The sequence below is a fragment of the Streptomyces scabiei 87.22 genome, assembly GCF_000091305.1.
GTDB lineage: Bacteria > Actinomycetota > Actinomycetes > Streptomycetales > Streptomycetaceae > Streptomyces > Streptomyces scabiei.
Genome location: NC_013929.1, coordinates 9,960,808 through 10,017,065, shown reverse-complemented (window position 1 = coordinate 10,017,065; position 56,258 = coordinate 9,960,808). Strand labels below are relative to the sequence as shown.

At 70.4% G+C, this 56,258-nt stretch carries 54 protein-coding genes and 1 pseudogene (2 of these 55 only partly in view); 31 read left to right on the top strand and 24 right to left on the bottom strand.

Annotation, left to right across the window (positions count from 1 at the left end; genetic code table 11):
- Both SCAB_RS42965 and SCAB_RS42960 read left to right on the top strand, forming a co-directional pair.
- A protein-coding gene (locus SCAB_RS42965; protein WP_013006354.1) for a carbohydrate ABC transporter permease crosses the window boundary here: on the top strand, nt 1-226 show its end. The gene continues 677 nt to the left of window position 1, outside the view; only the last 226 of its 903 coding nucleotides appear in the window; its start codon lies off the left edge, out of view; the stop codon is at nt 224-226.
- Entirely contained in the window at nt 226-1,137 is a 912-nt protein-coding gene (locus SCAB_RS42960; protein WP_078580277.1) for a carbohydrate ABC transporter permease, read from the top strand. The genes SCAB_RS42965 and SCAB_RS42960 overlap by 1 nt, the downstream gene beginning before the upstream one ends.
- Before the next feature lie 44 nt (nt 1,138-1,181).
- On the opposite strand, the gene SCAB_RS42955 is transcribed toward SCAB_RS42960, so the two are convergent.
- Nucleotides 1,182-1,448 carry a hypothetical protein gene (locus SCAB_RS42955; RefSeq protein ID WP_013006352.1) on the bottom strand — a complete coding sequence of 89 codons (267 nt, stop codon included), beginning with the start codon at nt 1,446-1,448 and terminating at the stop codon, nt 1,182-1,184.
- A gap of 152 nt (nt 1,449-1,600) precedes the next feature.
- Here SCAB_RS42955 and SCAB_RS42950 point away from each other — a divergent pair, with 152 nt between their 5' ends.
- Nucleotides 1,601-2,533, top strand: a complete 933-nt coding sequence (locus SCAB_RS42950) for a threonine ammonia-lyase (protein ID WP_013006351.1) — start codon at nt 1,601-1,603, stop codon at nt 2,531-2,533.
- A gap of 153 nt (nt 2,534-2,686) precedes the next feature.
- On the opposite strand, the gene SCAB_RS42945 is transcribed toward SCAB_RS42950, so the two are convergent.
- Nucleotides 2,687-3,331 carry a hypothetical protein gene (locus SCAB_RS42945; RefSeq protein WP_013006350.1) on the bottom strand — a complete coding sequence of 215 codons (645 nt, stop codon included), beginning with the start codon at nt 3,329-3,331 and terminating at the stop codon, nt 2,687-2,689.
- A 1,042-nt stretch (nt 3,332-4,373) separates the two neighbouring features.
- On the opposite strand from SCAB_RS42945, the gene SCAB_RS42940 reads away from it, so the two are divergent.
- Nucleotides 4,374-4,871, top strand: a complete 498-nt coding sequence (locus SCAB_RS42940) for a hypothetical protein (protein ID WP_013006349.1) — start codon at nt 4,374-4,376, stop codon at nt 4,869-4,871.
- Between the two features lie 154 nt (nt 4,872-5,025).
- On the opposite strand, the gene SCAB_RS42935 is transcribed toward SCAB_RS42940, so the two are convergent.
- The 4 genes from SCAB_RS42935 to SCAB_RS42925 form a co-directional block, all read right to left on the bottom strand.
- On the bottom strand, nt 5,026-6,282 hold the full coding sequence (locus SCAB_RS42935; protein WP_247194593.1) for an MFS transporter: 1,257 nt from the start codon (nt 6,280-6,282) through the stop codon (nt 5,026-5,028).
- Between the two features lie 50 nt (nt 6,283-6,332).
- On the bottom strand, nt 6,333-7,547 hold the full coding sequence (locus SCAB_RS42930; protein WP_013006347.1) for a PLP-dependent cysteine synthase family protein: 1,215 nt from the start codon (nt 7,545-7,547) through the stop codon (nt 6,333-6,335).
- 758 nt (nt 7,548-8,305) lie between these two features.
- A complete protein-coding gene (locus tag SCAB_RS49510) occupies nt 8,306-8,743 on the bottom strand; it encodes a DUF6153 family protein (RefSeq protein WP_369122738.1) in 438 nt (145 codons plus the stop codon).
- A 570-nt stretch (nt 8,744-9,313) separates the two neighbouring features.
- The gene (locus SCAB_RS42925; protein ID WP_013006344.1) at nt 9,314-9,721 is read right to left on the bottom strand and encodes a RidA family protein; all 408 of its coding nucleotides are present in this window, start codon (nt 9,719-9,721) and stop codon (nt 9,314-9,316) included.
- 145 nt (nt 9,722-9,866) lie between these two features.
- Between SCAB_RS42925 and SCAB_RS42920 the strand changes: the two genes are divergently transcribed.
- The 4 genes from SCAB_RS42920 to SCAB_RS42905 all read left to right on the top strand — a co-directional run bounded on the left by SCAB_RS42920 (nt 9,867) and on the right by SCAB_RS42905 (nt 13,539).
- Nucleotides 9,867-10,244 carry a winged helix-turn-helix transcriptional regulator gene (locus tag SCAB_RS42920; RefSeq protein WP_037729042.1) on the top strand — a complete coding sequence of 126 codons (378 nt, stop codon included), beginning with the start codon at nt 9,867-9,869 and terminating at the stop codon, nt 10,242-10,244.
- A 277-nt stretch (nt 10,245-10,521) separates the two neighbouring features.
- The gene (locus SCAB_RS42915) at nt 10,522-11,184 is read left to right on the top strand and encodes a GNAT family N-acetyltransferase (RefSeq protein WP_013006342.1); all 663 of its coding nucleotides are present in this window, start codon (nt 10,522-10,524) and stop codon (nt 11,182-11,184) included.
- Between the two features lie 535 nt (nt 11,185-11,719).
- Complete coding sequence (locus tag SCAB_RS42910; RefSeq protein WP_013006341.1) at nt 11,720-12,325, top strand: lytic polysaccharide monooxygenase auxiliary activity family 9 protein; 606 nt, start codon at nt 11,720-11,722, stop codon at nt 12,323-12,325.
- Nucleotides 12,326-12,711: 386 nt separating this feature from the next.
- Complete coding sequence (locus SCAB_RS42905; protein ID WP_013006340.1) at nt 12,712-13,539, top strand: maleylpyruvate isomerase family mycothiol-dependent enzyme; 828 nt, start codon at nt 12,712-12,714, stop codon at nt 13,537-13,539.
- A gap of 159 nt (nt 13,540-13,698) precedes the next feature.
- Here the strand turns inward: SCAB_RS42905 and SCAB_RS42900 are convergent, their stop codons facing one another.
- Complete coding sequence (locus tag SCAB_RS42900; RefSeq protein ID WP_041670222.1) at nt 13,699-14,424, bottom strand: ferritin-like domain-containing protein; 726 nt, start codon at nt 14,422-14,424, stop codon at nt 13,699-13,701.
- A 210-nt stretch (nt 14,425-14,634) separates the two neighbouring features.
- On the opposite strand from SCAB_RS42900, the gene SCAB_RS42895 reads away from it, so the two are divergent.
- Nucleotides 14,635-15,363, top strand: coding sequence for a hypothetical protein (locus SCAB_RS42895; protein ID WP_231885204.1), 729 nt, complete (start codon nt 14,635-14,637; stop codon nt 15,361-15,363).
- Between the two features lie 406 nt (nt 15,364-15,769).
- Entirely contained in the window at nt 15,770-17,530 is a 1,761-nt protein-coding gene (locus SCAB_RS42890) for a S8 family peptidase (RefSeq protein ID WP_013006337.1), read from the top strand.
- Nucleotides 17,531-17,779: 249 nt separating this feature from the next.
- Here the strand turns inward: SCAB_RS42890 and SCAB_RS42885 are convergent, their stop codons facing one another.
- The gene (locus SCAB_RS42885) at nt 17,780-18,454 is read right to left on the bottom strand and encodes an SDR family NAD(P)-dependent oxidoreductase (RefSeq protein WP_013006336.1); all 675 of its coding nucleotides are present in this window, start codon (nt 18,452-18,454) and stop codon (nt 17,780-17,782) included.
- Nucleotides 18,455-18,581: 127 nt separating this feature from the next.
- Here SCAB_RS42885 and SCAB_RS42880 point away from each other — a divergent pair, with 127 nt between their 5' ends.
- Together SCAB_RS42880 and SCAB_RS42875 are read left to right on the top strand one after the other, a co-directional pair.
- Nucleotides 18,582-19,295, top strand: coding sequence for a TetR/AcrR family transcriptional regulator (locus tag SCAB_RS42880; protein ID WP_013006335.1), 714 nt, complete (start codon nt 18,582-18,584; stop codon nt 19,293-19,295).
- Nucleotides 19,296-19,910: 615 nt separating this feature from the next.
- Nucleotides 19,911-20,888, top strand: a complete 978-nt coding sequence (locus tag SCAB_RS42875; protein WP_013006334.1) for a phage baseplate protein — start codon at nt 19,911-19,913, stop codon at nt 20,886-20,888.
- A gap of 53 nt (nt 20,889-20,941) precedes the next feature.
- On the opposite strand, the gene SCAB_RS42870 is transcribed toward SCAB_RS42875, so the two are convergent.
- On the bottom strand, nt 20,942-22,111 hold the full coding sequence (locus SCAB_RS42870) for a DUF418 domain-containing protein (protein WP_013006333.1): 1,170 nt from the start codon (nt 22,109-22,111) through the stop codon (nt 20,942-20,944).
- A gap of 354 nt (nt 22,112-22,465) precedes the next feature.
- Here SCAB_RS42870 and SCAB_RS42865 point away from each other — a divergent pair, with 354 nt between their 5' ends.
- Together SCAB_RS42865 and SCAB_RS42860 are read left to right on the top strand one after the other, a co-directional pair.
- The gene (locus SCAB_RS42865; RefSeq protein ID WP_013006332.1) at nt 22,466-23,881 is read left to right on the top strand and encodes a M1 family metallopeptidase; all 1,416 of its coding nucleotides are present in this window, start codon (nt 22,466-22,468) and stop codon (nt 23,879-23,881) included.
- Between the two features lie 370 nt (nt 23,882-24,251).
- Complete coding sequence (locus SCAB_RS42860; RefSeq protein WP_013006331.1) at nt 24,252-25,292, top strand: PP2C family protein-serine/threonine phosphatase; 1,041 nt, start codon at nt 24,252-24,254, stop codon at nt 25,290-25,292.
- Between the two features lie 89 nt (nt 25,293-25,381).
- On the opposite strand, the gene SCAB_RS42855 is transcribed toward SCAB_RS42860, so the two are convergent.
- Nucleotides 25,382-25,822 (bottom strand): DUF6069 family protein, encoded by a 441-nt coding sequence (locus SCAB_RS42855; RefSeq protein ID WP_013006330.1) that lies wholly within the window; start codon nt 25,820-25,822, stop codon nt 25,382-25,384.
- Nucleotides 25,823-26,117: 295 nt separating this feature from the next.
- Here SCAB_RS42855 and SCAB_RS42850 point away from each other — a divergent pair, with 295 nt between their 5' ends.
- Nucleotides 26,118-26,627 (top strand): MarR family winged helix-turn-helix transcriptional regulator, encoded by a 510-nt coding sequence (locus SCAB_RS42850; RefSeq protein WP_037729027.1) that lies wholly within the window; start codon nt 26,118-26,120, stop codon nt 26,625-26,627.
- 17 nt (nt 26,628-26,644) lie between these two features.
- On the opposite strand, the gene SCAB_RS42845 is transcribed toward SCAB_RS42850, so the two are convergent.
- Entirely contained in the window at nt 26,645-27,313 is a 669-nt protein-coding gene (locus SCAB_RS42845; protein WP_013006328.1) for a Type 1 glutamine amidotransferase-like domain-containing protein, read from the bottom strand.
- A gap of 237 nt (nt 27,314-27,550) precedes the next feature.
- Here SCAB_RS42845 and SCAB_RS42840 point away from each other — a divergent pair, with 237 nt between their 5' ends.
- From SCAB_RS42840 to SCAB_RS42825, 4 genes and pseudogenes are all read left to right on the top strand, one after another.
- On the top strand, nt 27,551-28,207 hold the full coding sequence (locus tag SCAB_RS42840) for a hypothetical protein (RefSeq protein WP_041670221.1): 657 nt from the start codon (nt 27,551-27,553) through the stop codon (nt 28,205-28,207).
- Between the two features lie 253 nt (nt 28,208-28,460).
- Nucleotides 28,461-29,204: a DUF1775 domain-containing protein gene (locus SCAB_RS42835; protein ID WP_013006326.1), complete on the top strand. Its 744-nt coding sequence runs from the start codon at nt 28,461-28,463 to the stop codon at nt 29,202-29,204.
- Between the two features lie 130 nt (nt 29,205-29,334).
- Nucleotides 29,335-30,000, top strand: a pseudogene (locus SCAB_RS42830) (GlxA family transcriptional regulator); the annotation flags it as partial.
- Nucleotides 29,997-30,758 carry a DJ-1/PfpI family protein gene (locus SCAB_RS42825; protein ID WP_013006324.1) on the top strand — a complete coding sequence of 254 codons (762 nt, stop codon included), beginning with the start codon at nt 29,997-29,999 and terminating at the stop codon, nt 30,756-30,758. The pseudogene SCAB_RS42830 and the gene SCAB_RS42825, both read left to right, overlap by 4 nt.
- 58 nt (nt 30,759-30,816) lie before the next feature.
- Here the strand turns inward: SCAB_RS42825 and SCAB_RS42820 are convergent, their stop codons facing one another.
- Nucleotides 30,817-31,950: an FAD-dependent oxidoreductase gene (locus SCAB_RS42820; RefSeq protein ID WP_013006323.1), complete on the bottom strand. Its 1,134-nt coding sequence runs from the start codon at nt 31,948-31,950 to the stop codon at nt 30,817-30,819.
- A gap of 108 nt (nt 31,951-32,058) precedes the next feature.
- Between SCAB_RS42820 and SCAB_RS42815 the strand changes: the two genes are divergently transcribed.
- Nucleotides 32,059-32,745 carry a TetR/AcrR family transcriptional regulator gene (locus tag SCAB_RS42815; RefSeq protein WP_013006322.1) on the top strand — a complete coding sequence of 229 codons (687 nt, stop codon included), beginning with the start codon at nt 32,059-32,061 and terminating at the stop codon, nt 32,743-32,745.
- Between the two features lie 63 nt (nt 32,746-32,808).
- Here the strand turns inward: SCAB_RS42815 and SCAB_RS42810 are convergent, their stop codons facing one another.
- From SCAB_RS42810 to SCAB_RS42775, 9 genes are all read right to left on the bottom strand, one after another.
- Nucleotides 32,809-33,411, bottom strand: coding sequence for a cadmium resistance transporter (locus SCAB_RS42810; RefSeq protein WP_013006321.1), 603 nt, complete (start codon nt 33,409-33,411; stop codon nt 32,809-32,811).
- Nucleotides 33,412-33,486: 75 nt separating this feature from the next.
- On the bottom strand, nt 33,487-34,518 hold the full coding sequence (locus SCAB_RS42805; protein WP_013006320.1) for an NADP-dependent oxidoreductase: 1,032 nt from the start codon (nt 34,516-34,518) through the stop codon (nt 33,487-33,489).
- A 36-nt stretch (nt 34,519-34,554) separates the two neighbouring features.
- Complete coding sequence (locus SCAB_RS42800; protein WP_013006319.1) at nt 34,555-35,700, bottom strand: acyl-CoA dehydrogenase family protein; 1,146 nt, start codon at nt 35,698-35,700, stop codon at nt 34,555-34,557.
- 15 nt (nt 35,701-35,715) lie between these two features.
- A complete protein-coding gene (locus tag SCAB_RS49165) occupies nt 35,716-36,555 on the bottom strand; it encodes an AMP-binding protein (RefSeq protein WP_267893246.1) in 840 nt (279 codons plus the stop codon).
- Complete coding sequence (locus SCAB_RS49160) at nt 36,543-37,286, bottom strand: AMP-binding protein (RefSeq protein WP_013006317.1); 744 nt, start codon at nt 37,284-37,286, stop codon at nt 36,543-36,545. Before SCAB_RS49160 ends, SCAB_RS49165 begins: the two co-directional genes overlap by 13 nt.
- Nucleotides 37,273-37,761, bottom strand: coding sequence for a hypothetical protein (locus SCAB_RS42790; protein WP_013006316.1), 489 nt, complete (start codon nt 37,759-37,761; stop codon nt 37,273-37,275). The genes SCAB_RS49160 and SCAB_RS42790 overlap by 14 nt, the downstream gene beginning before the upstream one ends.
- Nucleotides 37,761-38,606, bottom strand: a complete 846-nt coding sequence (locus SCAB_RS42785) for an enoyl-CoA hydratase/isomerase family protein (RefSeq protein WP_013006315.1) — start codon at nt 38,604-38,606, stop codon at nt 37,761-37,763. The genes SCAB_RS42790 and SCAB_RS42785 overlap by 1 nt, the downstream gene beginning before the upstream one ends.
- 21 nt (nt 38,607-38,627) lie before the next feature.
- Nucleotides 38,628-39,854 carry a thiolase family protein gene (locus SCAB_RS42780; protein ID WP_013006314.1) on the bottom strand — a complete coding sequence of 409 codons (1,227 nt, stop codon included), beginning with the start codon at nt 39,852-39,854 and terminating at the stop codon, nt 38,628-38,630.
- Nucleotides 39,851-40,969, bottom strand: coding sequence for a saccharopine dehydrogenase family protein (locus tag SCAB_RS42775; RefSeq protein ID WP_013006313.1), 1,119 nt, complete (start codon nt 40,967-40,969; stop codon nt 39,851-39,853). Before SCAB_RS42775 ends, SCAB_RS42780 begins: the two co-directional genes overlap by 4 nt.
- A gap of 280 nt (nt 40,970-41,249) precedes the next feature.
- On the opposite strand from SCAB_RS42775, the gene SCAB_RS42770 reads away from it, so the two are divergent.
- From SCAB_RS42770 to SCAB_RS42750, 5 genes are all read left to right on the top strand, one after another.
- The gene (locus tag SCAB_RS42770; RefSeq protein ID WP_106437350.1) at nt 41,250-42,209 is read left to right on the top strand and encodes a helix-turn-helix domain-containing protein; all 960 of its coding nucleotides are present in this window, start codon (nt 41,250-41,252) and stop codon (nt 42,207-42,209) included.
- Nucleotides 42,210-42,347: 138 nt separating this feature from the next.
- A complete protein-coding gene (locus SCAB_RS42765; protein WP_013006311.1) occupies nt 42,348-42,995 on the top strand; it encodes a 3'-5' exonuclease in 648 nt (215 codons plus the stop codon).
- A 30-nt stretch (nt 42,996-43,025) separates the two neighbouring features.
- Nucleotides 43,026-43,715, top strand: coding sequence for an HAD family hydrolase (locus SCAB_RS42760; protein ID WP_013006310.1), 690 nt, complete (start codon nt 43,026-43,028; stop codon nt 43,713-43,715).
- Between the two features lie 105 nt (nt 43,716-43,820).
- A complete protein-coding gene (locus SCAB_RS42755; protein ID WP_013006309.1) occupies nt 43,821-44,369 on the top strand; it encodes a putative immunity protein in 549 nt (182 codons plus the stop codon).
- Nucleotides 44,370-44,468: 99 nt separating this feature from the next.
- A complete protein-coding gene (locus tag SCAB_RS42750) occupies nt 44,469-45,284 on the top strand; it encodes a Type 1 glutamine amidotransferase-like domain-containing protein (RefSeq protein ID WP_013006308.1) in 816 nt (271 codons plus the stop codon).
- Nucleotides 45,285-45,361: 77 nt separating this feature from the next.
- On the opposite strand, the gene SCAB_RS42745 is transcribed toward SCAB_RS42750, so the two are convergent.
- From SCAB_RS42745 to SCAB_RS42735, 3 genes are all read right to left on the bottom strand, one after another.
- Nucleotides 45,362-46,804: an aldehyde dehydrogenase family protein gene (locus SCAB_RS42745; protein WP_013006307.1), complete on the bottom strand. Its 1,443-nt coding sequence runs from the start codon at nt 46,802-46,804 to the stop codon at nt 45,362-45,364.
- A 40-nt stretch (nt 46,805-46,844) separates the two neighbouring features.
- Nucleotides 46,845-48,392 (bottom strand): APC family permease, encoded by a 1,548-nt coding sequence (locus SCAB_RS42740; protein ID WP_013006306.1) that lies wholly within the window; start codon nt 48,390-48,392, stop codon nt 46,845-46,847.
- A 128-nt stretch (nt 48,393-48,520) separates the two neighbouring features.
- The gene (locus SCAB_RS42735) at nt 48,521-49,405 is read right to left on the bottom strand and encodes a dihydrodipicolinate synthase family protein (RefSeq protein ID WP_041670220.1); all 885 of its coding nucleotides are present in this window, start codon (nt 49,403-49,405) and stop codon (nt 48,521-48,523) included.
- Between the two features lie 192 nt (nt 49,406-49,597).
- Here SCAB_RS42735 and SCAB_RS42730 point away from each other — a divergent pair, with 192 nt between their 5' ends.
- The 6 genes from SCAB_RS42730 to SCAB_RS42705 form a co-directional block, all read left to right on the top strand.
- The gene (locus SCAB_RS42730) at nt 49,598-50,305 is read left to right on the top strand and encodes a GntR family transcriptional regulator (RefSeq protein ID WP_106437349.1); all 708 of its coding nucleotides are present in this window, start codon (nt 49,598-49,600) and stop codon (nt 50,303-50,305) included.
- 114 nt (nt 50,306-50,419) lie between these two features.
- Nucleotides 50,420-51,181: an SDR family NAD(P)-dependent oxidoreductase gene (locus SCAB_RS42725; protein WP_041671267.1), complete on the top strand. Its 762-nt coding sequence runs from the start codon at nt 50,420-50,422 to the stop codon at nt 51,179-51,181.
- A gap of 34 nt (nt 51,182-51,215) precedes the next feature.
- Nucleotides 51,216-52,664, top strand: coding sequence for an FGGY family carbohydrate kinase (locus SCAB_RS42720; protein WP_013006302.1), 1,449 nt, complete (start codon nt 51,216-51,218; stop codon nt 52,662-52,664).
- Entirely contained in the window at nt 52,661-54,067 is a 1,407-nt protein-coding gene (locus SCAB_RS42715; RefSeq protein ID WP_013006301.1) for an NAD(P)/FAD-dependent oxidoreductase, read from the top strand. Before SCAB_RS42720 ends, SCAB_RS42715 begins: the two co-directional genes overlap by 4 nt.
- Nucleotides 54,064-55,356 (top strand): NAD(P)/FAD-dependent oxidoreductase, encoded by a 1,293-nt coding sequence (locus SCAB_RS42710; protein WP_013006300.1) that lies wholly within the window; start codon nt 54,064-54,066, stop codon nt 55,354-55,356. Before SCAB_RS42715 ends, SCAB_RS42710 begins: the two co-directional genes overlap by 4 nt.
- A 75-nt stretch (nt 55,357-55,431) precedes the next feature.
- A protein-coding gene (locus tag SCAB_RS42705) for a GMC family oxidoreductase (protein WP_037729009.1) crosses the window boundary here: on the top strand, nt 55,432-56,258 show its 5' portion. The gene runs 796 nt beyond the window's last position; only the first 827 of its 1,623 coding nucleotides appear in the window; it begins with the start codon at nt 55,432-55,434; the stop codon falls past the right edge of the window.

Genomic DNA, 56,258 nt, shown 5'->3' with positions numbered 1-56,258 from the left:
CTCGCTCACCTACTTCGACCTCGTCTTCGTCCTCACCGGCGGCGGCCCCGGCTATGCCACCCGACTCCTCCCGCTCGACATGTACATCACCGGCTTCCAGAGCAACGAGATGGGCCTCGCCAGCGCGATCTCCGTCGTGCTTGTCGCCGCCGGCCTCCTCCTCTCCCTGATCGTCGTCCGCTTCTCCGGCTTCTCCCGGATGCGCAGCCAGCAGGCAGGTGTGTGATGTCCACGCTCTCCCACGCCCCGCAGATCGATTCCGAAGCCGGTGCGACAAGGCCGTCCGCGGCGCCGTCCACGCCGCCGGGTGTCCTCTCCCGCCTGCGCCGCGTCAATGCGCCGGGTGCCCTCGGCGGCCTGGTCTGGCTGCTGATCGTCCTCGTACCGGTGTACTGGGTCGTCGTCACCAGCCTCCGCACCCGTGAGGGCTTCTTCGACGCCAACCCCCTCGCGGTCCCGACCCACCCGACACTGGACAACTACCGCCTCGTCCTGGACAACGGGTTCGCCCACTTCCTGTGGAACAGCGTCGTGGTGACGACCGGCGCCACACTGCTGACCCTGGTGGTGTCCTTCCTGGCCGCCTACGCCATCGTCCGCGGCACCGGCCTGGCCCTGCGCTGGGCGTTCAGCGTCTTCCTGCTGGGACTCGCCATCCCGCTGCAGGCCACGATCATCCCGGTGTACTACCTGATCGCCAAGGCGCAGATGTACGACACCCTGGGCGCGGTCGTGCTCCCCTCGGCGGCGTTCGCCATCCCGCTCACGGTGATCATCCTCGTCAACTTCCTGAGGGACATCCCGGACGAGCTGTACGAGTCGATGCGGGCGGACGGCGCGGGCCACTGGCGCATGCTGTGGAGTCTGGCACTGCCGCTCTCCCGGCCCGCGCTGATCACCGTGACCATCTACGACGCGCTCAACGTCTGGAACGGCTTCCTCTTCCCGCTGATCCTCACCCAGAGCCCCGACAAACGCGTCCTGCCGCTGTTCGTGTGGAGCTTCCAGGGCGAGTTCACCATCAACATCCCCGCCATCCTCGCCGCCGTCGTCCTGTCCACCCTCCCGATCCTGGCCCTCTACGTCCTCGGCCGCCGCCAGTTGATCGGCGGCCTCACCGCAGGCTTCGGCAAGTAGCAGCCGCCGCCGATCCGCTTCGGGTGACGCCGCCGGCCGCCTCCTCACCGACCGGCTCGGGCACGCGAGGTCAGCGCCTGGGAAGGTACGCAGAGCCACTGCGCGATGGCGCTGGTCACGGCGATGTAGTGAACGCCGACTTGGCCGTGCTCCTTGTCCACCGGGGGCGGTGCACCGTCGCGGTAGATCCGGCGCAGGTAGGGGCTGCGCCGAGGAGCCCCGGCCACGAGGAGGAGCGGGGAGGCGATGACGGCCGCCAAGGCCACTCCGGTCCTGACGGCCGTCACCTTGGCAGTCCCATCGATGCGCATGGCCTCAGTGTCCTCGGTTGGATGCTGTGCGGTGCGACTGAACCGGCTTACGAATCCGCACAGTTGCTCATGGACCTACGCCGGTGGCGCTACGCTGCTGTGCCGTGAAGGAGACGCGTCTCGACACTGCTCGGATCCGGGCGGCTCGCCGGATGATCGACCCGGTCTTTCTCGACACTCCGCTGTACCACTGCGAGGCGCTGGAGCCCGGCCTCGGGTGCACGGTGAGCATCAAACTCGAAACGGCGAACCCGGTACGCAGCTTCAAGGCCCGCGGCACCGAGGTAGTCGCGAGCCTGCTCGCCGAGAATGCCTCGCGAGCCGCAGTGTGCGCGAGCGCGGGCAACCTCGGCCAAGCCCTCGCGTGGTCCGGCCGCGGCCGGGGGCTGGACGTCACCGTCGTGGCATCCCGCTTTGCGACTCGGGCCAAGCTCGATCGCATCCGCGCATTGGGCGCCGTGTTGGAACTGGTGGACGGTGACCACGAGACAGCCCGCGAGCGGGCGGCGGCCATCGCGCGGTACGACGGCATCCGGCTGGTCGAAGACAGCCTGGACATCGAGACCTGCGAGGGCGCGGCGACCATCGGCCTGGAACTGGTGGACGCCGCGCCGTCGTTCGACACCGTCCTGATCGCTCTCGGTGGCGGGGCGCTGGCCACCGGCGTGGGGCATGTGATGAAGGCATTGGCACCCGAAGTCGAGGTGATCTGCGTCCAGCCGCTGGGCGCACCGGCGCTGACACACTCGTGGCGCGAGCGGCGTATCGTCACCACCGACTCGACCGACACCATCGCTGACGGCGTCGCCGGTCGGTATCCCATCCCGGCCGTCCTGGACGACCTCCTCCTGGTCGCCGACGACGCCGTCCTGGTCCAGGAGGCGTCGATCGTCGCCGGTATGCGGATGCTCCTCGACCACGCCGGCCTGGTCGTCGAACCTTCGGCCGCGCTCGGCATCGCCGCGATCCTCGAGGACCGTGACCGCTTCGCCGGTCGGCACGTCGTCACCATCGTGTGCGGCAGTAATGTCGACGTAGACGCCTACCACCGATGGGTCGGCGGGGCTCCCCACCGCCGATCTTGACGATTCCGGGTCAACCGCGGGTGCAGCCGGTGCCCCATGCTTCTTCGTGAGAGAGCGGCAGAGCGGGCGCGCCCAGAGACCAGCGTGCCCGCTACCGCCGTACCCCTGCCGGCCGTACTGTGGCGAACCGGCCGAAGTACTGGGACCCGACTTCTAGACCTTCTGCAGTCGCAGCTGCATCTGGCAGCCCCCGGAGCGCCCGTCGGTGTCGATGCCGATGGTCACCGGGCTGCCCGCGAACGCCGTGTGGTTCTGGTCAGAGGGCAGGGAGTTCTGGCACTGGCCGCCGTCGCCGTCCGCGAAGTACCTCACCTCGAGGATGACGTCGGAGCGACCCGAGACTGCGAAGGTGAGGTTGCAGCCACCCGGCCTGCCGTCGGTGTCGACCCGGACCTGGGACCCGAAGGTCTTGAACCGCTGGATCGGCATCTGATAGGTGCCCGGGTTTCCGCACTGTCCCGCATCACCGCCGGCAGTGGCCCGGAAGCCGTAGGTGATGGACGCGCCCGAGAGCGTGTTGTCCGGGTCGAAGACGCCGAAGGACAGCTGACAGCCGCCCGAGCGGTTGTCGGTGTCGAATCGGATCGACCGGGTGAAGTCCGGGCTGCGGCCCCACTGCTGCCCCGCCAACCCTCCGCACTGCCCGGCATCGCCGTCCGGGTTGAACCGGATACCGATCTCCGCCACGGCAGCGGCAGCGGTGCTCTCCGATGCCTGCGCCGTCGAACCGGACAGACCGGCGATGAGCGCGCCGACGGCGAGGGCACCGGAGAGCCCTCTCAGGCGTGAATTCCTCATACTGCTTCCCCTCCCAGGGCATCGTGGGCACACGGCGGCCACGGATCGGCGTGAGTGAACGCGATGGCCGCGTGAACCTCGGCGGCGCCTGGTCAGTGGCGCCGCGTCTCCTGCGTTGCGTTGCGGTTCAAGACGCAACATGAGCCCCCGTTGTCGCGCGGACTCAGTATGGTTGTCCGAGGCAAGATCCACACTGTCGGTAACGGGCCAATCCGAGTAGCGTGACTCCCTAACAGCCCAAACCGGTCGCCCGGTACATCTTCCCTGGCACGTAAATCCAGCTCAGAGCCCACTTGGTGTCGCACACCAACTTCTTTACAGACAAGCCACAGTCAGTCGCCAAAGTCCGACGACCACCCAAAGCGGGTGCGGGAAAGGGCTTGCATTGATCTTGACGCCCCCACCCGACGGGCCCACGGCCCAGACGACCGCGCCTGGTCTCAACTCCCGTTGTGGATAAGGGAGTTCACGGAACACACACGCAAGTCGGCCGACGTGGGACGCTCTCGCCCGCCGCATTTTGGCGGCTTTCGCGAGGCGGTCCCGCCCAGCGCGCAACACAGGAGCGCGCGGATCCCCGGCAATGTCCACGCAGCCCATACTTGCGCCGGTGGTGCACGATGAACCGGCCGCGTACAGCACGTCGTACCGGGTCCGGCCCAGCAGGTAGGCCGCCGTGAATCCCGCGACTCCCGACCCGATCGCGGTCGTCCGCCACGCGTGCCTGCCGTGGCCGGTGTTCCGCGTGCCCTGTCGACGAAAGAGCCTTCTGTGTCCTGCAGCGTCCCCCACCGATCATCCGCGGCAGCGCGGCACTGTCCGAGCTGCGGCCGAAAGCAGGAGGGGGAACTGGGACGTTGCTGGTGACGTCTGTTTCTTCCAATGACGCCGGACTGGTTGAGGGAGCGTTGTGCGCACCATGATCGAGAGCCGTCGGCCAGGCGGCGGCCGGGACGGCCGCCTCGCACATGCCTTATGGCCGCCGTCTTTCCCGGACGCCCCGCACGCCCGCTCGGCTGCGTATGGTCTGGCCGGACTTGTCATGGAGCTGTCCGTCGCCGTGGCCTTCGACAACTACTGGGCCGGCAGTTACCGGCCCCGGCCGCCGCTAGGCTGGCACTGGGTGATCGGGACTGCCCCATCGATCCTGCTCATGTGCGCAGCTCTCCTGGGCGCTCTCATCACCGGGCGGAAGGGCATACTCCGCCGTTCGTTGTCTGCCCTCGCCTGGACGGTAGCTGCATTCACCAGCTTCAGCCTGCCGTTACTGCTGTTCGCTTCCGGTGCCGACCTGTGCGAAACGGTTCCGCCTCCGGTGCCGTTGTACCTGGATCCCGTACTCATGGTCCCGGTCTGCCTGGCAGCCTCCCTTGCCGTCGGATCGCTGGCCAGTGCCGGCGCATGGGTCGTGACACGGCGTCGCATGCATGACGTCGGGTTGTACGCGGTCTGGATCGCATCCGCGGGAGTCGCCGTCCTTCTCCTCCTCGGACCGATCCTCGCCGCGTCCCCCACGTGCTCCCCCATGCACGGCGGATAGCCGACTCCCGCCCACGGATCCAGTGCCCGCGTGCGCTCAGGATCGGGGTCAGGTCCCGGCTCGTAGGTGCACACGCCCCGCCGTCGACGTAGGTGTCACCGACCGGAGGGGACGGAAGCCAACTCGTCCGCCCCCTCCGGCACATAACGTCGTGTTATGCGTTCGTGGGCTCCGGCTGTGCCTCACGCGCTGGTGGTACCAGGCGGCCCGTGCGGTGGAGCCCATGGAGAGCCGCCGTGCAGGCGAGGCCGAGAGCCAGCAGCGCCACCCACGGCAGCGCGGACATCCCGGCGCCCCGGGCAGCGTCCAGCGCCACACCCGTCAGCAGGTTTCCGAGGGTGATGCCGATGCCGCAGATGGTGTTGTACAGGCCGTAGTGGGTGGCGACGAGGCGGTTGCCGGAGAGGCGGACGATCGTGTCCATCTCGAAGGGGTACGCGATCATCGTGCCGACCGCCAGGAGCAGCGCGGAGAGCGCCGGCGGCACGGCCGCCAGCAGCCACAGCCCCGGGCCTCCGTCCGGTATCGGAGCCGCGGCGGCCACCAGCAGCGGAAGGAACGCCAGCCCCATGGTCAGCAGCCCCCAGGTCAGTGCGCGGCCCGGTTCCATTCGGGCCTTGCACCAGGCGGTCACCTTCGTCTGGCCGAGGATCGTGCTCAGCCCGGAAACGGCGAAGAGGAGCGCCACCGCGGCGGTTCCGAAGGTCCCTTGACCGCCGAGCCGCCGTACTTCGAGCGGCAACGCAAGGTAGACCTGGAAGGACATGACGTACGAGCCGATCATGGCCATGGAGAACAGCAGGAACGGCCGGTTGGCGAAGATGCCGCGCCACTGCTTCAGCACGCCCTCGCCCTGATCGTTCCTGTCGGCCTCGGCCTCGGCGTCGTCGCCCCGGCGATCGGGCAAGGCCCTGATCTGGACGACGCTCAGCAGAGCAAAGATCCCCGCCGCGACAAGGCACGTGACGCGGAAGCTCACGCCGGTCAGCACCATGCCCACCAGCGGGCCGAGCAGGATCCCGGCCTGATAGAAGATGTTGAACAGCGCGAACGCCTCGATGCGCCGCTCGCCCGCGTCCGCCGCCAGATAGGCCCGCACGGCCGGGTTGAACAGCGCGCCCGCCAGCCCCGTCGCCGCCGAAGCGGCCAGCAAGGCGGGTACGGACTCCACCAGCCCGAGGGTCGCGAAGCCGACGATGCGCAGCATCAGCCCGGCTATGATCATGGGCTTGTACCCCAGCCGGTCGGCCAGCGTTCCGCCGAGCAGGAACATCCCCTGCTGGCTGAAGTTGCGTACGCCGAGGATCAGCCCGACCAGCCAGCCCGCCAGACCCACCGGACCGGCCAGATGCGCGGCCAGGTACGGCATCAACATGTAGAACCCCAGGTTGATGGTGAACTGATTGACCATCAACAACTGGACGCTGCGTTCGTAGGAACGAACCTGGGTGATGATCGACCTCACCGGTTCCCCTCCGCGAGCACATCGCCGCCGTCGAGCCGTGCATCGGTATCGCTGTCCGCGGACGCGTCGGCTCGGCCTTCGTCCGCGTCGGGCCGACCGGCCCTGTCGGGCCGTGCCTGCGCGCCCGCCAGGGTGAGCGGGTCGATGACGTTCTCGCACCGCGTCCAGCGTGTGATCTCCTTCTCGTCCAGGCGGCCGACGACCTCCGGTTCGGGTGCGGGCGGGGCGTCGAGCAGTCCGTGAGCGGCGCAGTAGTCGTCGTCGTAGACCGTCCCGAGATAGCGCTGCGGCCCGTCGGGGAAGATCGCCGCGATCCGGCTGTCGGCGGGCAGAGTGCGGGCCAGCCAACCGGCGACCATCGCCACCGCACCGACGCTCCAGCCGCCGGTGGCGTAGTGCGAGGCAGCCAGTCGGCGGCAGTTCCACACTGCCTCCGCCGGGGCGACCCAGTGCACCTCACTGAAGTTGTCGTACGCGACGTTACGGGGGTAGATGCTGGAGCCCAGGCCCCGCATCAGACGGGGACGGGCAGGCTGGCCGAAGATCGTCGAGCCGATGGTGTCGACGCCGACCAGCTTGAGGTCCGGGTAGAGCTGCTGAAGTACGCGGGAGACCCCCGCGGAGTGTCCGCCGGTGCCGACACTGCACACCAGCACGTCGATATGGCCGAGCTCCGTGGCCAGTTCGAGGGCGAGCGGGGTGTACGCGGTGGTGTTGTCGGGGTTGTTGTACTGATCGGGGCACCACGAGCCGGGATGCTGCTCCATCAGCCGGCCGACCCGGTCACGGCGGGCCTGCTGCCAGCCCCCGGTGGGGTGTGGTTCGGAGACGAGATTGACCTGGGCCCCGTACGCGGTCAGCAGCCGGGTCATGGACATCTCCAGACCCGGGTCGGTGACCAGCGTGACCGGGTGCCCGTAGACCATCCCGGCCAGGGCGAGCCCCAGGCCGAGGGTGCCGCTGGTCGACTCGATGATCCTGGCACCCGGCTGAAGTTCCCCGCGGGCGCGGGCGCGCTCGACCATGTGCAGGCCCGGACGGTCCTTGATGCCACCGGGATTGAAGCCTTCCAGCTTCGCCCAGAAGCCTCGGTCCGACTCGGTGAAGGGCTGGGAGACGTGGAGGAGCGGGGTGTTGCCCACGAGTCCCCGTAGGGCGGAACCGGAACCGGAGCCGGCGGGGGTGAGGTCACTCTTGGTCATGGAGTGCATGTTGTCTTCGCTCTCGAATCGGTAGGGATGCGTGCGGATGCTCGTCTCGCGCCTTGGCGGTCGATGCGCGGCGGGGCGGCCGAAGCCGGCCCGCCCGGTGGCTCCTATAGGCGCCACCTGCAGATGACCGGGAGCGCGGACCGGCCGCCGCTCACCAACGGTCGTGGAACGGCGCCGGGGAGTTGGCCCATGGAAGCCGCTGCGTCGTCCGCCGGCGACAGCACTGCGAGGGTGCACGGTGGGACCCGAGGAGACGACTGCGTGAAGACGGCCTTCCAGCGGCGTGCGTCGTGACAGCGATCGAGGGGCTCGGACGGGTCATGAACCGCACCGTCGGAGCCCTCAGCAGGCAGCAGGGCATCAGTCGACGCAGCGACCGAGCGAGCGCGCGACTCCAGCGCCCCGCGGTGATCACCTGGGCACGTCAGAAGGGCGAACAGCAGTGCGTACACGGCTAGTTGGGCGAGTCGGCTTCTCCGTAGCGAACGCAGGCATGGGATATCGACAGGAAAGAGGGCAGGGGTGGGCGGCACAGGTCCTCCGCGCGGCGGTCACTGCCCGTGGGGGGACTCTCCCGGTCGGGGCGGTGATCGGTGGGGGTGAGGGAACGGAGCAGTCGACCGTCGCTGCGTCACGCTGTGGGGCGGTGTGCGCGCGAGGTCAGACGCCATGGAGCGGTCGCCGGGACAAGACGTGACACGGCCGTGGGCCGAGTCCACAAGTGCCGGGAAGGGGCGACCGGTTCGGAACGCGTTGCCCTAGATGCGAAGGATCGCGGAGTCCGCCGTCCGCGTTCTCGGTACAGCCGAGTCGCGTGCCGCGGTGGCGAGCCGGGCAGGCGCGGAGCCCGGCTCATCGTCGCCGCTCACCGAGCCCAGCGGGGACAGACAGGGCACCGCCACAGCGGGGCTCTGGGAGGGCTGCCCGACCGCACAGGTTTCGCCTGCGTGCGGCTGCCCGTGCCCGTCGTTATGGCCTTGCGACTCCCCTGCCGACTGCCGTGACGTGGCACTCGCAACGTCTTCGAGTGTCACAGTTGGCTCGAAATGCCCACTGGGTGCCACGACGCCCTTGCCGGAAGCGAGGTGACTCACTGTCGCGTCAGGGCTGACGGCGTGCGTATACAGCAGGCCGAAGAGGAACAGACCCAGCCCCAGCACGCGCACCAGAGCCGCTGATGAGCGGCTCCTCGGCATACGAGAAGGGGTCCAGGCCGTAATCACGTCGTGATCCTAACCCGGTCGCCGGGCGTCGGCGGCCACCTCGGCGGAACAACGCGTGAACCCAGCCACATGACAGCTCAGCAGTACCGAGGCGGCACCAACTACCCTGCGCAGTTACGGACTTCAGTGTTCGCAAACGCCCGGTCCCGTGCTGCCGGTCCGAAGCACGGGGGCCGGTGCGGCCGGGTGGCAGTCTGCGCCGCCCGGCCGCACCACCGGAACAGGGGGCGACGCTGCCCGGCCCGTGCGGGCGATCTCACGCCGCACGCCGCATGTGACGCGCTACCGGGTGGATCACTGGTCCGGCATGGGTCGCGGCCTCACTGCCGGTCGGGGATGGCACCGCTGCCACGCGCGCTCCGAGGCGAACGGCCCGTGCTTCGCCACGGCGCTGTTTCTCATGCGCGGCCGAGCCGGGAACGCGGGGTTCTGACAGCTTTCCGGATCTCGATGCTTCTCGGTCGACGACTTCGCCGGACGCCCCCCTCATGGTCGCCGCCGGGGTTGGTGCCCGTTTCGGCGTTCAGACGTGCAGGAAGGCGTTCAGCTCAGCATCGCTATGGCTTCGATTTCCACCAGGTGGTCGGGTACGTCCAGTGCCGCAACGCCCAGCAGCGTGGCCGGCGGGGCCGGGGTGACGCCCAGCTTCGCGGATGCCCGACGGATGCCCTCCAGGAGCTGCGGCATCTTGTCGGGGGTCCAGTCGACGACGTGGACCGTCAGTTTCGCCACATCGTCGAAGGAGCCGTCGACCTCGGCCAAGGCGGTGGCGATGTTGAGGTAGCACTGCTCCACCTGGGCGGGGAGATCGCCTTCGCCCACCGTGGCCCCTTCGGCGTCCCAGGCGACCTGCCCGGCGATGAAGACCAGTTTCGTTCCCGTCGCGACCGCCACCTGCCGGTAGACGTCGATCTTGGGCAATCCGCTGGGGTTCACCAGTGTGATGGCCATGCTGCCTGCCTCCTCGTCAAGGGTGCCCGTGGGCTCGGCGCCACCGGACCAGGGGCACTTTGGTCTCTTGTGGTTACTCAGGCACCGTAGGAGAGTGACTGCTGAGGTGGAAGTACGCACTTTTCAGTGACTGGAGTACCTGACGGTGACCAAGCAGTTCACGGGCTCGCCCGACGAAGCGGATCTTCGGCGCGCGGACTCTCTGGCGCGGGAGATCTTTTCGGATGTTGCCAACAAATGGGCACTTTTGATCATCGAGGCCCTGGGAGAGCACACCCTGCGCTTCGGCGAGCTGCGGAACGAGATCCAGGGCATCAGCCACAAGATGCTCACCCAGAACCTCCGTATGCTCGAGCGCAACGGCTTGGTCGAGCGGACGGTGCACCCGGTCGTGCCGCCCCGGGTCGAGTACACCCTCACCGAGCCGGGCCAGGCCCTGCGGGTGACCATCGACGGCCTGTGCGACTGGACCCACCGATACCTCGGTCACATCGAGACGTCCCGCCACCGCTTCGACGCCTGAGGCGGACGGCTGCGTCGCTCGCCCGGGGCCCGGGGCGGGACGCCGCGTCGGGGCCACGGCCCCTCCCGCGGATACTGCATCGCATGTGGGTGTCATCGGCAGCGCCGCAGGTCCCCACGCAGCGGTTCGCACCGGCTGTTCCGCCGGCTGCGGCGATGCCCTGGGCCACCCCCCGGCAGCCGCCCGGGAGTTCGGCGCTTTCCCTCACCGGGTAGCTTGGGCGGCACACGCCCGGTACGTGCGGCCGGACACACCAGGACCAGGACAGCGGGGTTCCATGATTCGGTCGCTCCTACGGCGTCGCCGGGCGGCCTCGGCTCTCCCGGTCCCGGGCGTCTGCACCCCTGGCCGACACGCCCTGGCCACCCCGCACCTGCTGCTCTATACCCCGGTGACCAAGCTCGACGCGTTGGCGGCCGCCGCCGCCGACCCCGAGGCCCAACGCCGGCACGGGAACCAGATGGACCAACTCGTACCGGACCCCGACGTCAGACAGGCCCTGCTGCGCCTGGGCCCCGTCGGCGCCACCCCCCGCTGGTTCACCAAAGCCAACCCCGAACTGGCCGAGCCTTTCACACCCGACCCCGAGACACCCGAGTTCATGGTCTGCGTACACCGCCCTACCGGCCGCTACGCCGGCCACCTCGAAATCCACCGCGACACTCGAGAGATGGGCGGCACCCTCGCCCCCGACCACCGAGGCCGGGGCCTCGGAGCCGAACTGTTCCTGGCGGGCGCGAAGTTCGCCCATGATCACGCCGGTCTCCCGACGGTACGGGCGGGCACGGCGACGACGAACCGCGCGTGCCGCGGCGCCCTGGAACGCGCCGGATTCGTCCCGGCACCCGGCCCTGACCGCTACACCCTGCCGGACGGCCGTGCGCTGGACACCGTCTGGTACCAGCACGAGGACGCGGCATCGACGTGCACGAGGCACTGAAGCAGGCCGTCACCTCGCCCCTTCTCCGTGGATCATGACGCACCCGGGCCACCCACCACTCGATCGCAAGCTTGAGCACCGTTCACAAGGCCGGGTCCTCAGCGGACAGGGCCGAACGTCAGGCAGGACGAACCGGACTGTGCTGGAGTCGTCGAAGGAAGTCCGGCGCCACGGCAACGCCTCCTACCTGCACGGCTGTTTGAAGGCTGCCCACTTGCCCCCGTCTCATCGAGCACGGCGTACGCCCGGTCCCCGGCGAGCCCTCGTTCCGTGACCACCACGGAGGTCTCGGTCTCCCCCAGCGTTGGCCTCACCGGACCCGTACAGCGCTGTTGCAGTCTCAATACGTCCTGCTCGCCGCCCATCCCCGTAATCAACACCGTCCACTTCATTGACATCTCACTCAGAAGTCCTGACGCTGGGAGCGCTCCCATAGCAGCTATGCCACTGGAAGGAGTCCCCCCACATGCGCAAGAAAAGTCCGTTAGCCGGGCGTTCGCAGGCGCCCGCCCGCCGGTCTCTCCAGGCGCTCGTCATGCTGTTCGCCGTGGTCGTCGGCGCCCTCGCCTGGTCGACCCCCGCCCAGGCCCACGGCACCGTCGTCGGCCCCGCCACCCGCGCGTACCAGTGCTGGAAGACGTGGGGCAGCAACCACACGAACCCGGCCATGCAGACCCAGGACCCCATGTGCTGGCAGGCCTTCCAGGCCAACGCCGACACCATGTGGAACTGGATGAGCGCGCTCCGGGACGGCCTCGGAGGCCAGTTCCAGGCGCGGACCCCCGACGGGACGCTCTGCAGCAACAACCTGTCGCGGAACGCCAGCCTGGACAAACCCGGAGCGTGGAAGACCACCACCATCGGCAGCAACTTCTCGGTCCAGCTGTACGACCAGGCGTCGCACGGTGCCGACTACTTCAAGGTCTACGTGAGCAAGCAGGGCTTCAACCCCAAGACCCAGACCCTGGGCTGGAGCAATCTCGACTTCATCACGCAGACCGGCCGCTTCGCCCCGGCACAGAACATCACGTTCCCCGTCCGGACCTCCGGCTACACCGGACACCACATCGTGTTCGTGATCTGGCAGGCCTCGCACCTCGACCAGGCCTACATGTGGTGCAGCGACGTGAACTTCGGCTGAGCCGCGCAGCAACCCCCACGGCACCGGCCTGTGCCGGGCGCCGGTGACCCGTCGGGATCCCGGCGGTCGTCGCCCGGCCGAACACCGAGCCCCGTCGAGACAAGGGCCCCATGTGGTCACCCTGCCCCGACGGGGCTTCCCGCGTTCCTCACTTGAGCCGTCGTCCACCAGCCGTCGTCCACCGTCGAAGACAGAATCCGGACAGCGCCGGCAGCGTGCACCGGGCCTCTCGGCACCGTGCCGTCCCCGATTCCTTTCAGGACAACCCAGTTGGGTGCCTGTCCAGACAATTGGGGCCCTCGCCCCTTGCCCCGGACCGGTGGGTCTGGTTCTGTACGGCGCTACACATGCGTGATCGACGAAGGACACGAGGAGAAGCGAGCTGCGTGGACCGGGAACCACAGACGACTACCAGGGACTCCCTGCCGGAAGGGCTCGGTCAGGCGATACGGGAGACCGCCACTGCCATCGCCGCGCTCCTGGACGGCGCGAGGGACACGACCGCACCCGTACCGGGGTTGGAGTGGACCGTCGGTGAGACGGCCGCCCATCTTGCCTTGGCCAACGGCTTGATGGCCGAGCTCGCGTCCGGCCAGGAACGCGTCTACGGAGACGGGACGCCGCAGAGTCTCGCGGCGGCCAACGCACAGAGTCTCGTCGAGTTCCCCGAGCGCGCGGCGGAACCGCTGGCCGAGATGATCGTGGAACAGGCCGACATGTTCCTGGACGCGGTGGACCGAACCGGGACGGACGGGACCGCGGGCCGGACCCTCCTGACCCCGCTCGGTTCCATGGACCAGGACGTTCTCGCCTCGTACCTGCTGACCCACATGCTGGGTCACGGTTACGATCTCGCCCGCGGGCTGCGTCGACCGCACATGATCAACGCCAGGCGGGTCGGGTTGTGCCTGCCGTTCCTGCAGACGGCGATGCCCCGCGTCGCCGTCGCCTCCGCGTCGCTGACGGCCCGTTACACCCTGCGCGTCCGGGGCGGCTCGACGTTCGGCGTCACGTTCACCGGAGGGACGGTCGAGGTCGGTCCAGGCGCGCCGGAGCGGTCGGACTGCACCATCCAGATCGAGCCGGTCGCCTTCCTCCTCATCGCGCTGGGACGTCTGGGCCCCTGGCAGGCGATGGCACGCGGCGCTGTGCTGGCCTGGGGCCGCAAACCCTGGCTCGCCCCCGGCTTCCCCAGTCTGTTCAACGCACCCTGACCAGGGCGTTCTCGGCAGGCCCGGCGCTGAGAGTCGCCGTGGCCCGGCTCAGCTCTGCAGGGCGTCCACGAGTGCCTTCAGCTCCTGCGTGTTCAGCGTGAGTTCCACGGCTCCGGCGGAGTCGGTGATGGAGGCCGGGCGACTGGCTCCGGGCTGGGATCAGAGGATGCCCTCGAAGCCGGCGCTCCCGAGGATCGCCGCGATCACCGGACCGCTCGACCTCAGGACGTCCGCCACGAAGCGTCCTCGCCCGACCCCGAGCCCGCGCAGGGCCCGCCCGTGATCGGCGGCTACGACGAGTGCCGCGCCGAGGAGCATGACCTGCCAGCCCGCCAGCAGGGGGCGCCGGGCCGCGCGCGGCAGCTCCGCGACCGACGCGCGCAGCCGCGCGCAGTGGAACGGCACGTGCCGCTCCTCGTCCGCCAGGATGCGGCCGGCGACCTCCGACGTCAGCGGATCGTCGGACCCGTCACGCAGTGCCCGGTAGTACCGCAGGGCCACCACCTCCGCGACCATCAGGAGCAGCAACTCCGTCCGCAGCCCCGGCACGCGGCGCAGCCGCGCGAAGGCCGTGTCGCTCCAGTGCCCGGCCTGCTTGGTCGCCCCGCCCGCGTCGAGCAGCAGAGCGAGGAGCCTCGCATGGTTCTTCTCCTCGGCGACGAACAGCCGCAGCGCCGCCGCGTACTCCGGATCACCCGCCTCGTCCGCCTTGTCGAACAGGGCCGAGCTGTCGCCGTCCTCGCCGGCCTGGAATCGCTGGATGCTCGCCCGCACCGCCGGAGGCAGCGAGGCACCCACCTCCCAGCATGGGTCGGGCCGGGCTGCGCGGCGGTCCCGTTCGGTCTCGAAGTGACGGGCCCATTCCGCGAATCCCGATGCGCTCATGCTTCTCTCTTCCATGCGCCACCTCGCCCGGACGGGCGGGGTACCCCCGGGCGTGGTGACGCGGTGGGAGATGGCACAGTTCCCGTCCGTTCGCCGGGCGGGGTCCGGGAGTTGCAGAACAGGGACAACTCGGTGCAACCGTCCCCCAGCCGTCCGCGTCTCCGCTCCTGCCCAGCGGGATGCGGGGCCACAGTGCGACAGGAGTGACAAGTGAACCGATCCAGGGGATGGGCGAGACGGGTGTCCCAGGTGACCGCCGCGGGGCTGGTCGCGGGACTGGTCGTGGCCTGCGGGCCGAAGGACTCGGCCGCGGGAGAAGCGGCCGTGAGCGGGAAGCCGGGCAAGACGTCGAAGCCGGCGACCGCCGCACCGACCAAGACGCCCGGCGGTCCTGCGAAGACCCCCGGCTCCTCCACCAAGCCCCCGTCCCCGAAGCCGAGCGGCACGGCAGGCGGCGAAGCCAAGGCCCTGACCTGCGATCAGTTGCGGAACGCGTCTCTGGACGGCGGAGGGCTGGAGGGCTACGGCATCTCGGGAGCCGCCCTCAGCGCAGGACGCTGGGAGGGCGCGGACGGCGTCGTGATCGAGTTGCAGCCGCAGTGCGCGATCGGTGACATCACCGGGGACAGCGCGCCCGACGCCGTGGGAGCCCTGAAGATCTCGACCGGCGGCACCGGGAAGTTCTACACGCTGGTGACCTGGCGCAACGACGGCGGAACTCCCGTGCCCGCGGCCGCCGCCGAGCTCGGCGACCGTACGCCGGTGGTCTCCATCGACTTCCCGTCCAGCGGGCCGGCACGACAGGTGACCGTCGTCTACCGGACGCGCGGCGATGACGATCCGGCGGCCGTCGTCACCCTCACCCGTACTGCCGTGTACAAGGTCAGCGAGCCCAACATGGTGGAACTCCACCACAGCGACGCCCCGTACACCCCGTAGCCGACCGCACCTGGCACGCACAGGTTTCACCAGCACACCGTTCCGCTTTTCCTGGCGGCCTCTGATGCCGTACCTGCCGAGCGGCAGCGTGCGGGAGCGACCGGAGAGGGCTGGTGACCGAGCATGAGGTGCGGACGGACAGGGCGCCGCCTACGGCCATTGGGGCGCGGGCGCGTTCGGTGTCGCAGGGGTCCTGTGGACCCAGACCTCTGCACTCCTGGAGTACGTCACTTTTCAGCCATGCAGCGTCCCTGCACGGAAAGGTACTTCCGCGCAGGGGCATGCACCTGACATTTTGCTTCCACCATTCGTTTCGTACGGCCCGGCCTGTGCCCTCGGCACGGCCGGGCCGTCTCCGGAGGACGCATTGATACCCCACATATCCAGCCGCACCAGACGCACCCTGGTGCTGGCGGCCACGCTCGGCACCGTCCTCGCGCTCGGCGCCCCGGGCGCCCTCGCGGGCACGCTCCCCGTCGTCCCCTCCACCGCGCCGGCCCCCAAGGCCCCCGCCCCGGCCGCCAAGTCCGCTTCCCAGAGCGCGGCCTGGGTGGCCGGCACGCGTGCCTACCTCGTGATCACCGCCCCCGGTGACAACGCTGCGGTCCGCTCCGCGATCGCGGCCAACGGCGGCACCGTCTTCTCCGACTTCGCCGCCATCGGCGTGATCGTCGCCCACTCCGCGTCCAGCGGATTCGCCGCCACCATGCGCGGCGTCACCGGCGTACAGCAGGTCGGCGCCACGCGGACCTCGGACGTCCCGGCCGACGCGTACAACCCGGCGCTCCCCGCCAACCCGTCGCAGTCCTCGACGCCGGCCGGAGAGCCGGTCCGGGCCGACATGAGCCAGATCAAGGCCGACCAGGCCTGGGCCGTCAACCCGGGCTCCGCCTCCGTCACGGTGGGCATCCTGGACACCGGTGTGGACGACCAGCACCAGGACCTGGCGCCCAACTTCGACGCGGCCGACTCCGTCTCCTGCGCCTACGGCAAACCCGACACCCGTACCGGCGCCTGGCGGGACGTCGACACGCACGGCACCCACGTGGCGGGCACCGTCGCCGCGGCCAAGAACGGCAAGGGCGTCGTCGGCGTGGCTCCCGGGGTGAAGATCGCCGCGGTCAGGGTCGCCGAGCCGGGCAACTCCTTCTTCTTCGCCGAGAACACCATCTGCGGGTTCGTCTGGGCGGGTGACCACGGCTTCAAGGTCACCAACAACAGCTATTACACGGACCCGTGGCAGTTCAACTGCCCGGACAACATCGACCAGGCCGCCATCATCGAGGGCGTCAAGCGCGCCCAGGAGTACGCCGAGAGCAAGGGCTCCCTCCAGGTCGCCGCGGCGGGCAACGAGAACTACGACCTCGCCCACAAGACGACCGACTCCGCGAGCCCGAACGACTCGACGCCGGTCACCCGCACCATCACCAACGCCTGCCTCGACATCCCGACCGAGCTGCCGGGCGTGGTCACGGTCGCGGCCAACGGCACCGGCGTCACCAAGGCCTCGTTCTCCAACTTCGGGCAGGGCGTCATCGACGTCGCGGCGCCGGGCAGCAACGTGTACTCCACCGTCCCCGGCGGCGGTTACGGCAGCAAGAGCGGCACCTCGATGGCCACCCCGCACGTCGTCGGCGTGGCGGCACTCCTCGCCAGCGCCAACCCGGGCATCACCCCGGCGCAACTCCGCGCGAAGCTGGCCACGCAGGCCAACGACATCGCCTGCCCCTCGGACAGCCGCTGCACGGGCACGACGGCCAACAACGCGTTCTTCGGCGAGGGACAGGTCGACGCCCTCAAGGCCGTCGGGGCCACCCCGCCGCCCGGCGCGTACTTCGAGAACCTCACGGACGTCGCCGTCAACGACAACGCGACCGTGGAGAGCTCGATCGCCGTGACCGGCGTGACCGGCAACGCCCCGGCCACGCTCAAGGTGGGTGTGGACATCAAGCACACCTACATCGGTGATCTGAAGGTCGACCTGGTGGCGCCGGACGGCACCGTCTACACGCTGCACAACCGCACCGGCGGCAGCGCGGACAACATCGCCCAGACGTACACCGTGAACGCCTCCTCGGAGGTCGCGAACGGCACCTGGAAACTGCGCGTCAACGACAACGCCTCCTCCGACACGGGCAAGATCGACGCCTGGAACCTGACCTTCTAGCGCGGGACCCGGCAACGGCCTGTTCGGCCACCGCTGCGAACTGCCGGGGCGACAGAGGCATATGAGTCAGGGCATGGTGGCCCCGACCGCGGCGTACGCCGTGGTCGGGGCCACCATGTTTCGGAGGTGCCGGTTCGCACCGGCCGCGGATGTAGCGGGCCGGGCCGGTTCCGTGCCGGGGTCATCGAGCATGCGTGGATGGCGATGTGCGCGGCGCAGACGCAGGGTGCGCGGAGTGGCCGGCGGGCCTCAGAGGCTGAAGACGAGTTCGGCCTGGTCGCGCTTGGTGGTGTGCAGGTCCCAGTAGACCGGGGAGATCTCCTCGGGCTGGGCGGTCGGGAATCCGGGGATCGCAGGCGTGCCGATCGACACGTTGATGGCGACGTGCGCGGCCTGGACACCGGTGCCGTCCAGCTCCTTGTGCAGGTTGATCACCCAGTTGCGCAGCGCCGCGGCTGCGGCGTTGACGTTGGCGATCTGCGGCACGGGGTCGACGGAGCCGGCGCCGGTGGTGAAGAGCAGGGTGCCCGCGCGGGCCTCGCGCATGGCGGGCAGTACCGCTCGGGTGGCGGCGATGGCTCCGTAGAGCTGGAAGTCCATCTCGTGCTGCACGTCGGCCGGTTCGGTCGCGGCCGGTGTGGTCATGACGGTCTGGAGGCCGCCGACCGGGGAGTACTCAAGGACATCGATGCCGCCGAAATGCGCGGCCGCGTCCTTGAGCGCCTGGGTGAGCGCGGTCCGGTCGAGGACGTCGGCGGGGAACGCGGCAGCGCCGATCCCCTCGGCGGCGAGCACATCGGCCAGCTGCCGGAGCTTGTCCTGGCTGCGGGCGATCAGTGCGACGTCGTAGCCCTGAGTGCCGTACGTGCGGGCGATGGCGAGGCCGAGCTGGGGGCCGGCGCCGACGATGACGATGGTGGGCATGGGAGAGCCTTTCGGACGCAGAGATGGAAAGGGCTATCCGTTTTCTTTCCGGAAGGCCCTATCCGTTTCGTCGTTCACCGTAACACGGGAACTGGATAAGGCATTCCGGTTTGCTACGCTGATCTGTATGAGCCCCCGAGGTCCCCACCCCGATGCCGACGTCGGCACGGCCGATTCCGCAGGTCAGTCCAAGCGCAGCGACGCGGAGCGCAACCGGGGACGGATCATCGCCGCCGCACGCACGGTCTTCGGGCGCGACGGGCTCAACGCGTCGATGGCCTCGGTCGCACGGGAGGCCGGAGTGGGGATCGCCACCCTCTTCCGCCACTTCCCCCGCAAGGAGGACCTCGTCGCCGCGGTCTTCACCGACCGCATGAAGGCGTACGTACAGGCCACCGCCGAGGCCCTGGCCGACCCCGACCCGTGGCACGGCTTCACCGGCTACATCCAGGACGTCTGCGCGATGCAGGCCGCCGATCGCGGCTTCGCCGACGTCCTGACCATGAGCTTCCCCGGTGTCCCGGAACTGGAGCAGTACCACGCCCGGGCGTACGAGGGCTTCCTCGAACTCATCGACCGCGCCAAGAGCAGCGGGCACCTGCGCGAGGACTTCAGCAGCCGGGACCTCGTGCTGCTGCTGATGGCCAACGCCGGAGTGCTCAGCGCCACCGGCGACGCCGCTCCGGATGCCTGGCGCCGCCTGGTGGCGTGGATGATCCAGTCCTTCCAGGCCCCGGCCCGCGGACAGTTGCCGGACCCGCCGGAGGACGCAGCGCTGTACGAGGCCATGCGCCGTGCCAGCCATGGCGTCACCGCTCCCGAGACCGGGAAGCGACGCTGAACCAGGGCCGTGGGCGCAGCAGTGCGCTGCTGTTCCAGCGCTCCGGGGGTCGGGTCACGGTGGCTCAGGCGCGTATCGCCCCTGTGCGCCGGTCACGTGCTTCCGGCGCCGCGTGACAGCCCCTTGGCGGCGGGCGTGCTCCTGCCTACTCAGGAGACATGGATGGATTCGCCGTCTTCATCATCGTCGTCGCCGTCGTCTGGACGATCTGGGAGATCTCGCGGCCTCTTGCTCCCGACGCATGCCGTACGTGCCGCGGCAGGGGGCGCACGCCGGATTGGAATCGGGATCACATGGAGGACAGGATGCGGTGCACGTGGGTGCGGTGTCGTAGCTGTCGAGGCTCGGGGAAGGTATGAGAGCAGGTCGAAGGGCGTCGAGGTCTGCCAACCGTTCGTTCCGCACCCCGTCCTCGTCGCGACCCGTCTGATGGGACAGCGCCTCGTCTCGGAGGCGACGTCGGGATCGGTCACAAGCAACCTTGCCGTCGCGGGGAGTTGTGCCTGTCCGGTGCCGCAGTTGTGACGGAGCCCGCCCGATCCGGATGGGGGTCGGCCAGGGGAGATAGCATCACGCACTTCTGCCCTCTCCCCCACCAGGCTCTGGAGTCCCCCCATGAACCACACCCCCGGTCTCCCCTTCTCCCGCCGCGGCCTCATACGCACCGGCGCCGGCGCCTCGCTCGCCGCGCTGGGGCTCGCCGCCGGCGCGCAGACGGCTTCCGCGGCGGTGGCCACCACCAAGCGGTTCGATCTCACGGAGCCGTCGTACGACCTGTTCCGTTCCAAGGACACACACGGTGCGCGGGTCCAGCAGAGCTTCGCCTTCGACTGGGTGAACAAGTTCCTCTTCGTGGCGACCAAGCGGAGTGACAGCCCCGAGTCCGCCGGTGACCTGTGCATCAACAAGATGGACTTCGACGGCAATTACATCTCGTACATGCACCTCAACGGCTTCGGTCACGGAGTCGCCTTCGCCGCGCTGCCGAGCGGTTCCGGCACCGAGCTGTGGATCGAATGCGCCGCGAACACCAGCGGATACGGCACCGCGCTCACCCCGGTCACGTACGCCGCCGGCACCACACTGGGCTCACCGGCCGCGTCGGCCGCCTACCGGCCGATCGCGGGAGCCACCGAGTACACCTGCTCCGCCGACCCGGTCTACCAGCGCATGATCGTGCGGTACCACACCAGTTCGGGCAAGCGCATCGCCGTGTACCCCCTCTCCGCCTTCGCGACGGGCAACTTCGGCTCGCCTCTGGTCGACTTCAAGCAGCCGACGATCTCCGGCACACCGCAGGGCTACACGTTGTACGGCTCGTACATGTACTACCTGACGGGTGACGCATACCCCGGCGACGGTACTCCCATCGGTGACGGCAACACCTATGTCACCAGCATCGACGTCAACACCGGCACCGTGAAGCAGGGGCCTGTCCTCACCAAGGCCGGCTCCACCCTGCACCATCGCGAGCCCGAGGGCCTGGCGATCTACCGCACCGACGCCGGTGAGGCCCGCCTCTTCATCGGTTTCGCCACCGGGGTGGAGGGTGACCGGCGTTCCAGCATCTTCTACAAGAACGCGCTGATCTGAGCCGTCACTCCGTGCCAGGCCCCCACCCGGGCCTCCCGGCGTGGGGGCCGAGGTCAGCGGCGCATCCGGGGGCGCTCCGCGTTCGTGAGGGCCCGGAGTACCCATTCGGCCGGGCCGTACCGGTACCGCGCCATCCAGCGTCGGCTCAGCCACAGTTGGAGCGCGAAGACACCGACGGCGACGAGCGGCACGATCGCGGGCGGCGTGTCTCCGGCCAGCCCGAGCCCCACTCCGGTGAAGAGCAACACGCCCAGCAGGGACTGACCGAGATAGTTCGACAGTGCCATCTGGCCGGTCGGCGCGAGCACCCGTGCCAGGCGGGCGCCGCGCGGGGTGGCGAACACCCGTAGCAGGGTCGCCACATAGGCGCCGACCAGCAGGGGCGCCGTCACGATGCTCACCGCCAGCCCGGCCAGGCCGACCGTGCCACCGCCGATCGCGAAGACCAGCGCGCCCGCGAGCCCGACCGGGTATCCGACCCGTTCCAGCCGACGCAGCGCGCCCGTGTGCCGGCCCGTCCCGTCGGCGAGCGACTGGCGCCGGCCCGCGGCCAGCCCCACGAGGAACGCGGCGAACGCGAGCGGGCCCTGCACGGCAAGACTGCCGGCCATCGTCGGCAGCGAGCGGACGTGCTCGCCGATCACCGAACCCAGGCCGCCGGCCAGCGCGTCGGTCGACGCGCGACCGTCGGCGAGCGCGGCGCCCTGGTCGGAGACCAGTTCGACCCCGGCCAGAGCAGCCACGGCCATCCCTGCCGCCATGGCGCCGGTGATCGCCGCCGCGGTGATGAGCGCGGTCCTCGGCTGGATGCGGCGCACGGCGAGCAGGACAAGTCCGAGCAGGGCGTAGGTGGTCAGGATGTCGCCGTGGAACAGCAGCACCGCGTGCAGGCCGCCGAGCACGAAGAGTCCGCCGAGCCGACGGAGGAACCGTGCGGTGAAGTTCGCGCCGGCCCTGCCCGCGGCGGCCAGCTGCAAGGTGAAGCTGTATCCGAACAGGAACGAGAACAGCAGGTAGAACTTCATCTCGAACAGCAACCGGACCCCGAACTCGGCGGTGTCGTCCAGCCACGAGTCATGGGCTGGATCGGCGACGAGGTGGAACGGGTAGCCGGAGGCGAAGAAGGCGAGGTTCACGACGAGGATCCCGAACAGCGCGAACCCGCGCAGCGCGTCGACATCCAGTAACCGGGTGGGGGTGCGCGGTGGCAGCGTTTCCGTCATGCAAGAACGCTAGGAACGGTGGGAGCGTGGCACGAGCCAGTGCTCCCGAGGATCCGTGCTGGGGCTGGCCCCACCGACCAGGGCGGGGCCAGCCCCATCGCTCGGGGGTCGACCGGCCTCCGCTACCGATGCGCGCGTCGACGCACTGTCACATGAACCTTCGACCGGGAGACCTGACTGGAGGTCGGGCTCCGCCACCGGTTCCGTCACGTGAGCCACAGCAGGACGTGCAACACCGACGCCCCCCAGCGGCCCGGACCGGCCCACAGACTTGACCCGGACCTGGTGCCACCGGGACCGGCCGTTGCATAGCCTGAGGCTCGCATGATCACACCACCCCCCTGGAGAGCACCCGTGACCCCATCCCCTCGGCGCTCCGCCGTCCTCGGCCGCCCCACCATCGCCTTCACCGTCCCTGCCGTCGTTGCGGCCCTGCTCACCGCGGCCGGACCCGCCACGGCGGCCGAACACGCGGGCACCCCGGGCGTCGGCGACCCCTACTTCCCCCTCGCCGGCAACGGCGGTTACCACGTCGCGCACTACGGCCTGACGCTCGGTTACGACCCGACGAGCGGGAAGCTCACCGGGAAAGCGGTCCTCACCGCGCGCGCCACCCAGCGCCTGACCCGCTTCGACCTCGACCTCAAGGGCCTCAAGATCACCGGCCTGACGGTCGACCGGTCCAGAGCGGCGTACAGACGCAGCGGACAGGAACTCGTCATCACACCTCGGCACGCCCTGCACAAGGGGCAGAAGTTCCGCGTCGCCGTCACCTATCAGGGCAAGCCCGGCCCGGTCACCGACCCCGACGGCTCCCTCGACGGCTGGATCCCCACGAAGGACGGTGTGTTCGTCGCCGGCGAGCCGCAGGGCGCCATGACCTGGTTCCCGGCCAACAACCATCCGCTCGACAAGTCGTCGTACGACATCACGATCACCGTGCCCGAGGGACGCACCGCCGTCTCCAACGGCGTCCTGCTCGGGAAGAGCACCCGCAAGGGCAAGACCACCTTCCGCTGGCGGCAGAAAGAACCCATGGCCGCCTACCTCACCACCGCCACCATCGGAAAGTTCAAGGTCAAGCAGTACACGACCCACGACGGAATCAAGGTCTACGACGCCGTCGACCCGCGCCTCGCGAAGGCCGCCGCACCGGTCCTGAAGCAGCTGCCGAAGGTGCTGGAGTGGGGAAGCAAGGTGTTCGGGCCCTACCCGTACCGCGCCGCCGGCTCCATAGTCGACCACGCCCCCAACGTCGGCTACGCCCTGGAGACGCAGACACGGCCCGTCTACAGCAGCGCCCCCGACCTCAACACCCTCGTCCACGAGAGCGCCCACCAGTGGTTCGGCGACTCCGTCACCCTCACCTCCTGGAAGGACATCTGGCTCAACGAGGGCTTCGCCGGTTACGCCGAATGGCTCTACGCCGAGCAGCACGGCGGCACCAGCGCCCAGCGGACCTTCGACGACCTGTACGCCACTCCCGCACGTGACGCCCTGTGGGCGTTCCCGCCCGGCAATCCCGGCAGCGGTGCCAAGATCTTCGACCGCCCCGTCTACGACCGTGGCGCCATGACCCTGCACGCCCTGCGCACCGCGGTCGGGGACCGTGTCTTCTTCCGCGTCCTGCGCACCTGGGCCACGGAGCAGCGTCACGGACACGGCACCACCGCCCAGTTCCAGAAGCTCGCGGAACAGCTCTCCGGGAAGAAGCTCGGTCCGTTGTTCGACAAGTGGCTCTACACCCAGGGGAAGCCCAGCACCCCCTGACCCGGTGACCCCTCGCTCGCCCCGGCGCCGGCCGCATCGGCTCGGTGCCCGGGTGGCGAGCGCCGGAGCCGCCGCCCTGGGCTCGGCAGCCCGTGAGGAGCACCAAACGATCTCAGTGCTCCGGTCCGGGGCCGACCCTGCCGAACGGCCTCGCCAGACCCCCCGTCCCGCTGTACGGCAGCTCGCCGACGCGCTCCGCCCGGGTGGGGCCCGGTACTGGGATCATGGCAGCAACCCGGCATGAACATGCATTCCCGCCTGGCTCGATATCCCCTTTGTTGTAGTTACGATTGATTTCGTGCCTACTTTGAGGCGACAGCGACGCGGGCGTCCACACGGTGACCGATGGGACGCTGTCCGGCTGTCACCGGTGATCCTCACCCTCCTCATCGGCGCGCTGGCGTTCGCGACACCGAGAGGCATCGCCATCAGCCGCCTCCTGCCTGCCGCGCCCGCCCTGGCCGCCTCGATGTGGCCGGTGCTCCCGACGGTCCTGCTGGGTGCGTTCTGCGCGCTGATCATGCTGGGCCTCGGTCTCGTCTACAGCGACCTGGGGACTCCCTACACGGCGGCCGCGATCGCCGCCGTCACCCTGGCGGCCGCCTACGCGAGCCACGTCCGGCTCCGTCGGGAGGAGGCCCTCCTCCAGATCCGGCTCGTGGCCGACACCGCCCAGCAAGTCCTGTTCCGACCGCTGCCGAGCCGCCTCGGGGACATCGAGATCGAATCGCTGTACGTCGCGGCGCAGGCCCAGGCCCGGATCGGCGGCGACTTCTACGAGGCGGCCGAGACACCGCACGGCGTCCGGCTGCTCCTGGGAGACGTACGGGGCAAGGGTCTCTCCGCCGTGGGGGCGGCCTCGGCGCTGATCAGCTGCTTCCGAGAGGCCGCGCACGACGAACCGGACCTGACGAGCGTCATCCGGCGCCTGGAGATCAGCATCGGCCGCCACAGCGCCGCCCACCCCTCCCAGGATCTTCCGGAGCGCTTCGCCACCGCCCTGCTCGCCGAGATTCCGCGCGGCGGCGGCCACGTCACACTCCTCAACTGCGGGCACCCGCCTCCGCTTCTCGTGCACCGGGGCGAGACGCGCGTCCTGGAGCCCAGCGAACCCTCGCCACCGCTCAACCTCGCGGCACTCGTCCAGGACAACTACCGCACCGACACCGTGCCCTTCGCCCCGGGCGACGAACTCCTGCTCTACACCGACGGCGTGACGGAGACCCGGGATCACGCCGGCGAGTTCTTCCCGTTGCAGGACTGGATGCGCCGACAGGACCCCGTATCACCCCACGGACTGCTCGACCGACTCCATCAGGACCTCCTCCTCTTCAGCGGCGGCAGACTGGACGACGACATCGCGGCCCTCGCCGTGCGCTACCCGAAGCCCGGCCATCTGGACCTGGACTGACGTGGAGACCGGCCTACACGGTGGTACGGGTCCCTCGGGTGCCGTACCACCGTGGTGAAAAGTTTCGCTCCCCCGAGAGGGACGCATGGTCAGGTCCGGTCGGCGGGAAGGGGAAGGAGCCGCCGGAAGGCGGGGACTGCGACGGCGGCGACCACGACGTGCATGACCATCAGGGCGAGCGCGGCCCCCCAACTGCTGCCGGGCTGGCTCTGCGTGGCCCCGACCATGATGTCCGGGATCAGACTGACGATCACGACGACAGGGACGAGGACGCGCAGCAGCCGAGCCGGACGGGCCGCGCGTGCGCGGATGATCGCCCAGGCGGCAGCGGCTGCCAGGACACCGAACACGGTGAAGGGCGCGTAGGCGGACACCTGGAGGGGCTGGAACTCCTGCGAGGCGCCGGCGGCGTGGGCTGCCGCGGCGACAACGGCGTTGAGGGCGATCGCGACCACCGCGGTGCCGATCAGACCGCCGGTCACGACGAGACCACGAGGGCGGGCCGGGCTGGTGGCGAGGTGCTGGCTCATGGCGTTCTCCGGATCGGGTGTGGGGTGGGGACGAGGAGTGGACCGGGTCGGCCGACGACGACGGGCCTCGGAACGACGGCTCACGGCGACCGTGAGAGCGGCGGCCTCCATGCCGCGACGTCAGGGTGGCCGACGGCGTCGCTCATGGTCAGGGCTTCGACCCGGGCCACAGCCTGATGCCACCCGACTAATCACTTCAAGGTTTAACTGAAAAGTAGACCCCAGTGACTTCAAGCGTCAAGTGATGATGAGGTTGATTCATTTCAAGCGTGAAGCACCGGTTACATTGGAGGGCATGACGAACCCCCCGGCCGACGAGGCGCCGCACTGGCTGGACGAGGAGGAGCGCCGCGCCTGGCTCGGCCTGGTCGGCATCATGCGACGCCTGGAACACACGCTCGACGCGCAGCTACGTGAAGTAGGGCTGACGCACTTCGAGTACGGCGTGATGGCGGCGCTGTCGGAGTCACCGCGACGGGAACTGCGCATGAGCGACCTCGCCGCGTGCGCCGAGGGCTCGCTCTCGCGCCTGTCTCAGGTGGTGGCCCGTCTGGAACGCAAGGGCTACGTCCACCGCCGCCCCGATCCGGCCGACGGCCGCTACACTCTCGCCACGCTCACCGACGAGGGGCACCAGAAGATGCTCGACGCTGCTCCTGAACACGTCGCACTGGTGCGTCGGCTGGTGTTCGACCCGTTGACCAGAACACAGGTCAAACAGCTCACCCAGGTCAGCCGGCGCATCCTGCACGCCATCGCGCCGGGCGAGGGTCACGGCGACCTCCGCCGCGACCCCACCGGCTGACCCCCCGACGGATCGCGTCAGGGATGGAACCGCCACCGGCCTTCGGAAACGACATCCGCCTTGCCGTCTCGGACGCGTACGGCCGTCTCGTCGTCGAGGAAGTAGATCGGGAAGTCGGCCCGCTCGGCGATGCGATCGGCCCAGGCATCGTCCCGGTGGGGGAAATCGGATGAGTAGAGGTGAGGCTTGAGGTACCAGTCGAAGAGACCGAACGGGGGCTCCACGGTCGTCGCGCCGAGCGCGTGGAGGTCGGCGGTGTCCCCGATGACGTCGGCGGAGTGTTCGGTGAGATGACGGCTGAAGATCATTGATCCGGCACTGAACCCCACGTAGACCCGGCTCCGGAGCGCCTCCAGAAAGCCATCGGCCAGGCCGTTTCCGGTGATGCTGCGCGCGAGATGGTACTGGTTGCCGCCCGCACAGTAGATGACGTCGGCGTGGAGCAGCCGGTCGAGCACGGTCTGCCGGGGCAGCCCGTTCAGCTCAAGGACGTCGAACTCCCGCCAGCCGAGGCCGTGCACGCGGTTCATGTCCGCGAGCAGCCACCCATGGTCCCCGGACTCGGCGACGGACGCCGTGGGAACGTAGACGACGTTCGCCGATCCGAACGGCCTGCCCAGCATCTCCCTGAGTGCCTCCCGCAGCGTCTCGTTGCGCAGGCCACTCGCCGTCAACAGAAAGTCCATCGGGCGAGCCAAGCACGACTCACGGGGCCACGCAACGGACTTCAGGGGCCACCGGCACCGCTGCCTCGGCCGACCGTACGCACCGGCCGGCTCGACCGTGGCGATCACCACCGATGGTCGCCGAGTTCACGGCTGTCGCTGTGGTGTGGATCACCATGGCCGAATTGAGTGGCACTCCGGGGGAAGTTCCGTACCATTCCGTGACGCGTGAGACCCGGACTGTGAGGATGAGGCGTCATGACTGCAGGGTGGTGTTCTCGCACGCTCAGGGCCGCTGTGTTCGCGGCCGTCTGCGTGCTGCTCGCCGCCCTGGGACACGTGACGATGTCGGGAACCACGGTTCCGTGGTGGGCCATGGCCGCGGGGTCGGTGACGGCCGGCGGGACAGGCTGGCTGCTGGCCCGCCGGGAGCGCGGGCCGGTCCTGGTCGGATCCTGCGTGGTCGCGGCCCAAGCCGTGCTGCACCTGTCGTTCTCGCTCGCGCAGGCCCTCGTCCCTCTCCGGGCATCGGGCGAGGCGACCTCCTTGGCGTCCATGGCTCACGGGACGAGTGCGACGCACTCCATGGGGTCCATGGAGCACGCCGGGATCGTGCATTCCCTGCACCACGGCACGGGTGGCATGCCGTGGGCCGGCATGCTCGTCGCCCACCTGCTGGCCGCGTTGCTGTGCGGGCTGTGGCTCGCCCTCGGTGAGCGTGCCGCGTTCCGCGTCCTGCGGGCCTGCGCCGCACGGCTCGTCGCTCCGCTGCTGCTGATCCTCCGGCCCCCCACGCCGCCGTGCCGGCCGCGCGTCCGTGCCGAGCGAGCGCGTTCGGACCGCATGCCGCGGCGGCTCCTGCTCGCCCACGCCCTCACGTCCCGGGGTCCGCCCACGGGGACCGCTGTCGCCTGACGACAGCCGATCACCCGGGGCCGCTCAGGGAGACGACGAGCCGTCGACTCCTCGCCCCGGGCTCGGTCTTCGCCCATCGCGCCCGGCCGTCCATCTCGTCGAGCCTCGGTTCCGCCGTGCTCGTGCTGCTCCGCGACCGCCGCCCCGCACACAGGTGCTCCGCACGTGTGCATCGGGGAGACGCCAGGCGCTCACCCCTGCCCTGTCAGGGACTCGACGCAGTCTCCGCACCATCGAAACTTGGGAGTTCCCCATGCACCGCTCGCACCTGGTACGCAACCTGCGCCTCGTCGGCGCCCTCTCCGCAGCCGCGTTCGCGGTCACCGTCGCCGCCGCGGGCCCGGCCGCGGCCCACGCCGAAGTCGAGGCGGACGGCGCCCGCGCCCTGGGCCAGAATGTCGAACTGACCTTCTCCGCCGAGTCGGAGTCCGCCTCGGCCGGCATCACCAAGCTGGAGGTGATCCTGCCCAAGGGCATCACCGCGCAGGACCTCACGTACGGGGAAGGCCCCGAGAACTGGAAGTTCGCTCCCACCGACCGGGGTTACACCGTGTCGGGGCCGAAGCTCGCGGTGGGCGAGGACGTCGAGTACGTCGTGACCGTCCGGCAACTGCCGGACGCGAAGGCGCTGGTCTTCAAGACCCTGCAGAGCTACAGCGACGGCAAGGTCGACCGCTGGATCGAACTGGACGACGCGGCGGAGGGCGACGGACACGGGCACGGGCATCCCGCGCCCCGACTGGAGCTCAAGGCCGCCGCGCCCGGCGCGAAGCCCGTGAGCCCCAGCCCCACGGCGGAACCGACGACCGCCGCTCCCACGACGGCCACCCCCGCCGACGAGCCCACGGCCGAGAAGACGTCGGCACAGCCGGCGGCGGCCGACACGAAGGACGACGACGGCATGCCGATGTCCGTCCCCCTGGGCATCGGTGCCGCGGTGCTCGTACTCGGCGGCGGCGCGTGGTGGCTGAGGAGCCGCCGCGGCGGCTCCGCGTGAGCCCGGAAGCGGTCACCACGCCTTGCACCTCTCCCCCGGGGTGCAAGGCGGCAAGTCCCCCGGCCGTCACGGCCGGGGGCCTCGGAAGCCGGCGGCGTGAGGTGCCGCCGCCGAGTGCGGGCGATCTACCTACGTGCTGGCCGCTGCCGGGCTGCTGGACCACCGACGGGTGACGACCCACTGGGGTTAGGCGGATCGGCTCGCCGAGCGCCATCCTGCCGTGGCCGTGGACGCCGCTCCCCTCTACGTCCGCGACGGCAACGTCTACACCTCGGCCGGTGTCACCAGTGCCCTCGACCTGACACTCGCCCTGATCGAGGACGACCACGGCCCGACGCCGGCCCGCGCCGTCGCGCGCGAACTCGTCACGCATCTGCACCGGCCCGCCGACCAGGCCCAGATATCCATGTTCCTGGCCGCCCCGCCGCCGGAGGACCGGCTGGTGCGGGACCTGATGGGCCATATCGCCGGAAACCTGGCCGGGGACCTCACCCCCGGAGCCCTGGCCGACCGGGCGGGGATCAGCTCCCGGCACCTCACCCGCCTGTTCACGGCGCACCTCGGGACGACTCCGGCGCGGGCCGTACGTGCGGCGCGCGCCGAAGCCGCCGCGCACCTGGCGCGCTCCAGCGGACTGCCCATGGCGGCGATCGCCCGCCGTTGCGGCTTCGCGTCGCCGGAGACGCTGCGGCAGGCGTTCCTCCACCACTACGGAGTCACCGGGGACATGATGCGCAGGATGCCGGACATCCCGCCCCCACGCGTCCCGCCCGGGCAGCAGACTCCCCTTCCATGAGCGACTCGACGACACGCAGAAACGTCCTCCGCGGGACCCTGGCCACCGCCGCGCTCGCGGCCACCGCCACGGCCGACCCGGCGCACGGGGCTCCGGCCGGCGGCGGAACCGGCCCGCACATCGGCATCCTGCTCTACGACGGCTACAGCCTGCTGGACCCCACCGGCCCGGCCGAGATCCTGTCCCGTCTCCCTGACGCCACCGTGACGATGATCGCCGAACGGCGGGGGCCCGTCCGTACGGACACGGCTGACGTGGCCGTGCTCGCCGAGCGGTCCCTCGCCGAGGTCGACCGGCTCGACGTCCTGCTGGTGCCCGGGGCCGGCAACCGCGGCACGGTCGAAGCGATGAACAACCAGGCACTGCTGCGCTGGATCCGTGAGATGCACCGTCACACCCGGTGGACGACCTCCGTGTGCACCGGCAGCATCGTCCTCGCGGCGGCCGGACTGCTGACCGGCCGCAGGGCGACCACCTACTGGGCCTCCGCGGACTACCTCCGGTCCACCTTCGACGTCACCTACCTGCCGCAGCGCTACGTACGGTCTGGAAAGATCATCACCTCGGCCGGCGTGTCGGCGGGCGTGGACATGTCCCTGTATCTCGCGTCCCTGATCGCGGACGACGACACCGCGAAGGCGATCCAACTCGCCGTCGAGTACGACCCGCAACCCCCCTTCGACTCCGGTGACGCCGCGGCCGCCAGTCCCCGGCTGAAGGAGCGGGCGCTGCGGTTGCTCGCTGCGTCCCAGGTGTAGGCGAGCCTGCTTCCGGTGCCCGTGAGCCGCTTCCCGCACCTGTGCGTGGGGGTGAGGGTCACGCCCCTGGTTCCGCGCCGGTCATCAGGGCGAGGACGCTGTGCGGTGCGCGGTCGTCGATCATGAGCCGGTAGAAGCCGTCGTCGCTCGCTTCCCCGTCGGCGGCGCGGGCGAACATGGTCCGCTCGTGTGCGGCGAGGGCGGCTTCCACGTCTTTGGGGTGCCGGGCGAGGGCCTGACCGAGTTCCGCGCCGTCCCGCATGGCCGAGTTGGCGCCTTCGCCGTTCGGTGCACGCAGATGGGCGGCATCGCCGAGCAGGGTCACCCCGCGTACGCGGTCCCAGCAGTGCCCCGCCGGCAGGGTGAAGACGGGGCGCAGGGCCGGTGGGGTGTCGCCGGCCGTGATCAGAGCGGTGAGTTCGGGAGCCCAGCCCTCGAACTCCTCGGCGACCCGGGCGGTGAGGACTGCGGCATCGGCGGTGTCGAGGTCGGCGAACCAGTCCTGCGGTTTCCTCAGTTGCGCGTAGGTGTGCAGGGTTCCGCCGGCCTCCCGGTGAGCCAGCAGTCCCCTGCCCGGCGCGAGGGCGAAGAGTGATCCGGCTCCGACCGCCTTCGCGGAGGCGGGGTGGCGGGTTTCCGCGTCGAGGAGGAACGTCTCCACGCTCAACACCCCGAAGTACTGCGGGCCGGCCTGGGAGAGCAGTGGCCGTACGCGCGACCACGCTCCGTCGGCGCCGACGAGCAGGTCCGCGACCACGGAGGTGCCGTCGGCGAAGTCCACCCGGTGTCGGCCGTCGGCGACGGTCCGCACGACGGTGACCTTGTGGCCCCAGCGGACGGTGCCGGCGGGCAGGGAGCCGAGCAGCAGCTGCCGCAGTGCGCCGCGCGGTATCTCCGGGCGTTCGCCGGTACCGGTGTCGGGCAGGTCGAGGAGCACCCTTCCCGCCTGGTCCATGATCCGGTACGCCTCGCGGCCGGGCAGGACCCGCTTGCGGAATTCTTCGATCAGGCCGGCCGCCTCCAGAGCCGCCTGGCCGCTGTCGGGGTGCAGATCGAGCAGGCCGCCCTGGCGGCGGGCGTCCGGCGCGGGCTCCGCCTCGTAGACGGTGGCCGGGATGCCGTGCACCTGCAGGACGCGAGCGAGCGTCAGCCCGCCCAAACCCGCTCCGATGATCGTGACAGGTGTCTTCATGGAGTCCTCCCTGGGCCCCGAGGGGTGGCGCGAACGCTCTTTGGATCGTCGCTCCAATCAAGCTAGCACGGAGTTGGATCGACGCTCCATCCGTGGGATGCTGGGGCCATGGTGAAGAGAGCGGCGAAGGGATCCGGGCGGGCCCCGCGGCGGACGGACGGCCTGTCGAGGGAGCTGATCATCCGGACCGCGATCGAGATGCTGGACGGCGGCGGAGAGAAGGCCCTGACGCTGCGCGCGCTCACCGTGCGGCTGAGCACCGGCTACGGGGCGATCTACCACCACGTCGCGGACAAGGGCGATCTGCTCGCCGCGGCCGCTGACGACGTCATCACCGGCGTGGTGTCCGGCGCGGCCGGCGACACGGACCCCCGTGCCGCACTGCGCCAACTCGCCGCTGGCCTGTTCGATGCGATCGACGCCCATCCCTGGGTCGGGGCGGAACTCTCCCGCGCACCGTGGCGGCCCGCGCTGCTGGACTTCTACGAGAGCGTCGGCCGGCTGCTGCACGCGCTCGCCGTTCCGGAGAAGGCGCGCTTCGACGCGGCCGGAGCGCTGGTGAACTACGTCCTCGGCGTCGCCGCGCAGAACGCCGCGAACGCACGGCTGCGCTCGGGCGACGACAGGAACCGGGAGACATTCCTGGAGCACGCCGCCACGCGATGGGCGCAGATCGACCCCGGCCGCTACCCGTTCGTGCACGCGGCGGCGACCCGGCTGGGCGAGCACGACGACCGCGAACAGTTCCTCGTGGGAGTCGACATCTTCCTCGCGGGTATCTCGGCACTGGGCTGAGGACGGCGGGGGCCTGCCGCGTACCGTCGCGACGAGAGCCACGCAGCCCCTGAATCGCCCTGCCTAGATCCCGAAGGCCCCGCCCTCGACCAGGATGAGCAGGCCGATCGCGATCAGCACCAGGGGCACCAGGACGTGGCCCCAGCGGCTGAGCGTCCTGGCGACGACCGGGCGTGTGGCGAGGAACCTTCCCGCGCAGCACCACACCCCCACCAGGATCAGAAAGATCACGGCGTACACGCTCATGCCGCCGACGCCGGCGGTGGCGAACACGGGGACGTAGACACCGATGTTGTCGCCGCCGTTGGCGAAGGTGACTGCGGCGACCTCCAGCGGGCCCGGGCCGCCCTCGCCCGTCTCCTCGTCGTCCCCGTCCTCACCGGCACGGTGGCTCTCCCATGCCTGCCATGCCGCCTTGAAACCCAGTGCGAGCGGCAGCAGGCCGAGATACGGGATCGCGGCCTGCGGCAGGAACGTCGCTCCGAACGCGGCGGCGGCCGCGACCACGAGGATGCCGGCGAAGCCGAGATACTGCCCGGTCACGATCCGGCGAGCCGCGTGCCGGTGGCCCGCGCCCTGGGCGAAGAACAGGGACAGGATCAGGATGTCGTCGATGTTGGTGACGGCGAACAGCCCGGCCGCCTGCCCCACGATGCCCAGGTCCACCGGCGGTCGTCCCCCTCGGATTCGGTTGCCGACGACACTGTCCGCACCGTGTCGCCGGCTTCCGCTCCGCCCGGCTCACTGCGGGTCCCCCAGCTTGAGCAGCAGCTTGCCGGGCTGTTTGCCGGTGAACATCGTCGGGAGCAGGGCGGGCGCGTTCTCGAAACCCTCGACGACACTCTCCTCGACGTGCAGTCGGCCTTCCTTCACCCACCGGCCGAGTTGCGCGGCGCCCTCGGCGAGGCGGTCGGCGTAGTGGAACAGCAGGATGCCCCGTACGGTCAGTTGGTGGGTGGCGATGCGCATGTAGTTGACGGGGCCCTGGAGTCTGACATCGGTGTAGCCGGAGGACATGGCCCCGCAGATCAGTACCCGGCCGCGCGGTGCCATGCTCAGCAGCAGGGTGTCGAGCATGTCGCCGCCGACATTGTCGAAGTAGGCGTCGACGCCGTCCGGGCACAGTTCGCGCAGTCGCTCGTCGAGCTTGTCGTTCTTGTAGTCGACGGCCGCGTCGTAGCCGGCCTCCTCGACCACCCAGCGGCACTTCTCGGGGCCGCCGGCGATGCCGATGACCTGCTTGGCGCCGAGTGCCCGTGCGATCCCTCCGGCCAGCGACCCGGTGGCGCCGGTCGCGGCGGAGATCACGACGGTGTCGCCCGCCTCCACCCGCAGACCGTCGGTGACGCCGAAGTACGCCGTCAGTCCGCCGACGCCGAAGACACCGAGGTTCCAGGAGAGCGGGTGGTCGCTCGCAGGCAGAACGCGCAGGGGCATCGGGCCGTCGGCGCGCAGGAGGACGTAGTCCTGCCAGCTCATGAAACCCTCGACCAGATCCCCGGGCCGGTAGTCCGGGTCGCGTGAGGCGACGACCTGGCCTATGCCCATGGTCCGCATCGGCTCACCGACCTGGATCGGCGGCATGTAACCGCCGTCGTCGGTGAGCCAGATGCGCTGGCTGGCGTCGTAGCCGAAGTACAGGGTACGGACCAGTACTTCCCCCTCCCCGGGCACCGGCGGGTCGGACTCGGTGTAGCGGAAGTCTTCGGTGGTGACGGCGCCGACGGGGCGACGGGCCAGCAGCCACTGGCGGTTGACGGTGGGCAGAGCCATGGGTGTTCCTCCATCGGGGAGTTCGAGGGGACGGTGCTACAGGCCCAGGTCACGGCCGATGACCTCTTTCATGATCTCGTTGGACCCGGCCCAGATCTTCGTCACGCGGGCGTCCCGCCAGGCGCGTGCGATGCGGTACTCGTTCATGTAGCCGTAGCCGCCGTGCAGTTGGACACACTCGTCCAGTACGGCGTTCTGCGTCTCGGCGGCCCACCACTTGGCCTTGGCCGCGTCCACGGGCGTGAGTTTGCCGCGGGTGTGCGCGAGGATGCACTGGTCGACGTACGCCTGCGTCACCTCCACACGGGTGACCAGTTCGGCGATCCGGAACTTGTTGTACTGGAAGGAGCCGATGGTCTCCCCGAACGCGCGGCGCTCCTTGGCGTACGCGATCGTCTCGTGCAGGAGCCGTGTGACATGGCCGATGTTGGTGACGGCGGTCGAGAGCCGTTCCTGCGGCAGGAGCCGCATCATCGAGACGAATCCCTCGCCGACCTCGCCGAGGCGGTGGGAGTCGGGGAGGCGGACGTCGGTGAAGAACAGTTCGGCCGTGTCGGCCTCCTCCTGTCCGACCTTGTCCAGCTTGCGGCCCCGCTCGAAGCCCGGGGTGCCGGCCTCGACGACGAACAGGCTGATGCCCTTGGCACGCTCGCCGGGGCCCGTGCGGGCGGCCACGATGACGAGGTCCGCCTGGTGGCCGTTGGTGATGAAGGTCTTGGAGCCGTTGATCAGCCAGTCCCCGCCGTCCCGGACCGCGGTGGTCTTCAACGCGGCGAGGTCGGAGCCGCCGGAGGGTTCGGTCATGGCGATGGCGCTGATCAGGTCGCCCGAGGCGATGCCGGGCAGCCAGCGCCGCTTCTGTTCCTCGGTGCCGAGTTCCACCAGGTAGGGCGGGCAGGTGTCGGTGTGCAGGGCGAGACTGGCCCCGACGCCGAAGCTGAAGCCGGCGAGTTCCTCGTCCGCGACGGCGTTGAAGCGGAAGTCCCCCGCCCCCGTTCCGCCGTACTCCTCCGGGACCGACAGGCCGAGGATGCCGAGCGCGCCCGCCTCGTGCCAGATGTCCCGGGGGATGGACTTCTGCCGGAGCATCTCCTCGTGGCGGGGCGCGAGGACGCGTTCGGTGAACTGACGGACGGCGTCGCGGAAGCTGTCGTGGTCCTTGTCGAAAAGGGTGCGGTCCATGCTGTGCTCCGATCCTCAGATCTGCCGCGTGTGGTCGCGCCAGAAGGGTTCACGGACGTCCTTCTTGAGGACCTTTCCGTTGGCGCTGCGCGGGAGTTCGGACACGAAGACGACCCGCTTGGGTGTCTTGATGCCGCCGAGCCGTGGACGGCAGTACGCGATGAGGTCCGCCTCGGTCAGTTCCTCGCCGTCGTTCAGTTCCACGACGGCGGTGACGGCCTCGCCCCAGTCCTCGTCCGGGATGCCGATGACGGCGCAGTCCTGGACCGCCGGGTGCTTCCAGACGACCTGTTCGACCTCGCTCGGGTAGACGTTGAACCCACCCGAGATGATCATGTCCTTCTTGCGGTCGGTGAGGTGCAGGAAGCCCTCGTCGTCGAGGAACCCGATGTCGCCGGTGTGCAGCCGGCCGTCGACGAGGGTCTCGGCGGTCCTGACGGGGTCCTTGTAGTAGCCCTTCATGACGAGATCGCCGCGTACGCAGATCTCGCCATTCTCGCCCGGGGGCAGGATCCGGCCCTCGCCGTCGAGCACCTCGACCTGCACGAGGGGCGCCGGGCGGCCCGCCGCCGAGAGCCGGAAGTCACTGCCGTCGCCGGTCAGGTGCTCCTCGGGGCGCAGGAAGGCGATCCCCGAGGGCGCCTCCGTCTGGCCGTACCCCTGGAACATCACCGGCCCGAACACCTCGATGGCCCGGCGCAGTTTCTCGGTCGACATGGGTGCGGAGCCGTACATCAGGTACTTGAGCGAGGAGAAGTCGCGTCGCTCGATGCCGGAGGTCTCCAGCAGGCGGTAGATGACGGTGGGCGGGAGGAAGAGTTCGGTGACCCTGTGCTTCTCGATCAGGTCGAGCAGCCGGACGGGGTCGGGGCGGGTCGTGACGACGACCGTGCCGCCGCGTGCGGTGCAGGGCAGGGCAGGGTGAGGGTGCCGGCGGTGTGGGTCATGGGGGCGGCGAGCAGGTTCACGATCGGTTCGTCGGCCGCGTAGGAGGCGGCCAGCATCTGGTGGACCGCGCTCACGCTCAGGCCGCGGTGCGTGTTCATGACCCCTTTCGGGGCGCCGGTCGTGCCGCCGGTCGGCATGATGCCCGCCACCGCGTCGGGCTCCGGAACATGGTCGGGAAGGTCGGTGGACGCGTCCTTGAGGAAGTCGTCGAGGGTGACGGCGCCGGCCTTGGACGCCAGGCGCGGGTCCTCGCCCAGGGAGACCACGGTCCGCAGCATCTTCAGGTCGGCGGGCAGGGGCTCGACGACAGGGAGCAGGGTCTCGTGGCAGAAGAGCACCTCGCAGTCGAAGCCGTCGAGGAGCCTGCCGATCTCGGCGCGGGGGCCGGCCGGGTTGACCGGGACCCAGGCCAGTCCGGCCCGCCATATTCCGAGGACACAGGCCCAGCCGACGGGATCGTTGGACGTCAGCACGGCCCCCTTGGACTCCGGCTGGAGGCCCGCCGCCGACAGGGCGTTGGCGACGCGGTGGGAGAGCTCTCCGATCTCCCGGTAGGTGAAGGTCCGCTCGTCCATGACGAAGGCGGTGCCCTCGGGCCGCGCGCGCCATCCGCGGTCGAAGAAGTCAGTGATCGCCACGGTGATGTCCTTCCGTCCTGTGCGGGTCGGTCACGGAACCGGCCGTCCTGCCCTTGTCTGCGGCCCGGAACGCCAGGCCGGTGCCCATGGCCGTGGATCGGGCGGTGAAGCAGGGATGCCGTGCCGGGGCGAGCGCGGTGCACTCGGTGGCGCGGCGGGAGACCGACCTGACGGTCTCCGCCCGGCTGCCCGTACGGCCCGGCCGGTACGGGTCGGGCCGGTGCTCCATCGGCGGCGCACCGCCATGCCGGCGTTCGTGGACACGGCCGACTGCCCTGTCGAACGCGGCGGAGTCGAGCCCGGTCATGACCCGGCCCACGGCAGCCCCGTCCGAGGACCACGTCGATGCGTGGCCGCGCCGACAGGTGTCCCGGGCCGACGGGGCGTGGTGCGGCGGTACCTCGACCGAGTCGAAGAAGATCTCGCCCCTGGGCTGCCCGGGCCGTACACCCGGCTCCTTGTCCCGGCCGGCCATCAGGACACCGAGGCGATCGTCGCCGGCAGATCCCGCTCGTGTTCGATGTCCTGGAGCTGTGCGAGCCGCTTCAGGCGTTCCAGTACCGCGGGCACCGCGAGCAGGGTCCGCATGGCCTCGCTCTCGACGGCGAAGCCCGCGAACTGCGCGTCCACGGCGCCGTTCAGGACTTTGGCCAGGACCTGATTGACCGCCGCCACGGACTCCGTGGACCGGGCGGCTGAGCGCCGGGCGAGATCGTCGACGTAGGAGTGGATGTCTTCGGTGGACAGGCAGCGGTTGACGATGCCGTACGCCGCCGCCTCGTCGCCGGTGAAGTCCCGTGCGCCGAGGATGAATTCACGGGTCCGGGCAGGGCCGATGCGGAGCGCGAGGCGGGTGGTGCCGCCGCCGGCGGGCAGGAAGCCGCCGCTGGTCTCCGGGAGACAGAGCCTGCTCCGCGGGGTTGCGAAGCTCATCTGGGTGGCGAGCAGGAACTCCAGGCCGCCGCCGCGCACGATGCCGTCGAGCACCCCGATCGTCACCTGCGGCAGGGCTTCCCACATGGTCGTCAGCGCCTGGACGACGTTGATGTCCGGGTACTTGCTCTGCGGCACGTCCGGGTCGTTCATCGAGCGGAACATGTCGTCGAGGTCGAAGTGGGCGAGGAAGAAGTCGGGGTTGGCGCTGCCGAGGACGACGACGCCCGTGTCCCGGTCGAAGACCAGCTTCCCGGCGAGGTCGAAGAGTTCGCCGACCATCTGGATCGTCATCAGGTTCAGCGGGCCGTTGTCGAGGTCGACGTACAGGATGCGGCCGTCGCGGCGCAGTGAGAGGGTCTGGTAACTCGTCGTCGGGTAACTCATCAGAGGCTCCAAGTGGGTTGGTCAGGCACCGAGCAGGGTGACGGCCGCGACGGCTTCCTCGCCGGCGTACATGCCGCCGCCGTTCTCGGCGAGGGCGATCCGGGCGCCGGGCACCTGGCGGGTGCCGCACTCGCCCCGCAGCTGCCGGGCGAGTTCGTGGATCTGGGCGAGGCCGGAGGCGCCCATGGGGTGGCCCTTGGACTCCAGGCCGCCGGAGGGGTTGACCGGGAGCCGTCCGCCGAGGGTGGTGGCGCCGGAGTCGGCGAACTCGCCGCCGGAGCCGATCGGGCAGAAGCCCATCAGTTCGGTCTGCAGGAGCTCACCGAAGGCGGCGGCGTCGTGGACCTCGGCCACCGAGACGTCGTCGGGGCCGACCCCGGCCTCCTCGTACGCCCGCTGCGCGGTGAGGCGGCTGACGGAGGTCGCCCAGTCGGCCGGCGCGCGCTCGGTGCCGGTGCCGAGCACGCAGGCGAGGACCCGCACCGGCCGGGCCGCGGTGAGCCGGCGCAGTCCGGCCGTGTTGACCACGACCGCCGCCGCGGCGCCGTCGGTGAGCGGGGCGCACATGGGCACGGTGAGCGGGTCGTTGACCGTGCGGGCGGCCAGGATGTGCTCGGCCGTCAGGGCGGTGCGGTAGTGGGCGAGCGGGTTGTCGACCGCGTGGGCGTGGTTCTTGGCGGAGATCCGGGCCAGTTGCTCCTTGGTGGTCCCGAAGTCCCGCATGTGGGCGCGGGCCAGTGCCGCGTAGATGTCCATGAACCGGCTGCGCGGGACGGTGTCGTCCGGCACCTCGCCGCCGAGTTCACGCAGGACCGTCTCGACGCCCTCGGGGTCGTGGACGTCCATGCCGCCGTCGAAGAGGGCGAGCATGCGCTGCTTGTCGCCGGTGTTCGTCTTCTCGACGCCGACGGCCAGCACGGTGTCCGCCGCGCCCGAGCGGACGTGCAGCACGGCCTGGTGCAGGGCGGTGGTGGCGGTGGCGCAGGCGTTCTCGACGTTGGTCACGGGGATCCGCTCGAAGCCCATGGAGCGCAGAGCCATCTGGCCGCCCACGACGTTCTGGCCCTCCAGCACGTCCTGGCAGGTGTTGCCGAAGTACGCCGCCTGTATGTCCGCGAGTTCGGCACCGGCGTCCTTGAGGGCCTCGGTCACGGCCTCACGGGTGAGTTCCTTGACCGAGGTGTCGAGGCGCACGCCGAACGAGGTCATGCCGGTGCCGACGATCCACACGGGCTCGGTCGCGCTCACGCCCGGGTCTCCTCGGTGATGCGGGCGAAGCCGTAGGACTCCAGGGCGCCCATCAGCTCGCGGTGGCCGAGGAGTTCGGCGGGTGAGCGGAAGCCGGTGCCGTGGCAGGTGTTGCCGAGCAGCCGCATGGCCGCGTACGCCTGGATGAGTCCGGTCATCTGGTAGCCGGTGGTGCCGTGGATGACGACCCGGGCGGTGGCGGTGTTGCCGCGGGCGGTGCACCAGTCGATGGACCGCTGGTGCTGGCGGTTCTCGCGCGGCGGGCTGTCCGCCGTCATGCCGGAGGCCATCTTGTCGAGGACGGGGTACAGGGCTTCCTCCGGGAGCCACTGGAGGGAGACCTTGAAGAGGCGTTCCAGGTCGACGACCCGTCGCCAGATGGTCTGGTTGCGCATGGCCACGAACATCCGGCAGTCGCGCACCCGGCGGTCGTCCCGGAAGAACACCGGGAGGGCGGTGCCGCCCCAGTTGGTGCCGGTGAGCACCAGGCCGGAGCCGGGGACGACCACGTCCTGGACCTGGACTCCGTCGTACTTCTTCAGCAGGCCGTCCTCCAGGTAGAAGGCGTCGGCCCGGATGACGTCGAAGATCGACTGGGTGGACCCCACGGTGGGGATGGCGTTGGCGTACGACCCCAGTTCGAGCGTGTCGACGCCCGGTGTCTCCAGACAGATGCGGGCGGCGATGTCGTGGATGGCGTACTGGACGGACATGGCGCTGGAGGCGGCCCGGCCGACGGCGGCGAACCGGGGCCCCCACTCGTCGAGGAAGCGCAGCATGTGGGTCTGTTCGCCGGCGGTGTCGAGGTAGTGGCATCCGGCCGCGATCGCCGCTTCCACGACGGCGGGCGCGTACCGCAGGAACGGGCCCACCGTGTTGCAGACGACCTGCCGGCCTTCGAAGAGACGGGTCAGGGACTCCACCGAGCCGTCCGTCTCGGCGATCTCGTAGTCGGCGGTCTCGATGCCCGGGACCTTGTCCATCACCTCCTGCAGCCGCGCCTTGTTCCGGCCCGCGGCGACGAAGGGAATGCTGTACTCGCGCAGATACTCGGCCACCAGACGGCCTGTGGAGCCGCTGGCTCCGTAGATGACGACCGGACGCAGGTCGGTCACGGCTGCTCCCTTCCGTGGTGTGCCGGGAGGTGCCCGAAGGAGGCGGCTCCGGCTTCTGTGACGGTGAGGAGAACAGTGCGTGACATCGCTCCGCGGTGCTTGCACGGCAGCGCAACCGGTGTTGTCCGTTCGTGCATGGGGCGGGCGCGGGGCGCACGGTGACCGGTGGACGTGACACCGTTCGTTGCGCGGAACCCGCCGCCTGCGTTAACTAGTGCCGGGCGTCGCGACGGAGCGAACGTTGCCTGCCGCGGCACTAGGGTTCCTGGAGGTGGTGCGCGTGAACGCCACGGTCACCTGGTCGACGCGGGGGCTGCCGCCGGCATCGGTCCGGGACGCGTGGAGCGAGAAGATGGCGGAGGTCCATCTGCCGTGGGCCCTGTCCTACTCCCGGCGGGACCACCTCGACGCCACCGTCCGCTACCGTCAGCTCGACGCCCTGATCGTCTCGGAGTTCCGCGGCGGCGGGTACTCCGGGCACCGGAGTCCCGACACGGACTCCCGGCTCGGCGGCCCGCGTGTCGGCGTCATGATCAATCTCAGCGGCCGGCTGGTCTGCCGCCAGGGTGACGACACGCTGGTCCTCGGTCCCGACCAGCTGCTGCTGTGGGACAGCGAGACGGCCGAGGGCTTCGACGCCGTCGAGCCCCGCCGTGAGCTGTCGCTGATGCTCCCCCGCGAGCAGGCTCCGCCCGCCCTGGCGGCCGCGGCGACGAGCGGTCGCGGGGCGGTGTCCGTCGCCGCGGGATCCGGACTGGCCTCGATAGCCGCCGACCAGCTGCGGGCCATCACCCGCGAACTCGACCACCTCGGCGACGCCGGGCTCGCGATCGCGTGCCAGAGCCTCTTCGACACCCTGGACACGGCCCTGGACTCGGCCCGGGCCCCGGCCGGCACCCGCTCGGCCCTCCGCGAGGCCCTCCTGGTCCGCGTGCGCCGGTACATCGAGGACCACCTCGACGACGCCGACCTGTGCGCCACCTCCGTCGCCGAGGCCCACGACGTCTCCGTACGGACGCTGCACCTGGCGTTCGCCGACACCGGCACCACGGTCGGCCGGTGGATCCGCGCACGGCGGTTGCGTGCCTGCTACCGGGACCTGACCCGGGCCGGCGGCACGGCCACGGTCACGGACGTCGCCTTCCGGTGGGGCTTCAACGACGTGGCGCACTTCAGCCGAGTCTTCAAGCAGGCGTACGGCGTCACCCCGAGCAGTGTGCGCAGGGGGTCCGCCCGGTAGTTCACCGCGCCTCATCGATCATCGCAAGCGTGTGCGCAACTGTCGACAATCGAGTATCGACCATGTACAAATGGGAGACCGCACGGAGGGTGGCGGCACACGCGGAAGGCTGCGCGCACGGAAGGCTCGGGTGGCACGGTGAGATTTCCGTTCAGGGGGCCCGCGACGGACTCCGCTCTGGAGCAGGAGTGGCGCTCGGCCGAGTACTGCGTGATCGACCTCGAGACGACGGGGCTCGATCTGCGGCGCGACGAGATCATCTCCGTCGGCGCGGTGCCCGTCCGGGAGGGCCGCATCGACCTCGGTGACAGCTTCTACTCCCTCGTACGTCCACGCTGTGCCGTCTCGGTGGCCTCCATCAAGGTCCACGGGCTGCGACCGGGCGATCTCGACAGCGCGCCCGATCCGGCCACGGTGGGGCAGGCGCTCTCCCCACGCCTGTCCGGCCGCGTGGTCGTGGCCCACGCCGCATGGATCGAGCGGGCGTTCCTCAGCCGTACGCAGAGCACGGTGGGATGGTCACAGGTCCGCGCGGTCGTCGACACAGCGGCGCTCGCCCGTGCCACCGGATGCTGGGCCGGACACGATTCCGGCCGCGAGCCGCCGCTGGAACTGCTGGCCCGTCGGCTGGGGCTCCCCGTGTGCACCCCTCATCACGCCCTGGGCGACGCCCTCACCACCGCGACCGTGTTCCTGGCTCTGGCGGCCCGGGCGGAGCGCACCCGCCACCCCTCCGCCCTCTCGGTCCGCGACCTGTGTGCGCTGTCGAACGCGCACGCCCACTGAGCAACACCGGCACACACGAAAGGGGCACGAGTGAGCAGCACCCCATCCGTCGAGGCGGTCCTCTTCGACTGGGACGGAACCCTGGCCGATTCGGAGCACATCACCGTGGCCGCCCTCAGGGCGGCCTGGTCGCATGTCGGCGCACCGGGCGAGCCCCCGGTCGAGCGGTTCCTCGCCCTGGCCGGTCAGCCGGCGGCCGACATCCTCGCCCGGCTGGGCCTCCCCCCGGCCGCGCTCGAACCGTACAGCCGGACGGCTCGCGCCCTGGTGGACCGGACGCGGCTCTTCGGCGGTGCCCGGGAGCTGCTGACCGAGTTGCGCGGGCGGGGCGTACGCGTCGGCGTGATCACCGGCAAGGACCGGGACCGCATCGAACCGACCATGGAGTTCCTCGGTGTCGGTCACCTGGTGGAGGCACTGGTCACGCCCGACGACGAGCCCGCGCCCAAACCCTCAGCGGAAGGGGTCTGGTGGCTGCTCCGAGAGCTCGACGTCGTTCCCGGGCGGGCGGTGCTGGTCGGTGACTCGGTGGCGGACATGGAGGCCGGACGTGCCGCCGGTGTACGGACGGTGGCCTGCACGTGGGGGACGGGACGCGAGGACGATCTGGCCCGCTTCGAGCCCTGGAAGACCCTCTCCCAGTTCTCTCAACTGACCGATCTGCTGGGCCACTTGACTTCACCGCTCCTCCCCTCGCCCCGGTCGGTTCCTGGGAGGTGAGTCTCCGCCGGTCCGAGTCGCTGGTCAGAAGGCGGTGCGACGGGTTCTCCGGGTGCGCGTGCCGGCCGTGGTCGGCTGTCCGGCGCGGTCGTGGAAGATGGACGCATGACGGGGGACACGAGCGAGATCGTTCTGAGCACACAGGACCTTCGTGAGGTCACCGGGTTCGCCGCGGCGTGTGCGGAGGCGGTGCTCTCGATCTTCGAGGCCGATCAGCCGGACGACCCGCGGCCCCGCGACGCCGTCCGGGACGCGTGGGACTTCGCTCGGGGCGGCGCACGCGGAAAGTCACTGCGCGAGACCGCGTCCGCGGCCCTCAAGGCGGCCAGGACCGCGGACACCGCGGCCGCGCGCGAGGCAGCGTGGGCGGCGATGTCCGCGGCAGGCGCCGCCTATCTGCACCCGCTGGCCAAGGCCACCCAGGTCAAGCACATCCTCGGAGCCGCCGCCTACGCGGCCAGAGCGGCCGAACTCGTCGCAGGCGACGACCGGAACGTCGGTGCCGAGTGCGTCGAGCAGGCGGTGCACCGGGCGACACCGGTCGTCGTCGCCGTGCTCCGACGCTTCCCCGTGGCACCGAGCGGGGGCGGACGGGTGGGTGAGTTGATCCGCATGCTGGACGCCGACCTGCGTGCGCTCGGGCCCGCCGAGTGACTTTCGGCGGGCGGACGACGTGGCCTCTCAGGCGAGAGGACGTCAGGTGATGGTCAACCGGTCGGTCGTCCGGCCGTGGTGTGACGGCGTATGTCGCTTGTGGAAGCAGCGGACGTCTCGGCATCGTTCGGGACACCGTCTGTTCTGGTCGGCTTGTGTCCCGAGGAGGGCCTTCCCTTGGCTGTGACTCCCCTGCGCCGTCTGGCCCTTCTCGGGGGCGGCTTCTCCACGGACGACGATGGTCTGCTCGACGACTGGGTGCTCGGTCTCGCACGGGCTTCCCGGCCCAAGGTGTGCTTCGTGCCCACCGCCAGCGGCGATGCCCCCGCCTACGTCGACCGGTTCCTCTCCGCGTTCGCGCCACGGGCCTGTGAACCCGGTGTTCTGCCGCTGTTCCGGCGGGAGTTCGATGACGCCGCGTTGCGCACGTTTCTGCTGTCCCAGGACATCGTGTACGTAGGGGGCGGCAACACGGCGAACCTGCTCGCGGTGTGGCGTGCGCACGGTGTGGACCGGCTGATGCACGAGGCCTACGACGGCGGCACCTTGCTGTGCGGGATCAGTGCCGGCGCCAACTGCTGGGCCGAGGGCTCGCACACCGACTCCTTCGGACCGCTGACGTATCTGCCGGACGGACTGGGTTTGTTGTCCGGCTCGGTCTGTCCGCACTACGACAGCGAGCCGGGCCGCCGTTCCTCCTACCGGGCGGCCGTGGGCACCGGGGCACTGACCGCGGGATGGGCGCTGGAGGACGGCGTCGGCGCTCTCTTCACCGACGGCCTCCTGACGGAAACGGTGACCCGCACGCCGCGGGCTTCCCTGTATCGGGTCGAGCCGAATGACGAGAGGGGAGCTGCCGAGCGTGCTCTGCCGTGCTCGTTGCTGGTGGACAGGACTGCGCCGGGCGCCGGGTAAACCCCCGCTCAAGGGGGTTGACCCGGCGCCCGGCAGCGGGCCGGCCAGGACGTGGGACCGCGGGGAGGTGCGGTGGGTCAGTCCAGGCTGATGACGACCTGCTTGACGCGGGTGAACTCCTCGATGCCGGCGGTGCCTCCTTCCTTGCCGTGTCCGGAGGCGCCGAAGCCGCCGATGGGCAGTTCGGGGCCGACGACCATGTGGTTGTTGATCCACACGTTGCCGAAGTCGAAGGCGTTGGCCACACGCAGCGCCCGGCCGACGTCGCGGGTCCATACCGAGGCGGCGAGGCCGTACGGGACGTCGTTCGACTTGGCGATGGCGTCGGCCTCGTCGGTGAAGGTCTGGACGGTGACGACCGGGCCGAAGATCTCTTCCTGGACGAGGTCGTCGTCCTGGCGCAGACCGGTCACGAGGGTGGCCTGGTAGTAGTAGCCCGGCCGGTCCACGGGCGCTCCGCCCAGCACCAGCGTCGCATGGCCGGGGCGGTTCTCCACGAGACGGTGGACGCTGTCCCGTTGGTGCGCGGAGATGAGCGGGCCGAGGACCGTGTTCTTGTCCGAGGTGTCGCCGATGACGACACCGCCCAGGCTCTCCTTGAGGGCTTCGACCACCCGGTCGTGGGCGGACTCCTGCACCAGCAGCCGGGTGGCGGACATGCATTCCTGACCGGCGTTGTAGAGCGCCCCGTTGGTCAGGATCGGTACGGCCTTCTCCAGGTCGACGTCGTCGAAGACGACGACGGGGGCGTTGCCCCCGAGTTCCAGCAGGGCGCGCTTGGGGGCCTCCGCGGCCACCTGTCCGATGCGGCGACCCGCCCGGGTCGAGCCCGTGAAGGAGACCAGGTCCACCAGCGGGTGGGCGACCAGCGCCTCCCCCACCACCGCGCCCGTGCCGAGGACGACGTTCAGGACACCGGGCGGCAGGATCTCCCCCGCGAGTTCCACGAAACGGGTCGTGGACAGCGGCGTGTTCTCGGCGGGCTTGACGACGACCGCGTTGCCGGCGGCGAGCGCCGGCACGATCTTCCAGACCGCCTGCCACAGCGGGAAGTTCCACGGGGTGATGGCGGCGACCACGCCGACCGGTTCGCGGCGCAGGAACGAGGTGTTGCCCTTGGCGTACTCCCCGGCCGGCTGCCCGGTCGTGGCCCGCGCGGCCCCGGCGAAGTGCCGCAACGCGTCCACGATGCCGGGCAGTTCGCCGGTGTGGGCGGCGGTCCACGGCTTGCCGGCGTCGGCCACCTCCAGATCCGCCAGTTCCGTCAGCCTGGACGCGACCAGGTCCGCGAGGCGGTGCAGGGCCGCGGACCGCTCGCCGGGAGGCGTGGCCGCCCAGCCGGGGGCGGCCCGGTGGGCGGCGCGCACCGCCGCGTCGACGTCGTCCGCGGTCGAGTCGGTGAAGGAGGCGATGTGGGACCCCGTGCTCGGGTCCAGCACGTCGATCGTTTCGCCGGAGGAGCCCGGACGGCTCACCCCGTCGACGATGTTGACCACGGTGGGCTCGGGCGAGGTGCTCATGAGGGCATCTCCTTCGCTGTCGTAGATGGTCCGGAGACAATCAGGCCGAGGCTTCCACATCGTCGGGTGCGACATGCGAGGCCCCTTCGGAGGGTCGTCCGTGCTTGGGGATGAGGGCGTACAGCACCGCGCCGACGACGATGGCGCCCAGCATGCCGCCTCCGACCTGCTCGGGGTTCTGCCAGATCAGGACCACGACCAGCAGCAGCGACCAGGCGACGGCGAGGACGAAGACGAGCGGGCTGAGCCGGCCGAGGTTGAAGGGGCGGGCGGGGAGCTTGCGTGCCAGCAGGCCGTACAGGCCGCTCGTGACGACCACTCCGTAGGCGAGGGCCCAGGCCAGTGAGGTGAGTCCGGCGAGCACCGCCAGTGCCGTCGCGGAGAAGGACGCGGTGACGGCGAACACGACGGACATCGCGAACAGCACCAGCGTGGCGTTGACCGGGATGCGGTTGGCGGCGACCTTGCGCAGGGTCTTCGCGGCCGGGATCTGCCCGTCGCGTGCCTGGGACCACAGGACACGGACGCCGGTGAGCTGGAGCATGGTGCATGTCGCGACGAGCGCGACGATGGCGACGACCTCGAAGATCTCGGTGACCTGGGTGCCGACGGCGCTGTCGAGGATGAACTTGACCGGGGTGTCGCTGCCCATGACGGCGTCGACGTCGGGGATGGCCAGGTAGAGCAGGGCGATGAACAGGATGCCGTACAGCCATGCGGCGCTGTTGGCGAGGAAGGCGCCGAGCGGTGCCTTGCGGGCGGCGTCGCGGGTCTCCTCCGCGGCGTTCCCGGTCGAGTCGAAGCTGGAGATGATGTAGGCGGGCAGCAGGAACGCGAAGAGGAACGGTGTGAGCCACTGGCCGTTCGTGACCGTGCCGCCGGTGTCGTTGAGGATGGAGGCGGGCTGGGTGTCGTGGCTGACGAACAGCAGGGCACCGACGACCAGCACGGCACCGACGAGTTCCGCGACGACACCGATGTTGTTGGCGAGGGCGGCGATCCGCACTCCGGCGACGTTGATCAGGGTGACGAACGCGATGATGCCGAGGGCCCACCACAACGTCTCGGCGTTGGTGAGGGTGTCGACCTCGAACCATCCGGCGACGTACGGCACCATGCTCCAGGCCACGGCCGCCACCGACACGGCGTGGGCGAGGACGATCCACCAGCCGGACTGCCATCCGAGCCACGGGTGGCGTACGAGGCGGTTCTTGCTCTGGGACAGGATGCGGGTGTTGATCTGGTAGACGCCGCCGGCGAGCGGATAGGCGGACACGAGTTCGCCGACCGCCAGACCCACGATGAACACCTGGAAGAAGCCGCCGATCACCCATGACCAGAACGAGGCGGGCCCGAAGAAGCCCAGTCCCACGATGAGCGTGGTGAAGCAGGCGGAGGCCACGGCGATGGAGCTGAACTGGACACCGAAGCTGGAGAACAGGCCGATGGCCCGGTTCAGTTCCTGCTTGTAGCCGAGCTTGGCCAGGTAGGCGGTGTCGTCGAGGGCGGACGCGTCGAGCTGGGCGTCCGACTCGTAGGAGTCTGCGGGTCTTGCAGCGGGTGACTGCGCCGGGGAGCGGTCTGACATGGTGACCTCACTGTGCTCTGGCGTCCTTCGGTGGACGAGCGGGGCAGGGGGCGACGGGGGGTGGCGTGTGACCGGTACGGGTGCCGCCGAGCAGGGCCGGAGGGTGAGGAGGCTCCGGCCCTGCGGCGTCAGGCGCTGTGGGGCTTGAGCAGCGCTTCGAGCTCGGCGTAGCGCTCGCTCTCCAGCGGTCCGATGGGCTCACGGGCGGGGCCCGCGGAGTGGCCGGTGATGTCCAGTGCGGCCCGGACCGCGGGAACGTATCCGCCGCCGACCAGGAACTGCATGATCGGGAAGATGCGGTCCCAGTCCTTCTTGGCCGAGGAGATCTGGCCGGCCCGGACCGCGTCGTAGATGGCGACCAGTTCGGGGGCGATGAAGTTGGCCGCGCCGACGATGGATCCGGCGGCGCCTTCCAGGAGGGAGGCGAAGAAGAGGGTGTCCCAGCCCACGAGGGTCTTGATCTCGTCGCCGTGGTCGTGGATGAGGCGTGCGGCCTGGCTCAGGTCGCCGGTGGTGTCCTTGACGTGCGTGATGTTGCCGGCCCGCCGGGCCAGGTCGACGACGTGCTCCGCGGTCAGGTTGACGCCGGTCGCCACCGGGAGGTTGTAGACGACGACCGGGACGGAGACCGATCCGGCGATGGTGAGGAAGTACTTCTTGATCTCCTCGATGGTCAGCGGCTCGTAGTAGGGGGCCACGGCCATCACCGCGGCCGCGCCGGCGACCTCGGCGTGCCGCGCGAGGCTCACGGCCTCCTTCGTCGTCATGGCGGCGACGTGCGGGATCACCGGAACGCGTCCGGCCGCCTGGTCGATGACCACCTCGGCCACCTCGCGGCGCTCGTCCCCGCTGAGCGAGGGGAACTCCCCCGTCGACCCGTTCGGGACCAGGCCGTGGATGCCGCCCGTGATGGTCCGCTCGACGAGGTCACGCAGTCCGCCCACGTCGAGGGAGGCATCCTCCGGCCGGAACGGAGTGGCCACCGCGGAGAACACTCCAGCGAGCTCGGTCATAGGACTCGTCCTTTCGAGTGGAAACTGTCGACAATCTACTCTCGACCGTCTCCACTAACAAGAGTCCACGTATCCGGCCGCTGTCAATACCCCGCTCATCAGCGAGAACCCGGGACGACCCCGAACCGGGCGGTAATCTGTGGGAAGCTAGCGGTCGACAATCGACCAAGAACGAAGGGGCAGGGATCTCCGGTGGCCGTCACACGGATCGCGTCGAATACCAGGTCGGAGAGCGTGGTGACGATGCTGCGCAACGCCATCCTCGACGGCACCTTCCCCGCCGGGAGCCAGCTTCGCGAGACCCACCTCGCCGAGGAGATGGGAGTCAGCCGCACGACCCTGCGCGAGGGCCTCCAGCGACTGGACGAGGAGGGCCTGGTCACCCGCGTCCCCTTCCGCGGTTCCTTCGTGGCCGAGGTCAGCAGGGAGGTCATCGCCGAGATCGAGAGCCTGCGTTCGGTCCTGGAGCCGTTCGCGATCGAGCGGGCCCTGCCGTCTCTCATGACACCGGAGGGCAGCGCGGAACTCGTGGAGGCGGTCGAGGCGCTGACGGAGAAGGCCGAGGCGGGGGACGTCGCCGGCTGCATCGACACCCATCTCGCCGTCCACCGGGCGCTCTACCGCGCGGCCGACCACCGCATGCTGTTCGACATGTGGCTGAGCTGGGAGTCCCAGCTGCGGCTCTTCCTCGCAGTGGACCACCAGTCCTTCGCCCACCTCTCCGACCTGGCGGCCAACCACCAGCGGCTGCTCGCCTGCATCCGCTCGGGCGACCTCGACCGGGTGCGGGAGGAGCTGACCACCCACATCCGCCCAGGACTCCCCGCCCCCGACAGCCCCGAGGAGAAGGCGCCGGCCCCGCGAGCCGGGAAGCCCTCCCGGGCGAGGAAGAAGGCCTGACGCCCGGCCACGCCGAACCGATCGGCGAAGGCCCCCTTGACAGGGGGCCTTTCCTTTGGAAGTTTTCTGTCGACAATCGTCAGTCGATAGTTGGACGAGAGCTAGGTGATCCCCATGGGTCTGCTGCTGGAGAAGGTCGTGCTCGTGACCGGCGCGTCGGCGGGCATCGGTCTCGCGACGGCCAAGCACCTGCACGACGAAGGGGCCAAGGTGGTCGCCACGACCCACAGTGAGGCCGGTCTCAAGGTGCTCACCGACCTGGTGGACAGCGACCGCTGGGAGGTCCGCATCCTCGACGTCACCGACGAGCGGCAGGTCGAGGAGGCCGTGCAGTTCACCGTCCGGCGCTTCGGACGCCTGGACGGCATCGTCAACAACGCCGGGGTCCTCCTCCCCAACGACACGGCGTCCGCCACCGTCGAGGAGTACGACCGCACGTTCGACGTGAACGTCAAGGGCGTCTTCCTCGGCTCGAAGTACGCCATCCCGGCACTGGTCGCGGCCGGCGGCGGCGCCATCGTGAACATCGGCTCGATCAACTCGCTGGCGGCCGAGAAGCAGCTCGCGCTCTACACCGCCAGCAAGGGCGCGGTCCTGATGCTGACCAAGGCCATCGCGCTGGACCACGGCGGCGAGGGCATCCGCGCCAACGCGGTCTGCCCCGGCTTCGTCGACACCAAGCTCAACGTCCCCCACTACAACCGGCTCGGCGGCCGCGAGGCACTGGACGCGGCGCTGCCGGAGTGGCAGCCGATCGGCCGGGCCATCGAGCCGGTGGAGATCGCGCAGTCGGTCGCCTTCCTGCTCTCCGACCACGCCAGGGCGATCACGGGAACCGCGTTCGTCGTCGACGGCGGCGTGCTCTCCAAGGCCTGAGGCACCACGTCGGACGGAGCGGTGAGGTACGGCAATGACAGAGAATGTGCTCGCCATCGACCAGGGCACCTCCGGAACCAAGGCGATCGTCGTGTGCCCCGAGCGGGGCGTCATCGGCCGGGCCGAGGCGGAGGTCCGCCCCTCGTACGGCCCGGGCGGCTCGGTGGAACAGGACCCGACGGAGCTGCTGATGTCCGTCCTCACCGCCGCCCGCGAGGCGGTGCGTGACAGCGGGGAGGACGTCGGTGCCGTGGGGCTCGCCAACCAGGGCGAGACGGTACTGGCCTGGGACCGCACCACCGGCAAGGCGCTGACCCCGGCCCTCGGCTGGCAGGACCGCCGCGCCGCGACCGTCTGCGAGCGGCTGCGGGACCGGGGCGAGGAGCTGGCCGCACTCACCGGCCTCCCGCTGGACCCCTACTTCGCCGCTCCCAAGATGGCCTGGCTGCGCGAGCAGTGGACACGCGAGGGAGTCGTCACGACGTCCGACGCCTGGCTCCTGCACCAGCTCACCGGCCGGTTCGTGACCGACGCGGCCACCGCGTCCCGCACCCAGCTGATGGACCTGGACTCCACCGGCTGGTCGGACACGGCGCTGGCGGCCTTCGGACTGGACGACGAGCCGCTCCCGGAGATCGTCGACTGCGCGGGGACGATCGGCGAGACCGAGGTCCTGACCGGCGACCTGGTCCCGGTCACCGCGGCGATCGTGGACCAGCCCGCGGCCCTGTTCGGCCACGGCCTCCTGGCCGCCGCCACGGCCAAGTGCACCTACGGCACCGGGGCCTTCCTGGTCCTGAACCAGGGCACGGACAGCCGACGGTCCACGGCCGGCCTCACCGCCTCGGTCGCCTGGCGGCTGAACGGGAAGGCGACGTACTCGCTGGACGGCCAGGTCTACACCGCCGCGTCGGCGGTGCGCTGGCTGGTCGACCTGGGGCTGATCGAGAGCGCCGCCGACCTGGACCGTGTCGGCGGCGGCGTCCCCGACAGCGGCGGGGTCGTCTTCCTGCCCGCGCTCGCGGGCCTGGGGGCACCCCAGTGGCAGCCACAGGCCCGCGGCTCCCTGACGGGACTGGCCCTGGACACCACGACGGCTCATGTCGTCCGGGCACTCGCCGAAGGCATCGCCGCGCAGGTGGCCTGTCTCGTCGACAGCGCGAGCACCGACACCGGACGCGGGATCCGGTCCCTGCGCGTGGACGGCGGGCTGACCCGTTCCGCGCTCCTCATGCAGGCCCAGGCCGACCTGCTGCAGGTGCCGGTCGAGGCCGACCCCGGGGCGGACACCACCGCACTGGGCGTGGCGGCACTGGCCGCCTACGGCATCGACCCCCGACGCGAACCGGGCACGGCGGTCCCCCGACGGGGCCCGGCCAGAACCTACGAACCACGCATCGGCCCGGACGAGGCACAGGAGCGGCTGGACCGGTTCCGGCGCGCCGCCGAAGCGTCCGTCGCACAGGCGCGGGAGACGACATGACCCTCACGTCCAGGCAGTCGCAGTTCGACGTCCTCATCGTGGGCGGCGGCGACGTGGGAGCCGCCATCGCCCGGACACTGGGCCGGCATCCGCTGCGGGTGGGGCTGGTCGAGGCATCCTCCGACATCGGCGACGGCACCTCGAAGGCCAACACGGCGATCCTGCACACCGGCTTCGACGCCACGCCCGGCACGCTGGAGTCCGAGCTGGTCGCCAAGGGCTACCACCTCCTGCGGGACTACGCCGCCGCGGCCGGGATCCCCATGGAGCCCCTGGGCGCACTGCTGGTCGCCTGGGACCGGGAGCAGCTGGACGCCCTGCCGGGTCTGGCGGAGAAGGCCGCCAGGAACGGCTACACCGAGACCCGGCACGTCGACCGTGACGAGCTCTACCGCCGCGAGCCCCATCTGGGCCCGGGCGCGCTGGGCGCCCTGGAGATCCCCGGCGAGAGCATCATCTGCCCCTGGACCACACCGTTCGCCTTCGCCGTGGAGGCACTCGGCTACGGCGTGGAGATCCTCCTCGACACCGAGGTGCGCGGCGTACGGCTGGAGCCCGACGGCAGCACGCTGGTCGAGACCGGCCGGGGGGCGCTCCGTACCCGTTATCTGGTCAACGCCGCCGGGCTGCGCAGCGACGAGGTCGACCGCATGCTCGGCCACGAGGACTTCACGGTCACCCCGCGCCGCGGCGAGCTGATCGTCTTCGACAAGTTCGCCCGTTCCCTCGTCCGCCACATCCTGCTGCCCGTGCCGACGGCGCTCGGCAAGGGCGTGCTGATCTCCCCCACCGTCTTCGGCAACGTGATGCTCGGCCCCACGGCCGAGGACCTCGGCGACAAGACGAGGACGGGATCCTCCCCCGAGGGGATCGACACCCTGCTGGCCAAGGGCAGGCGGCTGATGCCGGACCTTCTGGAGGAGGAGGTCACCACGGTCTACGCCGGGCTGCGCGCCGCCACCGAGCACGGTGACTACCAGCTGCGCCTGCACGCCGACCAGCGCTACGTCTGTGTCGGCGGCATCCGCTCCACCGGGCTGACCTCGGCCCTGGCCATCGGCGCACACGTACGGGACCTGCTGGGCAAGGCCGGACTCGAACTCGGCGAGCCGGTGCCCGCCCGCATCCCTCACATGCCCACCATCGGCGAGGCCTCGCTGCGGCCCTACCAGCGGCCCGACCTCATCGCCGAGGACCCGGAGTACGGAACCATGGTCTGCCATTGTGAGCGCGTGTCGCGGGGCGAGATCCGCGACGCCCTCGCCTCGCCGCTGCCCGCCCGCACCCTGGAGGGGCTGCGCCGTCGTACCCGCGCCACGCTCGGCCGCTGCCAGGGCTTCTACTGCGGTGCCGAGGTCCGTCACCTGCTGGCCGAGTCGGCTCCGGCGGGTGAGGGCCGGTGACCGGGCAGGCCCGTGCCGACGGGCGCACGCAGCGGCACGTGGACGTCGCCGTGATCGGTGCCGGGCCCGCCGGGCTCGCCGCCGCGACGGAACTGGCCCGGCAGGGCGCCGGGCATGTGGAGGTGCTGGAACGCGAGCAGGAGGGCGGCGGCATCCCCCGCCACTCCCATCACACCGGCTACGGGATGCGCGACCTGCACCGGGTCATGAGCGGACCGGCGTACGCGCGGCACCTCCTCGACGCGGCGCGGAGGGCGGGGGTCACCGTACGGACCGGTGTCTCGGTGACCGGCTGGGACGGGGGGACGGCCGAGACGCTGACCCTGGAGGCGACGAGCCCGCGGGGCCTGGAGAGGGTGACGGCCCGCGCGGTCGTCCTCGCGACGGGCGCCCGCGAACGGCCGCGCACCGCACGGCTGGTGGCGGGCAGTCGCCCGGCCGGTGTCTACACCACGGGCCAGCTCCAGCAGACGGTGTACACCCACGGGCTGCCGGTCGGCCGCGAGGCGGTGATCGTCGGTGCCGAGCACGTGAGCTACTCGGCGCTCACGACGCTCTCGCACGCCGGTGTGAAGGTGCGCGCCATGATCACCGGTCACGACCGGCCGCAGACGTACGAGGCGTTCCGGATCGGGGCGCGGCTGATGTGGCGTACGCCCGTGCTGACCCGGACCGGCGTCGAGGAGATCGTCGGACGGCGTCGCGTCGAGGGCATCGTGGTGCGGCACGCCGACGGGAGGCGGGCGTCCCTCGGCTGCGACACGGTCGTCTTCACCGGGGACTGGATCCCCGACCACGAACTGGCCCGCCACGGGGGCGTGCTGCTCGACCCGGGCACGCTGGGGCCCGCGGTGGGAACCGACCTGAGCACGTCGGTGCCGGGCGTCTTCGCGGCCGGCAACCTGCTGCACGCCGTGGAGACCGCCGACGTGGCCGCGCTCGACGGGCGGGCCGTCGCCAGCGGTGTGCTCGGTCATCTCGCGGCCCGCGGTGACACCCCGCCGAGCAGGCGTCTCGTCCCCCTGCGCGTGAGCGAGCCGCTGGCCTGGGTGGCGCCCAACCTCGTCTCGGCCGTCGCCGCCGCGCCGCCGCGCGGCCACTTCGTCCTCTGGAGCGCGGCCGTGATCCCGAGCCCCGCGGTCACCGTGGTCCAGGACGGCCGCGTGCTGCACCGGCAGAAGTGGGCGCGCACGCTGCTGCCGGGGCGGCCGTGGTATCTCGCGGCGGACTGGATGTCCGGCGTGGACGACTCCGGCGGGCCCGTTCGGGTGCGCGCGGAATCCGTCTGACGGTCGTCGTTGACTTCCCCCGTCACCCATCACATGATTGAAAACAGTCGACAATCGACAAGAGGAGTGGACCGCATGGTCTCAGCACCGAGCGACGTGGCCGACGTTCTCGTCATCGGCTCCGGGCCCTCCGGCGGGGTCATCGCGCACACGCTGGCCGCGCGCGGTTTCCGCGTGGTCTGCCTGGAGCAGGGCGACTGGGTCAACCCGACGGACTACCCGGTCAACCACCCCGAGTGGGAGCTGCTGATCCAGAACCAGTGGGCCCACGACCCGAACGTCCGCAACCTGCCGGCGGACTACCCGCTGGACCTGTCCGACTCGGACATGGCGCCGATCATGTACAACGCGGTCGGCGGCTCCAGCCTCTTCTACGGCGCCGAGTGGCCGCGTCTGCTGCCGTCCGACTTCGCCGTCCGCAGCCTCGACGGCGTGTGCGACGACTGGCCCATCTCCTACGCCGACCTCGCCCCGTACTACGACCGGATGGACCGGTTCATCGGCGTCTCCGGCCTCGGCGGCGATCCCGCCTACCCGGAGGGACTCGACTACCCGCTGCCCCCGCACCCCCTGGGCAAGGCGGGCCGCCGGGCGGCCGCGGGCATGAACGCGCTGGGCCGGCACTGGTGGCCGGGCACCAACGCGATCCCGAGCCAGAAGTTCAAGGAGCTGTCCCAGTGCGCCCGTTGGGGCACCTGCGAGTGGGGCTGTCCGGAGAGCTCCAAGGCCTCCGCCGACATCGCCTTCTGGCCGCACGCCCTGCGCTCCGGGGCGACCCTGGTCACCGGCGCCCGAGTCAGCCGGATCCTCACCGGCAAGGACGGCCGCGCCGAGGGCGCCCTGTGGATCGACCGCGAAGGCGTCGAACACCGACAGCTCGCCCACGCGGTCGTCGTCTGCGC

What these genes read in the sequence shown, in the direction of transcription:
- SCAB_RS42755 (WP_013006309.1), top strand. Translation starts at nt 43,821, where the DNA reads ATGACGGGGGACACGAGCGAGATCGTTCTGAGCACACAGGACCTTCGT.
- SCAB_RS42735 (WP_041670220.1), bottom strand. Translation starts at nt 49,405, where the DNA reads ATGACCGAGCTCGCTGGAGTGTTCTCCGCGGTGGCCACTCCGTTCCGG.
- SCAB_RS42955 (WP_013006352.1), bottom strand. Translation starts at nt 1,448, where the DNA reads ATGCGCATCGATGGGACTGCCAAGGTGACGGCCGTCAGGACCGGAGTG.
- SCAB_RS42805 (WP_013006320.1), bottom strand. Translation starts at nt 34,518, where the DNA reads ATGGCTCTGCCCACCGTCAACCGCCAGTGGCTGCTGGCCCGTCGCCCC.
- SCAB_RS42740 (WP_013006306.1), bottom strand. Translation starts at nt 48,392, where the DNA reads ATGTCAGACCGCTCCCCGGCGCAGTCACCCGCTGCAAGACCCGCAGAC.
- SCAB_RS42840 (WP_041670221.1), top strand. Translation starts at nt 27,551, where the DNA reads ATGACTGCAGGGTGGTGTTCTCGCACGCTCAGGGCCGCTGTGTTCGCG.
- SCAB_RS42875 (WP_013006334.1), top strand. Translation starts at nt 19,911, where the DNA reads ATGAACCACACCCCCGGTCTCCCCTTCTCCCGCCGCGGCCTCATACGC.
- SCAB_RS42850 (WP_037729027.1), top strand. Translation starts at nt 26,118, where the DNA reads ATGACGAACCCCCCGGCCGACGAGGCGCCGCACTGGCTGGACGAGGAG.
- SCAB_RS42950 (WP_013006351.1), top strand. Translation starts at nt 1,601, where the DNA reads ATGATCGACCCGGTCTTTCTCGACACTCCGCTGTACCACTGCGAGGCG.
- SCAB_RS42715 (WP_013006301.1), top strand. Translation starts at nt 52,661, where the DNA reads ATGACCCTCACGTCCAGGCAGTCGCAGTTCGACGTCCTCATCGTGGGC.
- SCAB_RS42745 (WP_013006307.1), bottom strand. Translation starts at nt 46,804, where the DNA reads ATGAGCACCTCGCCCGAGCCCACCGTGGTCAACATCGTCGACGGGGTG.
- SCAB_RS49510 (WP_369122738.1), bottom strand. Translation starts at nt 8,743, where the DNA reads ATGCCGAGGAGCCGCTCATCAGCGGCTCTGGTGCGCGTGCTGGGGCTG.
- SCAB_RS42825 (WP_013006324.1), top strand. Translation starts at nt 29,997, where the DNA reads ATGAGCGACTCGACGACACGCAGAAACGTCCTCCGCGGGACCCTGGCC.
- SCAB_RS42855 (WP_013006330.1), bottom strand. Translation starts at nt 25,822, where the DNA reads ATGAGCCAGCACCTCGCCACCAGCCCGGCCCGCCCTCGTGGTCTCGTC.
- SCAB_RS42945 (WP_013006350.1), bottom strand. Translation starts at nt 3,331, where the DNA reads ATGAGGAATTCACGCCTGAGAGGGCTCTCCGGTGCCCTCGCCGTCGGC.
- SCAB_RS42835 (WP_013006326.1), top strand. Translation starts at nt 28,461, where the DNA reads ATGCACCGCTCGCACCTGGTACGCAACCTGCGCCTCGTCGGCGCCCTC.
- SCAB_RS42900 (WP_041670222.1), bottom strand. Translation starts at nt 14,424, where the DNA reads ATGAGCGCATCGGGATTCGCGGAATGGGCCCGTCACTTCGAGACCGAA.
- SCAB_RS42915 (WP_013006342.1), top strand. Translation starts at nt 10,522, where the DNA reads ATGATTCGGTCGCTCCTACGGCGTCGCCGGGCGGCCTCGGCTCTCCCG.
- SCAB_RS42930 (WP_013006347.1), bottom strand. Translation starts at nt 7,547, where the DNA reads ATGCACTCCATGACCAAGAGTGACCTCACCCCCGCCGGCTCCGGTTCC.
- SCAB_RS42910 (WP_013006341.1), top strand. Translation starts at nt 11,720, where the DNA reads ATGCTGTTCGCCGTGGTCGTCGGCGCCCTCGCCTGGTCGACCCCCGCC.
- SCAB_RS42925 (WP_013006344.1), bottom strand. Translation starts at nt 9,721, where the DNA reads ATGGCCATCACACTGGTGAACCCCAGCGGATTGCCCAAGATCGACGTC.
- SCAB_RS42820 (WP_013006323.1), bottom strand. Translation starts at nt 31,950, where the DNA reads ATGAAGACACCTGTCACGATCATCGGAGCGGGTTTGGGCGGGCTGACG.
- SCAB_RS42845 (WP_013006328.1), bottom strand. Translation starts at nt 27,313, where the DNA reads ATGGACTTTCTGTTGACGGCGAGTGGCCTGCGCAACGAGACGCTGCGG.
- SCAB_RS42880 (WP_013006335.1), top strand. Translation starts at nt 18,582, where the DNA reads ATGAGCCCCCGAGGTCCCCACCCCGATGCCGACGTCGGCACGGCCGAT.
- SCAB_RS42885 (WP_013006336.1), bottom strand. Translation starts at nt 18,454, where the DNA reads ATGCCCACCATCGTCATCGTCGGCGCCGGCCCCCAGCTCGGCCTCGCC.
- SCAB_RS42940 (WP_013006349.1), top strand. Translation starts at nt 4,374, where the DNA reads ATGGAGCTGTCCGTCGCCGTGGCCTTCGACAACTACTGGGCCGGCAGT.
- SCAB_RS42725 (WP_041671267.1), top strand. Translation starts at nt 50,420, where the DNA reads ATGGGTCTGCTGCTGGAGAAGGTCGTGCTCGTGACCGGCGCGTCGGCG.
- SCAB_RS42870 (WP_013006333.1), bottom strand. Translation starts at nt 22,111, where the DNA reads ATGACGGAAACGCTGCCACCGCGCACCCCCACCCGGTTACTGGATGTC.
- SCAB_RS42790 (WP_013006316.1), bottom strand. Translation starts at nt 37,761, where the DNA reads ATGGCCGGCCGGGACAAGGAGCCGGGTGTACGGCCCGGGCAGCCCAGG.
- SCAB_RS42960 (WP_078580277.1), top strand. Translation starts at nt 226, where the DNA reads ATGTCCACGCTCTCCCACGCCCCGCAGATCGATTCCGAAGCCGGTGCG.
- SCAB_RS42785 (WP_013006315.1), bottom strand. Translation starts at nt 38,606, where the DNA reads ATGAGTTACCCGACGACGAGTTACCAGACCCTCTCACTGCGCCGCGAC.
- SCAB_RS42815 (WP_013006322.1), top strand. Translation starts at nt 32,059, where the DNA reads ATGGTGAAGAGAGCGGCGAAGGGATCCGGGCGGGCCCCGCGGCGGACG.
- SCAB_RS42935 (WP_247194593.1), bottom strand. Translation starts at nt 6,282, where the DNA reads ATGGTCAATCAGTTCACCATCAACCTGGGGTTCTACATGTTGATGCCG.
- SCAB_RS42800 (WP_013006319.1), bottom strand. Translation starts at nt 35,700, where the DNA reads ATGGACCGCACCCTTTTCGACAAGGACCACGACAGCTTCCGCGACGCC.
- SCAB_RS42720 (WP_013006302.1), top strand. Translation starts at nt 51,216, where the DNA reads ATGACAGAGAATGTGCTCGCCATCGACCAGGGCACCTCCGGAACCAAG.